Annotated in this window: 56 protein-coding genes (1 of these 56 running past the window's edge); 27 read left to right on the top strand and 29 right to left on the bottom strand. The window is 68.3% G+C overall.

What is annotated here, in order from left to right:
* Positions 1–167: 167 nt before the first annotated feature.
* Positions 168–1,031, bottom strand: a complete 864-nt coding sequence (locus tag AB4Z09_RS00005; protein WP_114719978.1) for a glycosyltransferase — start codon at positions 1,029–1,031, stop codon at positions 168–170.
* Positions 1,032–1,158: 127 nt separating this feature from the next.
* Between AB4Z09_RS00005 and AB4Z09_RS00010 the strand changes: the two genes are divergently transcribed.
* Together AB4Z09_RS00010 and AB4Z09_RS00015 are read left to right on the top strand one after the other, a co-directional pair.
* Positions 1,159–2,166 carry an ATP-binding cassette domain-containing protein gene (locus AB4Z09_RS00010; protein ID WP_174909809.1) on the top strand — a complete coding sequence of 336 codons (1,008 nt, stop codon included), beginning with the start codon at positions 1,159–1,161 and terminating at the stop codon, positions 2,164–2,166.
* The gene (locus tag AB4Z09_RS00015; protein WP_174909808.1) at positions 2,163–2,993 is read left to right on the top strand and encodes an ABC transporter permease; all 831 of its coding nucleotides are present in this window, start codon (positions 2,163–2,165) and stop codon (positions 2,991–2,993) included. The genes AB4Z09_RS00010 and AB4Z09_RS00015 overlap by 4 nt, the downstream gene beginning before the upstream one ends.
* A 71-nt stretch (positions 2,994–3,064) precedes the next feature.
* Here AB4Z09_RS00015 and AB4Z09_RS00020 read toward each other — a convergent pair whose 3' ends face one another.
* The 4 genes from AB4Z09_RS00020 to AB4Z09_RS00035 form a co-directional block, all read right to left on the bottom strand.
* Positions 3,065–4,654 (bottom strand): MDR family MFS transporter, encoded by a 1,590-nt coding sequence (locus AB4Z09_RS00020; protein ID WP_254622980.1) that lies wholly within the window; start codon positions 4,652–4,654, stop codon positions 3,065–3,067.
* 44 nt (positions 4,655–4,698) lie between these two features.
* A complete protein-coding gene (locus AB4Z09_RS00025; protein WP_114719970.1) occupies positions 4,699–5,181 on the bottom strand; it encodes a MarR family winged helix-turn-helix transcriptional regulator in 483 nt (160 codons plus the stop codon).
* A 166-nt stretch (positions 5,182–5,347) separates the two neighbouring features.
* The gene (locus tag AB4Z09_RS00030; RefSeq protein WP_174909804.1) at positions 5,348–6,613 is read right to left on the bottom strand and encodes a class I SAM-dependent RNA methyltransferase; all 1,266 of its coding nucleotides are present in this window, start codon (positions 6,611–6,613) and stop codon (positions 5,348–5,350) included.
* Positions 6,614–6,626: 13 nt separating this feature from the next.
* Positions 6,627–8,621, bottom strand: coding sequence for an APC family permease (locus tag AB4Z09_RS00035; protein WP_114719966.1), 1,995 nt, complete (start codon positions 8,619–8,621; stop codon positions 6,627–6,629).
* 159 nt (positions 8,622–8,780) lie between these two features.
* On the opposite strand from AB4Z09_RS00035, the gene AB4Z09_RS00040 reads away from it, so the two are divergent.
* Both AB4Z09_RS00040 and AB4Z09_RS00045 read left to right on the top strand, forming a co-directional pair.
* Positions 8,781–9,446 carry a potassium channel family protein gene (locus AB4Z09_RS00040; protein WP_114719964.1) on the top strand — a complete coding sequence of 222 codons (666 nt, stop codon included), beginning with the start codon at positions 8,781–8,783 and terminating at the stop codon, positions 9,444–9,446.
* A 58-nt stretch (positions 9,447–9,504) separates the two neighbouring features.
* A complete protein-coding gene (locus AB4Z09_RS00045; RefSeq protein WP_114719963.1) occupies positions 9,505–10,161 on the top strand; it encodes a potassium channel family protein in 657 nt (218 codons plus the stop codon).
* Here AB4Z09_RS00045 and AB4Z09_RS00050 read toward each other — a convergent pair.
* Positions 10,138–10,818, bottom strand: coding sequence for a DUF3159 domain-containing protein (locus AB4Z09_RS00050; RefSeq protein WP_114719961.1), 681 nt, complete (start codon positions 10,816–10,818; stop codon positions 10,138–10,140). The two genes, AB4Z09_RS00045 and AB4Z09_RS00050, sit on opposite strands and share 24 nt — an antisense overlap.
* A 105-nt stretch (positions 10,819–10,923) precedes the next feature.
* On the bottom strand, positions 10,924–11,301 hold the full coding sequence (locus AB4Z09_RS00055; protein ID WP_114719959.1) for an OB-fold nucleic acid binding domain-containing protein: 378 nt from the start codon (positions 11,299–11,301) through the stop codon (positions 10,924–10,926).
* A 136-nt stretch (positions 11,302–11,437) separates the two neighbouring features.
* On the opposite strand from AB4Z09_RS00055, the gene AB4Z09_RS00060 reads away from it, so the two are divergent.
* Positions 11,438–12,142: an alpha/beta fold hydrolase gene (locus tag AB4Z09_RS00060; protein WP_114719957.1), complete on the top strand. Its 705-nt coding sequence runs from the start codon at positions 11,438–11,440 to the stop codon at positions 12,140–12,142.
* A 10-nt stretch (positions 12,143–12,152) separates the two neighbouring features.
* Here the strand turns inward: AB4Z09_RS00060 and AB4Z09_RS00065 are convergent, their stop codons facing one another.
* Positions 12,153–12,992, bottom strand: coding sequence for a DUF3710 domain-containing protein (locus tag AB4Z09_RS00065; RefSeq protein WP_442238961.1), 840 nt, complete (start codon positions 12,990–12,992; stop codon positions 12,153–12,155).
* A 2-nt stretch (positions 12,993–12,994) separates the two neighbouring features.
* Entirely contained in the window at positions 12,995–13,537 is a 543-nt protein-coding gene (gene dut / locus AB4Z09_RS00070) for a dUTP diphosphatase (protein ID WP_442238962.1), read from the bottom strand.
* A 19-nt stretch (positions 13,538–13,556) separates the two neighbouring features.
* Between dut and AB4Z09_RS00075 the strand changes: the two genes are divergently transcribed.
* Complete coding sequence (locus tag AB4Z09_RS00075) at positions 13,557–14,069, top strand: DUF3093 domain-containing protein (RefSeq protein WP_114719951.1); 513 nt, start codon at positions 13,557–13,559, stop codon at positions 14,067–14,069.
* Positions 14,070–14,091: 22 nt separating this feature from the next.
* On the opposite strand, the gene AB4Z09_RS00080 is transcribed toward AB4Z09_RS00075, so the two are convergent.
* Positions 14,092–14,394, bottom strand: a complete 303-nt coding sequence (locus tag AB4Z09_RS00080) for a DUF4193 domain-containing protein (protein WP_031939713.1) — start codon at positions 14,392–14,394, stop codon at positions 14,092–14,094.
* A 490-nt stretch (positions 14,395–14,884) separates the two neighbouring features.
* Here AB4Z09_RS00080 and cei point away from each other — a divergent pair, with 490 nt between their 5' ends.
* Positions 14,885–15,568: an envelope integrity protein Cei gene (gene cei / locus AB4Z09_RS00085; protein ID WP_174909797.1), complete on the top strand. Its 684-nt coding sequence runs from the start codon at positions 14,885–14,887 to the stop codon at positions 15,566–15,568.
* A gap of 13 nt (positions 15,569–15,581) precedes the next feature.
* On the opposite strand, the gene AB4Z09_RS00090 is transcribed toward cei, so the two are convergent.
* Positions 15,582–16,478, bottom strand: coding sequence for an inositol monophosphatase family protein (locus tag AB4Z09_RS00090; protein ID WP_114719947.1), 897 nt, complete (start codon positions 16,476–16,478; stop codon positions 15,582–15,584).
* Between the two features lie 111 nt (positions 16,479–16,589).
* Here AB4Z09_RS00090 and ppgK point away from each other — a divergent pair, with 111 nt between their 5' ends.
* Both ppgK and AB4Z09_RS00100 read left to right on the top strand, forming a co-directional pair.
* Positions 16,590–17,357, top strand: coding sequence for a polyphosphate--glucose phosphotransferase (gene ppgK / locus AB4Z09_RS00095; protein WP_442239017.1), 768 nt, complete (start codon positions 16,590–16,592; stop codon positions 17,355–17,357).
* A 123-nt stretch (positions 17,358–17,480) separates the two neighbouring features.
* Positions 17,481–18,863, top strand: a complete 1,383-nt coding sequence (locus AB4Z09_RS00100) for an RNA polymerase sigma factor (RefSeq protein ID WP_114719945.1) — start codon at positions 17,481–17,483, stop codon at positions 18,861–18,863.
* Positions 18,864–18,890: 27 nt separating this feature from the next.
* Here AB4Z09_RS00100 and AB4Z09_RS00105 read toward each other — a convergent pair whose 3' ends face one another.
* The 3 genes from AB4Z09_RS00105 to AB4Z09_RS00115 are packed head-to-tail and all read right to left on the bottom strand — an operon-like array spanning position 18,891 to position 21,015.
* Positions 18,891–20,096, bottom strand: coding sequence for a cation:proton antiporter (locus AB4Z09_RS00105; protein ID WP_174909793.1), 1,206 nt, complete (start codon positions 20,094–20,096; stop codon positions 18,891–18,893).
* A gap of 24 nt (positions 20,097–20,120) precedes the next feature.
* On the bottom strand, positions 20,121–20,603 hold the full coding sequence (locus tag AB4Z09_RS00110; RefSeq protein WP_174909791.1) for a cation:proton antiporter regulatory subunit: 483 nt from the start codon (positions 20,601–20,603) through the stop codon (positions 20,121–20,123).
* A gap of 34 nt (positions 20,604–20,637) precedes the next feature.
* Positions 20,638–21,015, bottom strand: a complete 378-nt coding sequence (locus AB4Z09_RS00115; protein WP_174909789.1) for a DUF952 domain-containing protein — start codon at positions 21,013–21,015, stop codon at positions 20,638–20,640.
* Positions 21,016–21,263: 248 nt separating this feature from the next.
* Here AB4Z09_RS00115 and AB4Z09_RS00120 point away from each other — a divergent pair, with 248 nt between their 5' ends.
* Positions 21,264–21,467, top strand: a complete 204-nt coding sequence (locus AB4Z09_RS00120) for a DUF7455 domain-containing protein (protein ID WP_114719936.1) — start codon at positions 21,264–21,266, stop codon at positions 21,465–21,467.
* Here AB4Z09_RS00120 and AB4Z09_RS00125 read toward each other — a convergent pair.
* Positions 21,464–23,158 (bottom strand): DEAD/DEAH box helicase, encoded by a 1,695-nt coding sequence (locus AB4Z09_RS00125; RefSeq protein WP_442238963.1) that lies wholly within the window; start codon positions 23,156–23,158, stop codon positions 21,464–21,466. The two genes, AB4Z09_RS00120 and AB4Z09_RS00125, sit on opposite strands and share 4 nt — an antisense overlap.
* Positions 23,159–23,433: 275 nt before the next feature.
* Here AB4Z09_RS00125 and AB4Z09_RS00130 point away from each other — a divergent pair, with 275 nt between their 5' ends.
* Positions 23,434–24,573, top strand: coding sequence for a YihY/virulence factor BrkB family protein (locus tag AB4Z09_RS00130; protein ID WP_174909785.1), 1,140 nt, complete (start codon positions 23,434–23,436; stop codon positions 24,571–24,573).
* On the opposite strand, the gene AB4Z09_RS00135 is transcribed toward AB4Z09_RS00130, so the two are convergent.
* On the bottom strand, positions 24,546–24,782 hold the full coding sequence (locus tag AB4Z09_RS00135; protein ID WP_114719930.1) for a DUF3039 domain-containing protein: 237 nt from the start codon (positions 24,780–24,782) through the stop codon (positions 24,546–24,548). The two genes, AB4Z09_RS00130 and AB4Z09_RS00135, sit on opposite strands and share 28 nt — an antisense overlap.
* A 60-nt stretch (positions 24,783–24,842) precedes the next feature.
* Here AB4Z09_RS00135 and AB4Z09_RS00140 point away from each other — a divergent pair, with 60 nt between their 5' ends.
* The 3 genes from AB4Z09_RS00140 to AB4Z09_RS00150 all read left to right on the top strand — a co-directional run bounded on the left by AB4Z09_RS00140 (position 24,843) and on the right by AB4Z09_RS00150 (position 27,856).
* Positions 24,843–25,199, top strand: a complete 357-nt coding sequence (locus AB4Z09_RS00140) for a DUF3099 domain-containing protein (RefSeq protein ID WP_114719928.1) — start codon at positions 24,843–24,845, stop codon at positions 25,197–25,199.
* 56 nt (positions 25,200–25,255) lie between these two features.
* Positions 25,256–26,734 carry a DUF7782 domain-containing protein gene (locus tag AB4Z09_RS00145; RefSeq protein WP_174909784.1) on the top strand — a complete coding sequence of 493 codons (1,479 nt, stop codon included), beginning with the start codon at positions 25,256–25,258 and terminating at the stop codon, positions 26,732–26,734.
* 153 nt (positions 26,735–26,887) lie between these two features.
* Positions 26,888–27,856: a sigma-70 family RNA polymerase sigma factor gene (locus tag AB4Z09_RS00150; RefSeq protein WP_114719924.1), complete on the top strand. Its 969-nt coding sequence runs from the start codon at positions 26,888–26,890 to the stop codon at positions 27,854–27,856.
* Between the two features lie 112 nt (positions 27,857–27,968).
* On the opposite strand, the gene AB4Z09_RS00155 is transcribed toward AB4Z09_RS00150, so the two are convergent.
* The gene (locus tag AB4Z09_RS00155) at positions 27,969–30,665 is read right to left on the bottom strand and encodes a bifunctional acetate--CoA ligase family protein/GNAT family N-acetyltransferase (RefSeq protein ID WP_114719921.1); all 2,697 of its coding nucleotides are present in this window, start codon (positions 30,663–30,665) and stop codon (positions 27,969–27,971) included.
* Complete coding sequence (locus AB4Z09_RS00160; RefSeq protein WP_114719919.1) at positions 30,658–31,932, bottom strand: acetoin utilization protein AcuC; 1,275 nt, start codon at positions 31,930–31,932, stop codon at positions 30,658–30,660. Before AB4Z09_RS00160 ends, AB4Z09_RS00155 begins: the two co-directional genes overlap by 8 nt.
* Positions 31,933–32,086: 154 nt before the next feature.
* Between AB4Z09_RS00160 and AB4Z09_RS00165 the strand changes: the two genes are divergently transcribed.
* Positions 32,087–32,773, top strand: a complete 687-nt coding sequence (locus AB4Z09_RS00165) for a metal-dependent transcriptional regulator (protein ID WP_114719917.1) — start codon at positions 32,087–32,089, stop codon at positions 32,771–32,773.
* Positions 32,774–32,818: 45 nt separating this feature from the next.
* Positions 32,819–33,814 carry a UDP-glucose 4-epimerase GalE gene (gene galE / locus AB4Z09_RS00170; protein ID WP_174909782.1) on the top strand — a complete coding sequence of 332 codons (996 nt, stop codon included), beginning with the start codon at positions 32,819–32,821 and terminating at the stop codon, positions 33,812–33,814.
* On the opposite strand, the gene AB4Z09_RS00175 is transcribed toward galE, so the two are convergent.
* On the bottom strand, positions 33,794–34,960 hold the full coding sequence (locus AB4Z09_RS00175) for a DUF4192 domain-containing protein (protein ID WP_174909780.1): 1,167 nt from the start codon (positions 34,958–34,960) through the stop codon (positions 33,794–33,796). The genes galE and AB4Z09_RS00175 overlap by 21 nt on opposite strands.
* Before the next feature lie 153 nt (positions 34,961–35,113).
* A complete protein-coding gene (locus AB4Z09_RS00180) occupies positions 35,114–35,794 on the bottom strand; it encodes a sensor domain-containing protein (RefSeq protein ID WP_442238964.1) in 681 nt (226 codons plus the stop codon).
* 298 nt (positions 35,795–36,092) lie between these two features.
* Between AB4Z09_RS00180 and AB4Z09_RS00185 the strand changes: the two genes are divergently transcribed.
* From AB4Z09_RS00185 to AB4Z09_RS00200, 4 genes are all read left to right on the top strand, one after another.
* Positions 36,093–37,043, top strand: coding sequence for a proteasome assembly chaperone family protein (locus AB4Z09_RS00185; RefSeq protein ID WP_114719909.1), 951 nt, complete (start codon positions 36,093–36,095; stop codon positions 37,041–37,043).
* Between the two features lie 178 nt (positions 37,044–37,221).
* Complete coding sequence (locus tag AB4Z09_RS00190) at positions 37,222–38,259, top strand: alpha/beta fold hydrolase (RefSeq protein WP_174909777.1); 1,038 nt, start codon at positions 37,222–37,224, stop codon at positions 38,257–38,259.
* A 68-nt stretch (positions 38,260–38,327) separates the two neighbouring features.
* Positions 38,328–40,862 (top strand): DEAD/DEAH box helicase, encoded by a 2,535-nt coding sequence (locus AB4Z09_RS00195; protein WP_174909775.1) that lies wholly within the window; start codon positions 38,328–38,330, stop codon positions 40,860–40,862.
* A 93-nt stretch (positions 40,863–40,955) separates the two neighbouring features.
* On the top strand, positions 40,956–41,612 hold the full coding sequence (locus AB4Z09_RS00200) for a DUF4203 domain-containing protein (protein WP_114719903.1): 657 nt from the start codon (positions 40,956–40,958) through the stop codon (positions 41,610–41,612).
* Between the two features lie 77 nt (positions 41,613–41,689).
* Here the strand turns inward: AB4Z09_RS00200 and AB4Z09_RS00205 are convergent, their stop codons facing one another.
* Positions 41,690–42,121 (bottom strand): DUF5997 family protein, encoded by a 432-nt coding sequence (locus AB4Z09_RS00205; RefSeq protein ID WP_114719901.1) that lies wholly within the window; start codon positions 42,119–42,121, stop codon positions 41,690–41,692.
* Positions 42,122–42,183: 62 nt separating this feature from the next.
* Between AB4Z09_RS00205 and AB4Z09_RS00210 the strand changes: the two genes are divergently transcribed.
* The gene (locus AB4Z09_RS00210; protein ID WP_174909773.1) at positions 42,184–42,954 is read left to right on the top strand and encodes a LysR substrate-binding domain-containing protein; all 771 of its coding nucleotides are present in this window, start codon (positions 42,184–42,186) and stop codon (positions 42,952–42,954) included.
* 13 nt (positions 42,955–42,967) lie between these two features.
* Here the strand turns inward: AB4Z09_RS00210 and AB4Z09_RS00215 are convergent, their stop codons facing one another.
* Positions 42,968–43,900 carry a LysR substrate-binding domain-containing protein gene (locus AB4Z09_RS00215; protein ID WP_174909771.1) on the bottom strand — a complete coding sequence of 311 codons (933 nt, stop codon included), beginning with the start codon at positions 43,898–43,900 and terminating at the stop codon, positions 42,968–42,970.
* 195 nt (positions 43,901–44,095) lie between these two features.
* Between AB4Z09_RS00215 and AB4Z09_RS00220 the strand changes: the two genes are divergently transcribed.
* From AB4Z09_RS00220 to AB4Z09_RS00230, 3 genes are all read left to right on the top strand, one after another.
* A complete protein-coding gene (locus tag AB4Z09_RS00220; protein ID WP_114719895.1) occupies positions 44,096–44,683 on the top strand; it encodes a peroxiredoxin in 588 nt (195 codons plus the stop codon).
* A gap of 3 nt (positions 44,684–44,686) precedes the next feature.
* Complete coding sequence (locus tag AB4Z09_RS00225; RefSeq protein ID WP_174909769.1) at positions 44,687–45,214, top strand: carboxymuconolactone decarboxylase family protein; 528 nt, start codon at positions 44,687–44,689, stop codon at positions 45,212–45,214.
* Positions 45,215–45,299: 85 nt separating this feature from the next.
* Entirely contained in the window at positions 45,300–45,980 is a 681-nt protein-coding gene (locus tag AB4Z09_RS00230; RefSeq protein ID WP_442238965.1) for a PhzF family phenazine biosynthesis protein, read from the top strand.
* A 12-nt stretch (positions 45,981–45,992) separates the two neighbouring features.
* On the opposite strand, the gene AB4Z09_RS00235 is transcribed toward AB4Z09_RS00230, so the two are convergent.
* Positions 45,993–46,565 carry a TetR/AcrR family transcriptional regulator gene (locus tag AB4Z09_RS00235; protein WP_442238966.1) on the bottom strand — a complete coding sequence of 191 codons (573 nt, stop codon included), beginning with the start codon at positions 46,563–46,565 and terminating at the stop codon, positions 45,993–45,995.
* Between the two features lie 71 nt (positions 46,566–46,636).
* On the opposite strand from AB4Z09_RS00235, the gene AB4Z09_RS00240 reads away from it, so the two are divergent.
* Positions 46,637–47,224 (top strand): dihydrofolate reductase family protein, encoded by a 588-nt coding sequence (locus AB4Z09_RS00240; protein ID WP_442238967.1) that lies wholly within the window; start codon positions 46,637–46,639, stop codon positions 47,222–47,224.
* 8 nt (positions 47,225–47,232) lie between these two features.
* On the opposite strand, the gene AB4Z09_RS00245 is transcribed toward AB4Z09_RS00240, so the two are convergent.
* The 3 genes from AB4Z09_RS00245 to AB4Z09_RS00255 all read right to left on the bottom strand — a co-directional run bounded on the left by AB4Z09_RS00245 (position 47,233) and on the right by AB4Z09_RS00255 (position 49,193).
* Entirely contained in the window at positions 47,233–47,487 is a 255-nt protein-coding gene (locus AB4Z09_RS00245; RefSeq protein WP_442238968.1) for a hypothetical protein, read from the bottom strand.
* 70 nt (positions 47,488–47,557) lie between these two features.
* A complete protein-coding gene (locus AB4Z09_RS00250; protein ID WP_174909761.1) occupies positions 47,558–48,145 on the bottom strand; it encodes a LysM peptidoglycan-binding domain-containing protein in 588 nt (195 codons plus the stop codon).
* Between the two features lie 355 nt (positions 48,146–48,500).
* Positions 48,501–49,193 (bottom strand): hypothetical protein, encoded by a 693-nt coding sequence (locus tag AB4Z09_RS00255; RefSeq protein WP_442238969.1) that lies wholly within the window; start codon positions 49,191–49,193, stop codon positions 48,501–48,503.
* A gap of 17 nt (positions 49,194–49,210) precedes the next feature.
* On the opposite strand from AB4Z09_RS00255, the gene AB4Z09_RS00260 reads away from it, so the two are divergent.
* On the top strand, positions 49,211–49,459 hold the full coding sequence (locus AB4Z09_RS00260; RefSeq protein WP_114719879.1) for a hypothetical protein: 249 nt from the start codon (positions 49,211–49,213) through the stop codon (positions 49,457–49,459).
* Between the two features lie 6 nt (positions 49,460–49,465).
* On the opposite strand, the gene AB4Z09_RS00265 is transcribed toward AB4Z09_RS00260, so the two are convergent.
* The gene (locus AB4Z09_RS00265; RefSeq protein WP_442238970.1) at positions 49,466–50,692 is read right to left on the bottom strand and encodes an aminotransferase family protein; all 1,227 of its coding nucleotides are present in this window, start codon (positions 50,690–50,692) and stop codon (positions 49,466–49,468) included.
* Positions 50,693–50,744: 52 nt separating this feature from the next.
* Complete coding sequence (locus AB4Z09_RS00270; protein ID WP_442238971.1) at positions 50,745–51,419, bottom strand: Pr6Pr family membrane protein; 675 nt, start codon at positions 51,417–51,419, stop codon at positions 50,745–50,747.
* 73 nt (positions 51,420–51,492) lie between these two features.
* On the opposite strand from AB4Z09_RS00270, the gene hrpA reads away from it, so the two are divergent.
* Positions 51,493–55,470 carry an ATP-dependent RNA helicase HrpA gene (hrpA, locus tag AB4Z09_RS00275; RefSeq protein WP_442238972.1) on the top strand — a complete coding sequence of 1,326 codons (3,978 nt, stop codon included), beginning with the start codon at positions 51,493–51,495 and terminating at the stop codon, positions 55,468–55,470.
* 30 nt (positions 55,471–55,500) lie between these two features.
* On the opposite strand, the gene nrdR is transcribed toward hrpA, so the two are convergent.
* A protein-coding gene (gene nrdR / locus AB4Z09_RS00280; protein ID WP_114720036.1) for a transcriptional regulator NrdR crosses the window boundary here: on the bottom strand, positions 55,501–55,622 show its end. 370 nt of this gene lie beyond the right edge of the window; the window shows 122 of its 492 coding nt (coding positions 371–492); the start codon falls outside the window, past its right edge — the gene reads right to left on this strand; the stop codon is at positions 55,501–55,503.

The following is a 55,622-nucleotide window of genomic DNA, read 5'->3' on the forward strand; positions in this document are numbered from 1 at the left end:
GAGCAATCTGCCGAGATATGTGGTTCGGGCATTACGGTGGGACACGAGAACCTCCGAGCGGATGTGGGCCTTAGACAAGCCACACCCCACTCGGAGGTTCTCTTCACATCAAGCCGACACGCCCGCTACCAACGTCCTGACCGGGTACAACTAGGCGGTGGCGGCGGTCAGGCGACCGGCATGGTGCGAGCGCCACCACCGAACATCAACCGCCGCAACGTGAATCGTCCCCGATCCGGGTCGTAGGGGCGATAAGCGAGGTACGCCCCCGCATGGGCGATCCACTGGACCCCCAACAGAATCCGGATCCGCGCGCTCATCAGGTCGTGCCGGCTATAGGTGTTCGCACCCGCGGTCACGTATCGCACGAACTCGTGCGGCGGCGTCAGGGCCCGCCGCGGCGAGATCGCGACCCGCATGTCCGACAGCTGCGCGATCTCGACGCCCGCCTGCACGATGCACAGCGCCAGATCGACGTCCTCGTGCACGTCGAGTTCGGAACTCGAGGCGTCGCGGACCTTCTCCCACGTGGATTTCCGCAGCGCCATGTTGGCGCCGTACAGGTTTGCGATGCGCTGCTCACCGCCGAACCGACCGCGCCGTACCAGCCGATCGACATACCAGCGCTTCAGCGCCCGATAGGGCGAGTCGTAGGAGTCGTCGATTCCACTGACCGCTCCCACCGCGGCCGCGTCCTCTCGATCGAAGAATTCGAGAACCGTACGCGCCCAATGCGGTTCGACCCGGGTATCGGCGTCGATCCGCCCGACGACGTCCCCGGTCGCCGCCTCGAATCCGGCGTTGCGCGCGTACACCGTCCCCGGGGTCGCCTCCCGGATCACCCGAACGACAGGATGTTCCGCCGCGAAACTCTCGACGATCTCCACGGTGCGATCCGTCGAATTGTTGTCGACGACAACGATCTCGTGAAGATCGGCTTGCTGCACCAGCAGTGCCTCCAGACAGGCACCGATGTAGTTCTCTTCGTTGTAGGCGGGCACGACGACGGACAGGGTTGCTGCGGTAGTCATCTCTCCCGTATACCGCACCCGCGAAGGGTCTGCAGGGGACGAAAAACGATTGCATCGCGCCCCTGCATCCGACAGTCTGGGACAACGATCGAGTTGTGTCCACATCCACACCGACCACGGGGACCAGATGAAACCTGACACCGACCTGGCAATCGAAACGACCGGCTTGATCAAACGCTTCGGCTCCAATGTCGCCGTCGCCGGCGTCGATCTCGCGGTGCCGGCCGGCGGCGTGTACGGCGTACTCGGGCCGAACGGCGCCGGCAAGACCACCACGATCCGGATGCTGGCCACGCTCCTACCCCTCGACGGGGGCGCGGCGCGTGTCCTGGGGCACGACGTCGCCACGGAAGCGGAAACCGTCCGGAGCAAGGTGTCACTCACCGGTCAGTTCGCGTCGCTCGACGAGGACCTGACCGGCGTCGAGAATCTCATCCTGCTCGGCCGCCTGTACGGGTACTCGCGGGCCGCCGCACGGTCCCGGTGCGACCAGTTGCTCGACGCCTTCGGCCTCGAGGAGGCCGGAAACCGTCAGGTCAAGACCTATTCCGGCGGCATGCGTCGGCGCATCGACATCGCCGCCAGCATCATCGTGACACCCGAACTGATCTTCCTGGACGAACCGACCACCGGCCTCGATCCCCGCAGCCGGAACCAGGTGTGGGAGATCGTCCGCGCATTGGTCGCGGGTGGCACCACCGTCCTGCTCACCACGCAGTACCTCGACGAGGCCGACCAACTGGCCGACCGCATCGCCGTCATCGACCACGGCAGGGTGATCGCGGAGGGCACCACCGGCGAACTCAAGGCGTCGGTGGGATCCGGGGCCCTGCACGTACGGGTCGCGCAACCGGCCCGCCGGCCCGAGGCCGCCGCGATCCTCGAACCGGTCCTGGGGGTCCCGGTGAGCCTCGAATCGGATCCGGCGGCCCTGACCGCGCGGCTCGACGATCCGCAGCGGGTGGCCCGCGCCCTCGCGGCGCTCGACGACGCGAACCTCGCAGTCACCACCTTCGCCCTCGGCCAACCCAGCCTCGACGAGGTGTTCCTGGCCCTGACCGGCCACGGCGCCGAGGACGCCGCCGACACTGCCGACACTGCCGACACTGCCATCATCGAGGAGAGCGCGTCATGACCGACACCATCACCACCTCGGCGCAGGCGGTCGGCAACGTCCTGCAGATGCCGGGTCCCCGCCCGGCGCGGCCCAACGCACTGTCGACGTCGCTGTCCTTCGGGTGGCGGGCGCTGCTCAAGATCAAGCACGTCCCGGAGCAACTCTTCGATGTGACCATGTTCCCGGTCATGTTCACGCTGATGTTCACGTTCCTGTTCGGCGGCGCGCTCGCGGGCTCGACCGACGCCTACGTGCAGTTCCTGATCCCCGGCATCCTCGTGCAGACGGTCGTGATGATCACGATGTACACGGGGCTGACCCTGAACAAGGACATCGAGAAGGGCGTGTTCGACCGCTTCCGTTCGCTGCCGATCTGGCGTCCCTCGCCGCTCGTCGGCGCCCTGTTCGGCGACATCGTGCGCTACACGATCGCCTCGGTGATCGTGCTGATCCTGGGTCTGATCCTCGGCTTCCGCCCCGCCGGCGGGGTCGTGGGCGTCGTCGCGTCGGTGCTGCTGCTGTTGCTGTTCTCGTTCAGCCTGTCGTGGGTGTGGACGATGTTCGCGATGCTGATGCGGACCGAGCAGGCCGTCATGGGCGTATCGATGTTCATCCTGTTCCCGCTGACGTTCGCCAGCAACATCTTCGTCGACCCGTCGACGATGCCCGGCTGGCTGCAGGCGTTCGTCGACGTGAATCCGATCAGCCACCTCGTGACGACGCTGCGCGCGCTGTGCGAGGGCTCGTTCGAATTCGGTCAGCTCTCCGTCGTGCTGATCTGGTGTGCCGGCCTCATCGTCGTGTTCGGCCCGCTGACGATGCGTCTGTACAACCGCAAGACGTAGAGCAGCACCCCCGATACGCCGGAGGCCCGCAACCGTGTCGGTTGCGGGCCTCCGGCGTTGTGCTCGGGCAGTTACGCCTTGACGTTCTGAGCCGCGTCGCGAGCAACGTCCGCGGTATCCGAGACGCCCGACTCGTCCGACTTGTCGGCATCGGCCGGCTCCTGGATGTCGATGGTCTTGCGCAGCGGGGTGTTCGGGATCACGATGACGCAGGCCAGGGTGATGAGTGCGACCACGGCCGCCACCAGGAACAACCGTCCCGTCGCATCACCGTACGCGGCGCGGATGATGGCTGCGATCGGTGCGGGCAGGGCGTTGATGTCGAGGTTGCCGCCGCCGCCCGCCGAGCTGGTGTCGATACCCAGCTCCGCGAATCCCTCGGCGGACAGGGTCGAGACACGGGTCGCGAGGATCGAACCCAGCACCGACACGCCGATCGCGCCACCGAACGTCCGGAAGAACGCGACCGAGCTACTAGCTGCGCCGATGTTGTGGACACTGACGGTGTTCTGCACCGCGAGCACCAGGTTCTGCATCAGGCTGCCGACACCGACACCGACGATGGCGATGTAGACACCGATCAGCCACAGGCTCGTCGCGTGATCGATCGTCGAGAGCAGACCGAAGCCGACCACGAGCAACCCGGCACCACCGACGATGAACGGCTTCCACTTTCCGAACCGGGAGATGAGCTGACCCGAGACCACCGACGAGACGAGCATGCCCATCACCATCGGAATCGTCAGGACACCGGCGATCGTCGGGCTGTGGCCGCGAGCGGTCTGGAAGTACTGACCGAGGAAGGTGGTGGCACCGAACATGCCGACGCCGACTGCGATGGACGCGATGATCGCCAGACCCGTCGTCTTCTCGGTGATGATCTTCAGCGGGATGATCGGCGACTTCACCTTGGATTCGACGATCACGGTCGCGACGAGCAGCAGGATGCCCACGCCGACGTAGATCGCGGACTCCTTGGAGAACCAGTCGTAGTAGTCGGCCTTGCCGGCGAACGACACCCAGATCAGCAGAACGCTGACGCCCGCGGTGAGCAGCATCGCGCCCCACCAGTCGATGGAGACGTCTTCCTTGCGCTCGGTCTCGATGTGCAGTGTGCGCTGCAGCAGGAACAGTGCGATGACCGCGATCGGGACGCACACGAAGAAGCACCAGCGCCAGCCGAGCGGGCTGTCGACGATGACGCCACCGAGGATCGGACCGCCGGACATCGACACCGCCATCGCGGCACCCATGTAGCCCGAGTAACGCCCGCGGTCACGCGGCGGGATGATGCTGCCGATGATCGCGACCACCAGCGCCGTCAGGCCGCCCATACCGATGCCCTGCACGACGCGGGCCGCCAGCAGGACGGGCACGTTGTGCGCGAAGCCCGCGATGACCGAGCCGATCACGAAGATCACGATCGAGGACTGGACGAGGATCTTCTTGTTGAACAGGTCGGCGAGCTTGCCCCAGATCGGGGTCGACGCCGCGTTCGCGAGCAGCGCGGTCGTGATGACCCACGCAAACTGGGTCTGTGTGCCCTTGAGGTCACCGATGATCGTCGGCAGCGCGGTCGAGACGATCGTCGTGCTCAGCAGCGCGGTGAACAGCGCTGCGATGAGGCCCGCGAGGACCTCGAGAATCTGGCGGTGGGTCATCGCCTCGTTGCCGGAGCCTGCCCGACTCTCCCCCACTGGTGTCGTCATTGAAGTGCTCTCCCACTGTGATTTGCAGCTAGCGGTGCGGATTCGTTTCGGGCGGCGAGCGTGTCGGTGAGACGTTCGATGGTCGACAACGCCGCCACCGCTTCTTCCTGGCTCCACCCACCGAGCAGTCCGTGCAATCGCGCGGATCTGAGTTCCTTCGTGGTCCGCAGGACCTCGTCACCCTTTTCCGAGACTTGGACCAGGAATGCCCGTTTGTCGTCCGAGTCCGGTTGCCTGTCGACGAGGCCGGCGTCGACCAATTCCGTCATCTGTCGACTGAGGGCCGACTGGCTCACGCACAGCACCGACGCGAGTTCGTTCTGTCGGCACGGCCCCCGCGCCGACAGCACGAACAGCACCGCGGCGAGCGCGGGTGCGAGCGGATCGTCGACAGCGCTGGTGATGGCGGTCTTGAGCGATCGTCCGAAGAGGAAGATCGCGTCGACCAGGGCCTGCGCCGTATCAGCCTGAACGGCCATCGGATACCCCGAATCCCCTGAATGGATTGGTGAATTACTTGCAGAACGCAACTATAGGCATAGTTGCGTGCGTCAAGCAATTACTTCGCAAAAGCGACATACCGCATTTCGACCGCCCTGACCTGGGCGTTTCCGAAGCTTGAGCCGGAGGGGTGTGTTGAACGCCTCAGCGCGTGAGGAGCGCGAGGCTCTCCATGTGGTGCGTGAGGGGGAAGGCGTCGAACGCGCGGACCTGCGCCAGGGTGAAGCCGTGCTCGCGGTAGAGGGCGACATCACGCGCGAACGACGCCGGATCGCAGCCGACGTGGACGATCCGGTCCGGCCCCGCCGCCGCGAGGGCCGCGACGACGTCCCGCCCGGCGCCGGCGCGGGGCGGATCGAGCACCACGACCTCGGGCGCCGGGAGATCCTGCAGAGCGCGTTCGACGCGCGCCGCGTGCAGCTGCACCTGCGGCAGATCCGCCAGCGCCGCCGCTCCGTCGGCCACCGCGGTCCGGGAGAACTCGACCGACTCGACCCGGCCGGTCACACCGACCTGCTCGGCGAGTGTCGCGGCGAACACGCCCACACCGCCGTAGAGGTCCCACACGGCGGCGCCGGGCGACGCCTGCGCCCACTCCCCCACGACAGCCGAATAGGTCTGTGCCGCACCCCGATGCGCCTGCCAGAACCCGGTGGCGGACAGCGTCCACTCCCGGTCGCCGACCCGCTCGACCGGTCGACCGGACCCGATGACGACCCGCTCGGCGCGACTGCCCGCCGACGCCGCCCGGCGCGCCGTCGCGCCGCGCCGTCCGGGGCTGCGACGACCGGTCCGGGAGATCTTGGCCGGCGCGATCTCGACCACGTGGCGTTCACCGTCCGCGTCGAGCACCACCTGAACCTCCGCTCCGGGCTGCCACGACCGCTCGGACAGTCCGGAATACGCCGACGCATCGATCTGTGGACACGCCAGGAAGGTCTCGATGTCGTTGCTGCGGAACCGGTGGAAGCCCGGGCGCCCGACGGTGTCGACCGCGAGGCGCACGCGTGAGCGCCAGCCTGCGCCGTGCCCGGTGCCCGGCAGTTCCTCGACGACGACCTCCAGGTCGAGACCGGCGATCCGGCGCAACTGCTCGGCGACGACCGCCCCCTTCATCGCCCGCTGCGCATCGAGCGTGGCGTGCGAGAAGTCGCAGCACCCCGCTCCACCCGGACCCGAGATCGGGCACAGCGGCGCGACCCGGTCGGGTGAGGCCTCGATGATCTCGACGGCGTCGGCGCGGCAGAAAGAACCGCCACGATCCTCGGTGACGTGCGCGATGACCCGCTCACCGGGCAATCCGTGGCGCACGAACAGCACCCGCCCGTCGTGGCGGGCCACGCAGAAGCCACCGTGGCCGGGATTCCCCAACTCCACCTCGAGCCGAAGACCCGTCCAGTTCTCACTCACCACGTACCGCCCGTCACTTGCCTTCTGATTCGAACCCGCGGCGACTTGCACCAGGTGCGTTGTCGACGCGTTCGCGTTTGACCTTCTCCGACGAGCTCAACTGCCACGGCACGCTCGTGACCATCACACCCGGCTGGAACAGCAGTCGGCTCTTGAGCCGCAGGGCGCTCTGGTTGTGCAGGATCTGCTCCCACCAGTGCCCCACCACATACTCCGGGATGAACACCGTGACGACGTCGCGCGGCGAATCCCTGCGGACCCGGCGCACGTAATCGAGCACCGGTTTGGTGATCTCGCGATACGGCGACTCGATCACCTTGAGCGGCACCGTGATGTCGCTCTTCTCCCATTCACGGACGAGCGTTCGCGTGTCGGGCTCGTCGACGTTCACCGTGACGGCCTCGAGCGTGTCCGGCCGGGTCGCGCGGGCGTACGCGAGCGCGCGCATCGTCGGCATGTGCATCTTGGACACCAGCACGATCGAGTGGGTGCGGCTCGGCAGTACGCCGTCCCACTCCTGCTCCTCGAGTTCGGCCGCGACGCTGTCGTAGTGGCGCCTGATCGACTTCATCACCACGAAGATCACGATCATCGCGACGATCGCGATCCACGCACCGGCCGCGAACTTCGTGAGCAGCACGATCACCAGCACGGCACCCGTCATCGCGAGACCGATCGAGTTGACCACGCGGGAGCGCTTCATCCGCCGGCGCTGGGCCGGATCGTTCTCGGCCTTCAGATGCCTCGTCCAGTGCCGGATCATTCCGGTCTGGCTCAGCACGAACGAGACGAACACACCCACGATGTACAGCTGGATCAGCTTGGTGACCTCGGCGCCGAACACCACGACGAACGCGATCGCGGCGCCCGACAGGAACAGGATGCCGTTGCTGAACGCGAGCCGGTCGCCGCGCGTGTGCAGCTGGCGCGGCAGGTAGCGGTCCTGCGCCAGCACCGACCCCAGCACCGGGAAACCGTTGAACGCGGTGTTCGCGGCGAGCACGAGGATGAGCGCAGTGACGATCGCCATGAAGAAGAAGCCGGCCGGGAACCCGGAGAAGACCGCCTCCGCGAGCTGCGCGATGAGTGTCTTCTGGTGGTAGCCCTCCGGAGCGCCGATCAACTGGGTCTCCGGATTGTGCGCGTACACGATCCCGATCTTCTGGGCCAGGATGATGATGCCCATCAGCAGGACGATCGCGAAAGTACCGAGCAGCAGCAGCGTGGTGGCCGCGTTACGGGACTTCGGCTTCCGGAATGCCGGCACACCGTTGCTGATCGCCTCGACGCCGGTCAGGGCCGCACATCCGGACGAGAAGGCCCGGGCGATGAGGAACGCGAAGGCGATGCCGTACAGGTGCGAATCCTCGGCATCGAGAGTGAACCCGGAGGATTCCGCGTGCACGTCGTCGCCGAAGATGTAGACCCGGGCGAAACCCCACCCGAGCATGATCAGCATGCCGACGATGAACGCGTACGTCGGAATCGCGAACGCGGTGCCGGACTCCCGCAGACCCCGCAGGTTCATCGCCGTCAGCAGCACGATCGCGGCGATCGCGAACAGCACCTTGTGCTCCGCCACGAACGGCACCGCCGAACCGATGTTCGACGCCGCGGACGAGATCGACACCGCCACGGTGAGCACGTAGTCCACCATCAGCGCGCTGCCCACCGTCAGACCGGCATTGGGCCCCAGATTGGTGGTCGCGACCTCGTAGTCACCGCCACCGGACGGATAGGCGTGCACGTTCTGCCGGTAGCTGGCCACGACCACGGCCATGACGACGGCGACGGCCAGCCCGATCCACGGCGCATACGCGTAGGCGGAGATGCCCGCGACGGACAGCACCAGGAAGATCTCTTCCGGCGCATAGGCGACCGACGACATCGCGTCCGAGGCGAAAACAGGTAGCGCGATTCGCTTGGGCAGAAGCGTGTGCCCGAGCTTGTCGCTCCGGAACGGCCGGCCCAGAATCAGCCGCTTCGCAGCGGTGGAAACCTTCGACACTGCCAAAGCGTAAGCCGTCCGAGGGAATGCACAGCAGCCAGGAGCCCAAGTCGGCGTTTCCGGCAGTGGAAACTTGCTCTTCCCCCCGCGCGCTGTACGGTTCGATTCGACGCCGGCGGCACCCCGCACGGGCGCGAATCCGATGAACGGAGTGGACGGGTGTACGTAGTAGTCATGGGATGTGGCCGAGTCGGCTCCTCCCTCGCTACCGCACTGAGCCGGATCGGCCATGAGGTGGCTGTGATCGACCGCGACGCGAGTTCGTTCCTCCGACTCGGATCGGACTTCACCGGGCACACCGTCGTCGGGATGGGATTCGACCGCGACGTGCTGGTCCGTGCCGGCATCGAGCGTGCCGAGGCATTCGCGGCGGTGTCCTCCGGCGACAATTCGAACATCATCTCCGCGCGGGTGGCCCGCGAGACGTTCGGCGTCGAGCGGGTCGTCGCCCGGATCTACGACGCCAAGCGCGCCGCGGTGTACGAGCGTCTGGGCATCCCGACCATCGCAACCGTGCCGTGGACCACCGACCGCTTCATGCTCGCTCTCGCGCAGGACGATCAGATCTCGAAGTGGCGGGATCCGTCCGGCACGGTGGTCGTGACCGAACTGCCCTTCCACGAGGACTGGGTCGGCCGCAACATCTCCGAACTCGAAGCAGCGACCAGCTCCCGGGTCTCGTTCATCATCCGTTTCGGATCGGGCATCCTCCCCGACCGCAAGACCGTCATCCAGTCCCAGGACCAGGTGTACGTTGCCGCGGTGTCGGGCACCGTCGCCGAGGCCGTCGCTCTGGCCGGTAATCCCCCGCCGTCCGACGACTGACAGCCCGAGACCGGTCAATGACCCCCTTCTCGATCGACTACCCGATTGGAAACCTCCGATGAGAGTGGCCATCGCAGGAGCCGGCGCCGTAGGCCGCTCCATCGCCCGCGAACTCGTCCGCAGCAACCACCACGTCATGCTGCTCGAACGCAAGCTCGAGCACGTCGAGCCCGAGGTGATTCCGCAGGCCGAGTGGATCCACGCTGATGCGTGCGAACTGAGCCTGCTCGAAGCCGCGCAGCTCGAGACCTACGATGTCGTGATCGCCGCCACCGGCGACGACAAGGCCAACATCGTGCTGAGCCTGCTCGCGAAGACGGAGTTCGGGGTGGGGCGAGTCGTCGCCCGCGTCAACGATCCCCGCAACGAGTGGCTGTTCGACGAGTCGTGGGGTGTCGACGTCGCAGTCTCCACACCACGCATGCTGGCCTCGCTCGTCGAGGAGGCTGTCACGGTGGGTGACCTGGTTCGACTGATGACGTTCCGCCAGGGTCAGGCAAACCTCGTCGAGATCACCCTGCCCGACAACACCCCGCTCGCCGGCAAGCCGGTGCGCAAGATTCAGCTCCCGCGCGACGTCGCCCTGGTGACGATCCTGCGCGGCGGACGCGTGATCGTCCCCCAGCCCGACGACCCAGTCGAGGGCGGCGACGAGTTGCTGTTCGTCGCGGCGGTCGAGGTCGAGGACGAGCTACGCGCCGCGATCGATATCTGACGCGTCGGCGGCAGGGCCGTCGGCGGCGGCTTCGAGTTCGGCCGGATCGGGCGCGGGCTCTACGAGTCGGTCCGCGCGACGGACGGCCCAGATCGTCACGAGCAGCACCAGGCCGGTGAGGGGCCAGCCCATCCCGATCCGTGCGACCGCGAGCCACCCCGTCTGATCAGCGTCGTAGAGCTGGGACTGGACCAGATACCGGGCGCCGAAGACGGCCGCCCATGCGACGGTGGCGATGTCGTACGCACGCACCGCGCCCTTGTGGGCACGCCACGCGTTGCGGTGCCCGTTGAGGTAACCCCAGACCACACCGACCAGCGGCCACCGCACCAGGATCGACACGACGAACGCAGCGGCATACACGAGGCTGGTGTAGATCCCGAAGAGGAAGTACCCCTTCGCGTCACCGGTGCGGTAGGCGATGAACGCGCAGACACCGACGCCGAGGAAACCCGAGATCGCGGGCTGGACGGGACTGCGGCGGGCGATTCGCCACACCAGGATCGCCGCGGCCACGCCGAGCGCGGTCCACACGGCCGGGGCGAGGCCCCACAGACTGTTCGCCGGCACGAACACGACGACCGGCAGCGTCGAGTAGATCAGCCCGCTGAGTCCACCGAGCTGTTCGAGGATCGTCTGCTGCTTCGTTTCGGTCACGCGACGAGACTGCCATATCCCGACGGCGAGCCGTCGAAGCCCGTCCGGCACCGGACCGTCGACGGGTGCCGACGGCGAGCCGCGGTGCAGTGCAACGGCGGTGGATCAGGAATCGCCGCGGAGTTCGTAGTAGGGATTGAAAATCACCTTCTGACCGTCGCGGTCGCCGATACGGCCACGCACCATCAGCGTCTTGCCCGGCTCGATGCCGGGAATCCGTCGACGGCCGATCCAGACGAGCGTGACCGGGTCGGTGCCGTCGAAGAACTCGGCCTGGACGCTGGCGTTCGCGGACTTCGGACACGCTTCGACGCTGCGGAGGCGGCCGAAGATCGTGACCTCCTCGCCGCGCGCACAGTCACAGGCGCGCTTGGCGCCCGATGCCTGCGCGGTCTCCACCATCTCCTCGGCATCCAACTGCTCGAGGTCCTCGGTGAGTCTGCGGGTGAGCCGGCGAAAGTAACCTGCCGCGGCGGGGGCCATAGCGTGCTCCTGGACAAATGGCGGCGCATCTTCGCGCCGCGCGATAGGGCTGTACGAGGGCCACTGTAACCCCAAAGTGATCCGAAACCCACCGCCGTCCTGAACGCTCGCGAACCGGGCAGTGCAAGATCGATTCATGCAGCAACGAACATGGCCCGAAGTGGCCGTCGTACTCCCGGGGACCGGGTCGGATGCGGATTTCGCGGCCCGTGCCTTCCGGCCCGCATTGATGCAGGTCGGAGTCACGACGACGGCGGTCGAACCGGATCCACGGGCGGTTGTCGACAGCTACCGCGACGCGATGGACCGAGCCGCGCGAGAACACGGTCGGATCCTGGTCGGTGGTGTCTCGATCGGGGCCGCCGTGGCCCTGGCGTGGGCGTCGGAGAACCCCGAGAGCGTCGGCGGGGTGATGGCCGCGCTGCCGGCATGGACCGGATCACCCCACGACGCGCCGGCCGCCGCGAGTGCCACGTTCACCGCGTCTCAACTACGCGCGCATGGACTGGCGGCGGTGACCGCAGAAATGACGGCGTCGAGCCCGCCCTGGCTGGCCGACGAACTGGCCCGGTCCTGGCGCCGCCAGTGGCCCGATCTGCCGTCCGCGTTGGAGGAGGCCGCCGCGTATCACGCGCCGGACCCGGCGACGCTCGCCGGCATCAGGCTTCCTGTGGGCATCGCCGCAGCAGTCGATGACGCCGTCCACCCGTTGACGGTGGCGAAGGAGTGGGCGGCGACGCTCCCGAACGCCGACCTCACCGAGCTCGCGTTGCAGGACATCGGCGAGGATCCGGGGGTCCTCGGCCAGGCGTGCGTCGCCGCGCTCACCCGGATCGGCTGAGCGCGGAGCGCTAGAGACCGAGCTGCTGCATCGCCGAGCCGGACTCGCCACGACGTGGCGGCTCGGACCCGTTCGGGGACGGCGGCGCAGGCTGCTGCGCCGCCGGCTGGGGCTGCTGCGGGGACTGCTGGTGTGCCTGGTCCATGGCCGCGAGCTGCGCCTGCTGTTGGGCCGCCAGCTGCTGCTGGTGCGCCGCCATCAGCTGTTCGACGAGCACCTGCGGCAGAACCACCGGTAGCGGGGTCCGCACCGGGTGTGGCTCGTCGCCACGGTTGACGACCGTATCGAGCAGGACGGCGCGGGCGATCGCGACGAGCGGGCCGCCGGCTGCCACCGCACCGGTGGGACCGGCCACCACGCACCGCAGCATCCAGCGGTGCCCGTCGACACCGATGAAACGCAGGTCGGCATTCGGGGTGGTCGCGGCCACCTCGCGGCCCCACGGGCCGCTCTCGATGCTGACCTCCGCGTTGTCGGCACGCAGCGATTCGGCCAGCTCGGACGCGACCTCACGCCACTGTCCCGGCGACTTGGGTGCCGCGTACGCGGAGACGGTGATGCGACCGTGCTCGGTGACCAGGTGCACCGCCTGCGGCGCACCTTCGGGCGACATCTCGACCTGGAGCTGGGCTCCTTCGGGCATCGGCAGCAGGACCGAGCCGAGATCGAGCCGCGTCGCGGCCGGCTCCTCGTCTTCCGCGAAATCGGTCGCGTCGTAGGGGCCGCCGTCGAGCGTGCCGACGGGCGCGTCCAACTCGGCATCCTCGTCCTGAGCCTCGATGTCGACGAGATCCGCAGGCTCTGTGGCCTCCGACCGGTCGGCTTCGTTCTTCTTGCGACGTCCGAACATGATCAGGCCCCTTCCCTCGGCAGCCGCGTCAGCTCGTGCGGGCGGCCTTCCGTACCGTCGATATCCTGATCGGCATTGTGCTCGACGAGGCTCGCATGACCGCCACTGGACCCGTAACCGCCTGCGCCGCGGACAGTTTCGCCCAAGGAGTCGACCTCGACGAAGTCGACCAGTTCGACCCTCTGCACCACCAGCTGCGCGACACGGTCACCGCGGCGCAGTTCGATCGGCGTCTCGAGGTCGTGATTGATCAGGCAGACCTTGATCTCTCCGCGGTAGCCGGCATCGATCGTGCCCGGGGTGTTCACGACCGAGAGCCCGGCCTTCGCGGCCAGACCGGACCGCGGATGGATGAGACCGACCGTGCCGATCGGCAACGCGACCGCGATGCCGGTGCCGACCAGGACGCGGCGTCCGGGTTCGATCGTGACATCGGTGGTGGTGCACAGATCGACGCCGGCATCGCCGGCGTGCGCGCGCTGGGGAATGGGGATACCGGGGTCCAGTCGCTTCAGCGCAATGGCAGGAAGATCGCTCACGTGCACCGAGACTACTCTGGAATACGTGTCCGAATCGTCTCAGCCCGCAGCGACCACGCCCGACAATGCCCGAGCACCGATCTATTCGGAGCGTCTGTGGGTGCCGTTGTGGTGGTGGCCCGCTGGATTGTTCATCGCAGGCCTGCTCGCCGCGGAGATCCATATGGGTTCGCCGGGCGTCCGCGCCTGGCTGCCCTACGTCCTGCTGTTCCCGTTCCCGGTATGGGCCCTGCTGTGGGTGTCGCGGCTCCGGATCGAGGTGTTCGACGGCCCCGACGGTGAAGTGCGGGTGGGTCGGGCGCATCTACCGCTCTCCGCCATCTCCCGCACCGCGACCATTCCGCCGTCGGCGAAGAGCGCGGCCATGGGGCGCCAGCTCGATCCGGCCGCCTACGTCCAGAATCGTTCCTGGATCAAGCAGACTGCGCTGATCGTCCTCGACGATCCCGAGGACCCCACGCCCTACTGGTTGGTGAGCACGAGGCGGCCAGCCGAACTGCTGGCCGCCATCGGCCGCGGGACAGCCCCGAAGGACTAGTCCGTCTGCTTCAGGACTCGCGTCAGGCGGCGCAGTCCATGCAGATCATGACGCCGTTCTCCTCGCTTGCGAGACGGCTGCGGTGGTGAACCAGGAAGCAGCTCGAGCAGGTGAACTCGTCCGCCTGCTTGGGCACCACCCGCACGGACAGTTCTTCGCCGGACAGGTCGGCGCCGGGGAGTTCGAACGACTCCGCGGTGTCGGACTCGTCCACGTCGACGACTGCCGACTGCGCCTCGTTGCGTCGTGCCTTCAGTTCTTCGAGCGAATCCTCCGAAACCTCGTCGGTTTCCGATCGCCTGGGTGCGTCGTAGTCGGTTGCCATTTCCTCTTCCCCTCGTCCTCTTGCGTGTATCCCCGGTGCCCGGGCCGCCGTCCCCTGGCAGGGGGTGGGGCGATCCTGGAGAACCGTCAGAGATGCAGATCCATTCCTGTGGCACTAACAACGCCGCAGGATGCCCGGAAGTGCCCGAAAAGCCCTCCGGAAAACATGACCTACACCTCACCTTCCGTTCTCGCCGGACCCTCTCGAAATCGTGTGTTCTCACGACTGGGGCCGCCAGACAATAGCCGACGCATCAGGAAAAGTGGCAACCGAACCGGACACTGCCGGAAACTGTCCGTCAATCGTCACCAACCACTGCTCGAGCTGAGACATTCCTGCACGGGGCATGTGCCGGACGGTGATCGGCCGGGGATCTACAGTGGGCAGCGGGACGGCGGCGGCACCCGAGAAGGTGGCCGGAACCACACCAACTCTTTTCCTTTCGCGGGATCACTGCCCGCGCTCGCCTACGGAGAGGCCGACATACACCGTGGTTTCACTGATCACCGATGGCAGTTCGACCGACGGTCAGGGCCGTCCGTTCCGTCGCCGGCGCGCGGTCCCCGTGATCGCGTTGATCTCGGTGCTGGCGCTGCTCGGAGTCGTCGTCTGGGTCCAGATCTTCACCAAGCCCGAGGTGTACGCCACCACGGTGGACTGCAATCCGCCGGTCAAACCGAAGGCCGCCGACGCCCCCCCGCCGCAACCACTCGGCGAGAAGGTGGGGCGCAGCACCCTCCTCGATGTCGAACCCGCGGCGCTGTCCGCGACCAAGGTCCGCGTGTTCAACGCCAACGGCGAACGCGGCCAGGCGTCGGACGTCGCGACCCAGCTGCGTGACTACGGTTTCGCGGGCGCACCCGACGTCCAGGTCGGGAACGACCCGGTATACGTCGACCAGAACCTGCAGTGCCACGGGCAGATTCGGTTCGGACCGAACGGACTGTCCGCCGCGAGTGCGCTGTGGCTCGTCGCGCCGTGCGCCGAGTTGATCCAGGACGCGCGCACCGACGACACCGTCGATCTCGCGCTGGGAACCTACTTCGCGAAGCAGATCGATCCCAATGCTGACGCGGCGGAGGTCCTCAACGCACTGAAGGATCCGCCGGCGGGCACCGAGCCGGCTCCGCTCGACCCGGATCTGCTCGCAGCGGCCCGCACCGCGCGCTGCTGACCCGTCCGACCGATCACGGGATCGGGTCGAACAACCCCACGGACCGGAAGACCGCCTCCAGATCGTCGGCCACGCCGGGCGCCATCGCGATCACGACTTCGCCCGCCGCACTGCGCGTGTCGGGCGCCGGGACGTGCACCCGGGCTCCGGCCTCGCTGGCGATGAGTGCGCCCGCGGCCCAGTCCCACGGATTGAGCCCGTGCTCGAAATGGGCATCCACCCGACCCGACGCGACCATGCACAGGTCGAGGGCGGCCGATCCGATCCGTCGGATGTCGCGGACCCGGGGAAGCAGTTCGCCGATCAGCCTGCCCTGCACCGCGCGCCGCTGCGCGCCGTAGCCGAACCCGGTCGCCAACAGCGCCAAGGACGCCTCGGTCACCGGGTTGCACGCGAGCGTTCCGGTGTTGCCGTCCGCGTCGGTGAACGAGGCGCCCCCGCCGAGCGCGGCCGAGTAGGTCACGCGCCCGGCGACGTCGACGACGGCACCAGCGACGGACACCCCGTCGACCTGCGCGGCGACCGACACCGAGTACGCCGGGATGCCGTAGAGGAAGTTCACGGTGCCGTCGATCGGATCGAGGACCCAGCGGGTGCCGGCCACGCCGTGTTCCTCGCCACCGCCCTCCTCGCCCAGGATGGCATCGTGCGGGCGCAGGTCCGCCAGGCGCGCCCGGATGAGTTGCTCGGTCTCCGTGTCGACGATCGTCACCGGGTCCGTCGGCGTGCTCTTGGACTGCACCGAGTCGCCGTCGCCCGCATGCACCACAGCGCCCATGACGCCGAACACCTCCGGCCGGCGGGATCGCACGTGCGCTGCCGCGGCCTCGGCGACCGCGATCGCCGTGCGGCGGAGGACGCCCGGATCGATGGAGTTGGATTCAGCCGTGGGACTGTCGGTGGCGCGCATGGATGTATAGCATCACAGACCACAGACACCCACCACCCGTATCCCCGGGACCGAGCGCGGCGGAACCAACTAGTGTTTCGACGCAGGCTGTCATCTCGGCGGAAGGGGACCATTGTGGGAATTCGCGGCTTCGGTGTGGACGTCGGCGGCAGTGGCATCAAGGGCGCACTCGTCGATCTCGAGACCGGTGAACTCGTCGAGGAACGGATCAAGATCGCCACCCCATACCCGTCGACTCCGGATGCCGTCGCGGCCACCGTCGCCGAGATCGCCGCACGGGCAGGCTGGGACGGTCCGGTCGGTGTCACGTTGCCCAGCGTCGTCACGAACGGCATCGCCCGGACCGCCGCGAACATCGACGAGTCGTGGATCGGGACGGACGCGCGGACGCTGTTCTCGACCGCGCTGCGCGGCCGCGCTGTCACGGTGCTCAACGACGCCGATGCGGCCGGACTGGCCGAGGACCGGTACGGGGCCGGCAAGGACGTCGACGGCGTCGTCGTCCTGCTGACCTTCGGCACCGGCATCGGTTCGGCAGTCCTGCACAACGGCGTCCTGCTCCCGAATACGGAGTTCGGCCACATGGAGGTCGACGGCATGGAGGCCGAGCATCGTGCCGCGTCGTCGGTCAAGGACACCAAGTCCCTGTCGTACAAGGAGTGGGCCGCCGAGGTGACCCGCGTGCTGTGCCGATTCGAGGACCTGTTGTGGCCCGACCTGTTCATCGCGGGCGGCGGGATCAGCCGCAAACACGAGAAGTGGATCCCCCGTCTGGAGAACCGCACGCCCGTCGTTCCCGCCACACTCCTCAACACCGCGGGGATCGTCGGCGCGGCCATGGCCACGCAGAACAGCCTGGAAAAGGGCATCGCTCCGTAACAATTTCAAAGCTGTCGTTACAATGGATGGCGGCCGACTGTGAGTCGGCGAAACCCGACAGACCTCTCCGCCGGAATTCCACTCTGGCGTGACGCCGCACGACACCGTCACGAAAGGGCGTACGTGGCAGCCACCGATACGCGTCAGACCGCCGATTCCACACCCGAATCAGCGACCCCTGCATCCACTGCCGAGGCCACTACCGGTAGCGCGCCCGCCGCCAAGAAGGCTCCCGCGAAGAAGGCCGCCGCCAAGAAGGCGCCTGCCAAGAAGGCCGCCGCCAAGAAGGCGCCCGCGAAGAAGGCCGCCGCCAAGAAGACGGCTGCGAAGAAGACCACCAAGAAGGCGACCACCAAGGCCGCCAAGGGCGGCGACGACATCGGCGAGGACGAGGACGTCGACATCGCCGATCTCGACGTCGCCGACGGCGAACTCGTCGAGGAAGAGGTCGAGGACGTCGTCGTCGAGGAAGACGACGAGGAGACCGCCGAGCCCACCGAGAAGGACAAGGCGTCCGGCGACTTCGTGTGGGACGAGGAGGAGTCCGAGGCACTCCGCCAGGCCCGCAAGGACGCCGAGCTCACCGCGTCTGCCGACTCGGTGCGCGCGTACCTCAAGCAGATCGGCAAGGTCGCGCTCCTCAACGCGGAGGAGGAGGTCGAGCTCGCCAAGCGCATCGAGGCCGGCCTGTTCGCGACCTTCAAGATGGCCGAGATGGCAGAGAAGGGCGAGAAGCCCTCCCCCGCCGATCGCCGCAACATGAACTGGATCACCCGCGACGGCAACCGCGCCAAGAACCACCTGCTCGAGGCCAACCTGCGCCTCGTGGTGTCGCTGGCCAAGCGGTACACGGGCCGCGGCATGGCGTTCCTGGACCTCATCCAGGAAGGCAACCTGGGCCTGATCCGCGCGGTCGAGAAGTTCGACTACACCAAGGGTTACAAGTTCTCGACGTACGCGACGTGGTGGATCCGTCAGGCCATCACCCGTGCGATGGCCGACCAGGCCCGCACCATCCGTATCCCGGTGCACATGGTCGAGGTCATCAACAAGCTCGGCCGCATCCAGCGTGAGCTGCTCCAGGACCTGGGCCGCGAGCCCACCCCGGAGGAGCTCGCGAAGGAAATGGACATCACGCCGGAGAAGGTGCTGGAGATCCAGCAGTACGCGCGTGAGCCCATCTCCCTCGATCAGACGATCGGCGACGAGGGCGACAGCCAGCTCGGCGACTTCATCGAGGACTCCGAGGCCGTCGTGGCCGTCGACGCGGTCAGCTTCACGCTGCTGCAGGATCAGCTGCAGTCGGTGCTCGAGACGCTGTCCGAGCGCGAGGCCGGCGTGGTGCGTCTGCGCTTCGGTCTCACCGACGGCCAGCCGCGGACTTTAGACGAAATCGGCCAGGTCTACGGCGTGACCCGGGAGCGGATCCGCCAGATCGAATCGAAGACGATGTCCAAGCTGCGCCACCCGTCGCGTTCCCAGGTGCTGCGCGACTACCTGGACTAGCACTGCCTAGCACCGGCCTAGCACTGGTCAGTTCGTGAGGAAGGGGTCCTTCGGGGCCCCTTCTTCGTTCGGTCGAGGTCGCTGCCACAGCCGGACCAACGGTTCCGCGACCCGCGCGCCGACCGGACCGAGCACGGCCATCAGCAGCACGTAGGCGGTTGCCAGTGCCGCGAGTTCGCCCTCCACCGCACCGGCGGACACGGCCAGACCCGCGATGACGATCGAGAACTCTCCGCGCGCGATCAGCGCCGCTCCGGCGCGGGCCCGGCCCATCACGCCGATTCCCTGCCGCCCGGCGGCCCACCATCCGGTGAGGACCTTCGTCGCGGTCGTCACGACGGCGAGAGCGATGGCGGGCAGCAGCACGGGCGGGATCGTCGTCGGATCCGTGTTGAGGCCGAACACGACGAAGAACATCGCGGCGAACAGGTCCCGCAACGGTTCGAGCAGGCGGGTCGCGTTGCGCGCCGTGGAGCCGGAGATCGCGATACCGAGCAGGAAAGCGCCCACCGCCGCGGAGACCTGCAGCGACGACGCGAACCCCGCGACGAGCAGTGCCGCACCCAGCAGCTTGAGCAGGAACACCTCGCGGTCCGGGCTGTCGACGACGGCCGAGACGACGTTCCCGTACCGCAGCGCGATCAGCAGCACGGCGGTGATGACCGCGAACGAGACGCCGACCGCCTGCAGCCCGCCGAGGAAGCTGACGCCGGCCAGGACCGCCGTCAGGATCGGCAGGTAGACGGCCATCGCGAGGTCCTCGAACACCAGGATCGACAGCACGATCGGCGTCTCGCGGTTGCCGAGACGACCCAGGTCCCCGAGCACCTTGGCAATGATGCCGGACGACGAGATGTAGGTCACACCGCCGAGCACGAGCGCCCCGACCAGCCCCCAGCCCAGCATCAGTGCCATCACCGCGCCGGGAACCGCGTTGAGGACCAGGTCGACGACGCCGGCCATCCAGGACCGGCGCAGCCCGGTCACCAACTCGGCTGCGGTGTACTCGAGGCCGAGCAGCAACAGCAGCAGCACGACGCCGATCTCGCTCGCGAGGTGGCTGAACTCGCCGATGTCGCCGAGCTGGATGAATCCGCCCTGGCCGAAACACAGGCCGCCGATCAGATAGAGCGGGATGGGTGACAGGCCGATGCGGCCGGCGAGTCGACCGAGGACACCGAGCGCGAAGAACACAGCGCCGAGTTCGACGAGTGCCAGGGAGGTTCCGGTCATCGTGCGCGCGTAGCCGAGCCGGGATCAGCCGTGCGCGAGGATCTTGGCCGCGTGATCGAGGCCCTCCTGCGTTCCGACCGCGACCAGCAGGTCGCCCTCCGTGAAGGTGAAGTCGGGATTGGGCGACGGCGCGACCTGACCGGCGCGCATCACGGCGACGACGGACACCCCGGTGCGGGTCCGCATCGCGGTCTCGCCGAGCGTGCGGCCATCCCACGGCGAGTTCTCGGTGATCGGCATCTGGCGGGTGCTGATTCCGGGCAGATCCCGGTGCTCCTCCCGCAGCTGTGCGACGAGCTGCGGCGCCCCGAGCAGATTGGCCAGCACCGACGCTTCATCGGATTCGAGCGGAATCGAAGCCATGCACGCATCCGGGTCGTCGAGTTTGGAGACGATCAGCTCGGTACGACCGTCGCGGTGGGTGACCACACCGATGCGTCGGCCCATCGCGAGCGCGAAATCCTTACGAACTCCGATACCGGGCAGCGGGGTCACTTCCACGTTCATGGCTCAACGGTAGCGCCAACACACCTACCGACGGCTAACCGATCGGCGGAAACACTCCGGCGTCGTCCGGGAGGTAGTCGGTCACCTCGACGACCGCGGCGACCGGCAGCGGCCCGTACAGGTGCGGGAAGCGCATCGAGGCGGGGTCGGACGGCACGCCGGGCTCCCAACGCACCTGCGCCCCGAGCCGGTCGGGATCGAGGCTCAGCAGCACCAGATCCCGGCGGCCCGCGAAGAGCCGGTTCGCGGGGAGGTGCACCTGCGCGGGCGTCGACAGGTGCACGAAGCCGTCCGCGTCGAAGCCGGGCGGTACGCGCTCGCCGAGGCGCTGCGCTGTCGCCCATTCGTCCCTGCTGCACATGTGGAGCAGGGACCCGCCCGCGAACTGCTCCGACTGATCCGGTGTCGACATGTGTCGTCCTTTCCGCCGCCGAGGCCCCGAACGATAGAGCAGCGCTCAGCTGTCAGCGAACACCCGAATCGTCCCGAAACGCATAGTGCGAGTTCAGGACGGTGGGTGTTAGTGAGGACACACCGAGGAAGTATCGGGAACAACCCGATCAAGTCGAACGTCTGACAGAGTGGACCTACCGCGTCACCCCCGACGCGGCGGAAGACCCCAGGCAGTGGGTACCACCCCACAGCCAGTTCGGAGGAGTCATGCCCGGAACACTGACCAGCCCCCCGTTGACCGCTGCTGACCGGTGCGACCGGTGCAGCGCAGGAGCCCGCGTGCGCGCTGTGCTCGCGAGTGGAGGAGAGCTTCTCTTCTGCCAGCACCACGCCAACGAGCATGCAGATCGTCTTCGTGAGATGAACGCCACCATCGTGAGCGACTCGGAATCATCCGCGGCGACCGTCTAGCGCGTCAGCCCTCCGGGCGGACGCTCGTCCGTCCCCAGTTCCCGAAGCGGGTGACCACCATCGGTGGTCACCCGGTGGTGGTGCATCGCCACCAGGGAATTGAGTTCGCGGCGCAGGTTCGCCAACTGGCCCGCGGACGCCACCCGCTCGGCCACCTGGGGCGCGGGGATCGGCGGTGCAGCCGCCGCAGCAGCGGCGGCCGGCTTGTCCAGCTGGTTCTGCTGGCGCTGCCGCAGCAGCGCCCGCATCTGCTCGGCGTCGAGCAGTCCGGGCAGCCCGAGGTAGTCGGCCTCCTCGTCGGACCCGGAGAACGTCGCGGTCCCGAAGGAGGAGCCGTCGTAGATCACCTGGTCCAGCTCGGCGTCGGCGCCCAGCGAGACGAACGCCTTCTCCTCCTCGCCCGGCTCGTCCTTCTGCTTGTTCGCGTCGGCGAGCAGGTCGTCGTCGAGACCGTCCTTCTCACGGTGCGGCTTGCCGAGGATGTGGTCCCGCTGCGCCTCGAGCTGACTCGCAAGGTCCAGTAGCACCGGCACGGACGGCAGGAACACGCTCGCCGTCTCGCCCTTGGTCCGCGATCGCACGAACCGACCGATGGCCTGCGCGAAGAACAGCGGCGTGGACGCGCTCGTGGCGTAGACGCCGACCGCCAACCGCGGCACGTCGACGCCCTCGGACACCATGCGTACCGCAACCATCCACGCCTGCGTGCTCTTGCCGAACTCCGCGATCCGGTTCGACGCCGTCGGGTCGTCCGACAGCACCAGCGCCGGCGCCTCACCCGTGATCGCCTCGAGGGTCTTCGCGTACGCGCGGGCCACCGTCTGGTCCGTCGCGATGATCAGGCCACCCGCGTCGGGCATGCCGCCGGCGCGCAACTGCCCGAGACGGGTGTTGGCGGCCGCCAGGACCGCCGGGATCCAGTCTCCGGCGGGGTCGAGCGCCGTGCGCCACGCGCGGGCCGTCTGCTCGGCGCTGAGCGGCTCACCGAGCCGGGCCGCGAATTCCTCGCCGGCGCTGTTGCGCCAGCGAGCCTCCCCCGAGTAGGCGAGGAACACCACCGGACGGACGACGCCGTCGGCCAGGGCGTCGGAGTAGCCGTACGAGTGATCCGCCTTCGAGCGCATCAGGCCCTCGTTGTCGGGCTCGTAGTTCACGAACGGGATCGCGCTGTCGTCGCTGCGGAACGGGGTACCGGTGAGTGCCAGGCGGCGTGTCGCGTCGCCGTACGCCTCCCGGATGGCGTCACCCCAGCTCTTCGCGTCACCGCCGTGGTGGATCTCGTCCAGGATCACCAGTGTCCGACGCGCCTCGGTCCGGACGCGGTGCTTGAACGGGTGCGACGCGACCTGCGCGTACGTTACGACCACACCGTGGTAATCCGACGACGTCTGCCCCGTCGAGTTCGAGAAGTGCGAGTCCAGAGCGATGCCGTTGCGGGCCGCGGACTCCGCCCACTGGTGCTTGAGGTGCTCGGTGGGCGCGACGACAGTGATCTGGTCGACGGTGCGGTCACGCAGCAACTCCGAGGCCACGCGCAGCGCGAACGTCGTCTTGCCGGCGCCCGGCGTCGCGACGGCCAGGAAGTCGCGGGGTTTGGTAGCCAGGTATTTGGTCAGGGCACGCCGCTGCCACGCTCGGAGGGAGCCGGTGGGAGCTGGTGCAGTTTCGACACTTCCGGGTTCAGCGCTCACATCGCACCTCGCCGCTGGCTTCGCACAGTTGTTCCCACTCCTTGCTTCGCTGACGGGGTTCTCGGCCGCTGCCCGACCACAGTCTCGGGGCCACGCCCTCGGGCGACGACCCCCGAGGAGCCTAGCGGTCGGGACCGACCGATTCAGCATCAGCCGCGCGGCCGGGGACGTGATCCTGCACAGACCTCGCCCGGCGGCGGGGTGGCAGAATCGACGGCGACACGGCGGCGCCCCACCGGGCATCCCGGCGCATTGTCAGGAATCCTGGAAGCATCATGAGTGAGACGCCGCCCGCCACGAAACGCCGACCACTCCGTCGGTGTGCCCAGGTGGTCGGGCGAACGGCGTCCAAGGCCTGGCACGATTCGATCTTCGGCAAGTCGGCCACCGCGGCGTTCTGGCAGACCCTGTCGCTACCCCCGCTGCTGCTGGGACTGCTGGGCAGTCTCGGCTATGTCGGCGGGTGGTTCGGCCCGAACACGGTGGAGATCATCCAGTCGAAGATCATCACGTTCAGCCACACCGTGTTCAGCGAGAACGTCGTCGACCAGATCATCCAGCCAACCGTCGGAGATGTCCTCGGGCGAGGCCGCCCGGAGATCATCTCGGTGGGCTTCCTGCTGTCGCTGTGGGCGGGTTCGTCGGCAATCTCGACGTTCGTCGACTCGATCGTCGAGGCACACGGCCAACAGGACGCCCGGCACCCGGTGTGGCAGCGGGTGTTCGCGTTGCTGCTCTACGTCGGCTTCCTCGTCCTCGCCGTCTTCACGCTGCCACTGGTCGCACTGGGGCCGACGATGATCGGCCGCGCGCTCCCCGAGTCCTGGCACACGGTCGGGACGGAGATGGTGGACGCGTTCTACTACCCCGCGGTCGGTCTGCTCCTGATCGTCGGCCTGACCACCCTCTACAAGGTGGCACTGCCGAGATCGCTTCCGTGGCATCGACTGCTCGGCGGTGCACTACTCGCCGGCGTGTTCTTCATGGCCGCCAGCACGATTCTGCGCTGGTATCTGAGCGCGGTGGCCGGCACCGGATACACCTACGGCGCGCTCGCGACGCCCATCGCCTTCCTGCTCTTCACGTTCTTCCTCGGCTTCGCCGTCGTGCTCGGTGCCGAGTTCAACGCCACGATCCAGGAGTTCTGGCCGGCGCGGGCCACCCGCATGGAGCAGGTGCGTGACTGGATCGCCGCGCAGGCCGCGATCGATGCGTCGGAGGACGCCGGCCCTGTGACGAATCTGACGCGACGGCTCGCGACCGGACCGATCCGGTTCACGTCGGATCGATCACAGTCCGGATCCGAATGCGAGTCCGAGCCCCAGTCCCAGGGCTGCGGATCGGTGGACGCACCGGAGTCCGACGCGCCCACCGACGACACGGACGCTCAGTCGCCCTTGCGCAATCCCTCGTAGATCTTCTTGCACTCGGGGCACACCGGCGAACCCGGCTTCGCGGACTTGGTGACCGGAAACACCTCGCCACACAACGCGACGACGTGGGTTCCCATCACCGCGCTTTCGGCGATCTTGTTCTTCTTCACGTAATGGAAGAATTTCGGGGTGTCGTCGTCGGTCGTCTCGTCGGTGGTGGTGTCGGGACGTTCCTTCGTCAAAGTGCTCACATCCCAATAATGCCGCAACCGCATGTGCAATTGCTTCGCGAGAGTGGAACAGTGGAACCCATGGCAAGAACATCGGGGTTCGACGAGTCGGCCGAGAGCGGCACACCCCGCAACCCGGCTCTGATCACCGAGGCTGCGCAGTCCATCGAAGATCAGCACCGGGCGCGTGTCCGGAAGTACCTGACGATCATGTCGTTCCGGTTCCCGGCGCTGATACTCGCGGCGATCGCGTACGGAATGTTCGGGAACGCCTGGATCTCGGTGGGCATCATCGCCCTCTCCATCCCGCTGCCCTGGATCGCGGTCCTGATCGCGAACGACAGGCCGCCGCGGTCGAAGGACGAGCCGAGCAGGTACGACCACCGCGACGCAGCGCATGCGCTCGAGTCCAGGCAACACCGCACGATCGAGGGTTGAGCGGCCGCGCTCGTCCGGTCCGGTAAGCGTGCGATGACGGCTGCAACAATGCTCGCGTGACCCGTGACCTCCTGCTCTCCATCTGCGGCCCGCTCCGAGAAGCGCTGACGCGCTGCGCGTACGACACCGACTCGATTCTCGATCTTCTCGGTGCCGACGCCCACGCCGCGCTCGACCGGCACGAACCGGTGCCGGTCCGCCGCGCCACCGCGAACGGCGGCGACCTGGGACAGCTCGTTCGACTGTTCCTCCTGTGCGACGACTGCGATGCGGCCGACGTCGCGTCCGCGCTCGCACCACTCGCGCTGGACGACGCGGTCGCGGCCGGCCTGCTCTCGCGCACCGGCGAGACGGTGCGCGCCGAACTCGACCTCCGCCCCCTCGACCTCGGCACGGGGAACCGGTGGGTGCTGTCGGATCTCGACGGCTCGATGCGCGCCCGACCGACCGCCGACGACCACGTCATCGGTGTCGGTCACGCGTCGCTGTCTCTGCTGCAGGGGACCCCCACCCGTCCGGTGGGCACCGTGCTCGACGTGGGCACCGGCTGCGGCATCCAGGCCCTGCGCGCCGCGGACTATTCGGGCACGGTCACCGCCACCGACATCAACCCGCGGGCACTGGATCTGACCGCGGCGACCGCCGCGCTCAACGGCCTCGACTTCGAGCTCCTCGAGGGCTCGTGGTTCGAGCCGGTCGAGGGCCGGACGTTCGACCAGGTGGTCGCGAATCCGCCGTTCGTCGTGAGCGAGGCCCGCGTCGTCAACAGCTACCGCGACTCGGGCCTGGACCTGGACGAGGCGAGCGAGCTGATGATCTCCCGGTCGGCGGAGTACCTGAACACCGGTGGGACGGCGGCGCTGCTGGCGTCGTGGCTGCACGTGGATGGCGAGGACTGGCGACACCGGATCGCCTCGTGGCTGCCGGCACACGGGATCGATGCCTGGATCGTCCAGCGCGACGTCGCCGATCCCGCGCTCTACGTCGGCACGTGGCTGCGCGACGGCGGCGGTGACCCTCGTGACCCGGCCGTGCAGGCCCGTGCCCAGAGATGGCTCGACCACCTGGAGCAGGCCGACGTCGAGGGCGTGGGGTTCGGCTTCGTCTATCTCCGGCGCACGGACGAGCCGTCGGACATCCTGTGCGAGGACCTGCGCCACGGCTTCACCGACCCACTCGGCGACGAGGCAATCGCCTACTTCGAGCGTCTCGCGTGGCTGCGGGAGCACGATGTCCTGTCGGCGCGGTTCGCGGTCCGGCCCGACACCGCCCTCGAGCGGGTGTACCTACCGGGCGAGGACGGCTGGGATCAGGTGGTGGCGCGCGTGCATCGCGGCAACGGACCGCAGTGGCAGCACGAGGTGGACGATCTCACAGCGGCACTGCTCGCGGGAATGCGTGACGACGGACTGGCGTTGGAAGAGCTCATCACGCTGCTCGCCTTCGCGCACGGTGAGGACGAGGAGTCGCTGACGGCCACGGCAGTACCGCTGGTCCATTCGCTTGTGCGTCACGGGCTGATCGAGCCCGCCTGACGCGCGTTCCCGGGCGGGTACCTTCTCAGGAACTTCTCAGGGGAGGCACCCGGAACGCGCAGGTCACGGGCCGCAGAGGTGAATCCGTTCGGGAACTTTCCCAGGCCGTCGGAGCGTTGAGGCATATGAGACACCCCGACGAGGAGGCACGTCATGACAAGCCCCAGCACCACTCGACCCCGCACCGCCGATTCCGATCTGGACAGCCAGAGCCCGGCCGCGGATCTCGTTCGCGTCTACCTGAACGGGATCGGCCGGACAGCACTGCTGACCGCTGCAGACGAAGTCGACCTGGCGCGGCGGATCGAAGCTGGGCTCTATGCCAAGCACGTGCTGGAGACCAAGAAGCGCCTCACGGCCGTCAAGAAGCGGGACCTCGCCACGATCGTCCGTGACGGCGAGGCCGCCCGGCGCCACCTGCTCGAGGCGAACCTGCGTCTCGTGGTGTCGCTGGCGAAGCGGTACACCGGACGCGGCATGCCGTTACTGGACCTCATCCAGGAGGGCAACCTCGGTCTGATCCGTGCGATGGAGAAGTTCGACTACGCGAAGGGCTTCAAGTTCTCGACGTACGCGACGTGGTGGATCCGTCAGGCCATCACTCGCGGCATGGCAGATCAGAGCCGCACCATCCGCCTGCCCGTCCACCTCGTCGAGCAGGTCAACAAGCTCGCCCGCATCAAGCGCGAACTGCACCAGCAGCTGGGCCGCGAGGCCACCGACGAGGAGCTGTCGCAGGAGTCGGGCATCCCCGAGCACAAGATCGCGGACCTGCTCGATCACAGCCGCGACCCGGTGAGCCTGGACATGCCGGTCGGCAACGACGAGGAAGCGCCGCTGGGCGACTTCATCGAGGACTCCGAGGCGACGTCCGCGGAGAACGCCGTCATCGCCGGGCTGCTGCACAGCGACGTCCGCAGCGTCCTCGCGACGCTCGACGAACGCGAGCAGCAGGTGATCCGGCTGCGTTACGGCCTCGACGACGGCCAGCCCCGCACGCTCGACCAGATCGGCAAACTGTTCGGCCTCTCGCGCGAGCGGGTGCGCCAGATCGAGCGCGAGGTGATGGGCAAGCTCCGCCAGGGTGAGCGTGCCGATCGACTGCGCTCGTACGCCAGCTGACCCGAACGCTCTCCCGCGCCTCCCGGCCGGTCGTGCCCCCTCCCCCCTCGGGGGCCACGACCGGCCGGGTTTTCGCATTTCCCGGCCGGGTTCCTGCGGTTCCCGGTCCGGTTCACCACTCCCGCAGTCGCCGCGGACCCAGATCCGCCATGCTCGGCTCCGGTCCGATCCGCACCCGGGCATCGGTCACCTCGGCACCCTGCGCCGACGCGAGCACCGGTTCGCACGCGAGCGAACGAACCTCCGGCAGGTCGTCGGCGAGGGCGGACACCCGCTGCACGAGATCGACGAGGGCCTTCTTGTTGACCGGGACCGCGCTGCGGTAGCCCGACAGCAGGGGTGCGGCCTTGGGCGCGTCGATCAGCTCGGTGGCCTCGTCCTCGGTCAGTGGCAGTACTCGGTAGGCGCGGTCCCCCAGTAGATCGGAGATCACGCCGGCCAGCCCGAACGAGATGAGCGAGCCGAACGACGGGTCGTCCTGGACCCCGACGACACAGCCGATGCCCTTGGTCGCCATCTTCTGCACGTGCAACAGGGGCTCACCGGACGCGGCCGCAAGATCGCGGTACGCCAACCGCACGGAGTCCGGTCCCACCAGGTCCAGCCGCACGCCTCCGAGGTCGGGGCGGTGCCGCCACTGTTCACCGGTCGCCTTTACCGCGACCGGGTAGCCGAGTTCGTCCGCCGCCTCGACCGCCTCGTCCTCGGTGGTCGCCGCGCGGAACTCCACCACGTGCACCCCGTAGCACTCGAGCAGTTGCGCCGCCTCGAAGTCCGACAGCCACCGCCCGTTCGACTCCCCCAGCCAACCGTCGATCAGCCGCTTCGCGCGGTCCGGGTCGATCCCGTTGGGGCGCACCACCTTCGACACCGGACGTCCACGCCACGCGGAGTACCGCCAGGCCCGCGCCAATGCCAACGCGGCACGTTCCGGGCCGGGGAACGACGGCACCGAGCCGCGCGTCGGATGCCCGTCCGGACCGCGCACCGCCAGGACGTCGGGGATGCCCTCGGTCGCCAGGAACGTGGTGAGAATCGGCTTGTCGGCGCCGATCACGGCCTCACGCAGGGCCTGCGCGTACGGCTCGACGGGCACCGCGACCGGCGGCGCGAACACCGCGATCACGGCGTCGACGTCGAACGATGCGAGTGCTCGCGACACGGCCCCGGCGAACATCTCGGGAGTCGCCTGCGCGCCGAGATCGACCGGCTCCCCCACCTGCAGCCCCTCGCGGCGCGCGGCATCGGAGGCGAGCACCCCGAGGGCGGTCGAGTTGCCGACCACCGCGACCCGCGGCCCGGCCGGCAGCGGCTGGTATCCGAAGAGCATCGCGCAGTCGAACAGCTGGGAGATCGACCCGACCTGCACGACACCGGCCTGTTCGAAGAGCGACCGCACGATGGAATCGTCCATCTCGACACCGGTCGCCGCCAGCGCCGGGGGCACCGCGTGGCGTCCGCTCTTGACCGCGACGATCGGCTTGTTCCGTGCCACCCGCCGGGCGATCCGGGAGAACTTGCGGGGATTGCCGAAGCTCTCCAGGTACAGCAGGACCACTTCGGTGTCGGGATCGGTGTCCCAGTACTGGAGCAGGTCGTTGCCGGACACGTCGGCGCGATTGCCGGCGGAGACGAAAGTCGACAGTCCCAGTTGACGTTTGGCGGCCTGGTCGAGGATCGCGATGCCCAGGGCGCCGGACTGGCAGAAGAAACCGACCTTGCCCGGATTGGGCAGCACCGGGGCCAGCGTCGCGTTGAGCGAGACGGCGACGTCGTTGTTGGCGACGCCGAGCGCGTTGGGGCCGATGAGCCGCATACCGTGCGCCCGCGCGGCGTGCACGAGCCGGCGTTCGGAGTGCCGTCCGTCCGGACCGGTCTCGCTGAATCCCGCCGACACCACCACCAGCGCCTTGACGCCCTTCGCGAGGCAGTCGTCGAGCACCGCGTCGATGGACTCCGCCGGCACGGCGACCACTGCCAGGTCGACGTCGTCGGGGATGTCGCGCACCGTCGGGTACGCCCGGACGCCACGGACCGACCGGTGCTCGGCGTTGACCGGATACACCGGACCGGAGAAGTTGCCACGCAACAGGTTCACCAGCACCGCGTTGCCCACCTTGGAGCTGTCGGTGGACGCCCCGATGACGGCGACGGACCGCGGGCTGAGGACGTTGCGGACGCTGCGCGCCTCGGCAGCGCGCTCGCGGGAGTTCCGCACCGACAGCAGCGCTTCGGTTGGGTCGATCGCGAACTCGAGGCGTAACACTCCGCCGTCGAAGCTGCGGCTCACCTGGTATCCGGCCTCACGGAACACCGAGACCATGTTCCGGTTCTCCGCGAGCACCTCCGCGACGAACATGTTCAGACCGTTCTCCGCCGCCGCACCGGCGAGGTGTTCGAGCAGGATCGGCCCGAGCCCGCGGCCCTGGTGGGCGTCCGCGACGACGAACGCGACTTCGGCGGACCGGCCGTCGCCCACGTCGAGCAACCGCTCGTAGCGGCCCACCGCGATGATCTCGTCACCCAGGATCGCGACGAAGGCGACGCGGTTGCGGTGGTCGACGGTGGTGAAGTTGACGATGTCGCGCTTGGACATCGTGGGGTACGGACCGAAGTAACGCAGATACCGGGTGCGCTCGGAGAGCTTGCTGTGGAACTCGACGAGCTTGTCGGCGTCGTCGGGGACGATCGGCCGCAGGTGGACGACGCCGCCGTCGGAGGCCAGCACGTCCGCCAGCCAGTGGCGCGGGAAGTTCCGTGCCCGTTCCACATCGACTTCCTTGGCGTCTTTGGCGGTGCCGTCAGTCACGGGGATCCTCCGGATCGAGTCCGAGCAGTGGGAACGTGGCGCGGCGGGTCGCGATGATTGCCGCGTCGATTCGGGTCAGGGCCCGGTCCATCGAGGCGACACCCGTTTCCGGCGTACCTCCGGGTCCGTCCCACGGCATGTACGCGGTGTCGCCGGACTCCCCCATCGTCGTCGGGAGATCGACGCTCGGTGCAAGGGAGTGTGCCTTCTCACGCCACGAGTCGGGAATCGTGGTGGCGGGATCGATCTCGCGATCCAGCGCCGCGGCGATGAGATGCGTCCACGACCTCGGCACGACACGGATCAGGCCGTAGCCGCCACCGCCGACCGCGAGCCACCGCCCTTCCGCGTATCTGTCCGCGAGGTCGCGCATCGCCAGGTACGCCGCCCGCTGCCCGTCGACGGTCAGCGCGAGATCGGCCAGCGGGTCCTCCCGATGGTTGTCTGCGCCACACTGACTGATCACGATCTGCGGGCGGAAGGCTGCGATCGCGGCGGGAACCACCGCGTGGAATCCCCTCAGCCACAGCGCATCGCCGGTACCGGGCAGCACCGGGAGGTTGATGGCGGTGCCCTCGGCCGCGCCCGCCCCCACCTCGCTGGACCAGCCGGTGTTCGGCCACAGGGTCGCCGGGTGCTGGTGGATCGAGACCGTCAGCACCCGTGGGTCACCGAGGAACGCATGCTGCACGCCGTCGCCGTGGTGCGCGTCGATGTCGACGTACGCGATGCGGTCGAATCCGTTGTCGAGCAACCACGAGATCGCGATCGCGGCGTCGTTGTAGACGCAGAAGCCCGACGCCCAGTCGGCCATCGCGTGGTGCATTCCGCCGCCGATGCTGACCGCGCGCCGGGCGCGGCCGGATGCGATCGCCTCGGCCGCCGCCAGGGTTCCGCCCGCCAGGATCGCGCTGGCCTCGTGCATCCGGGGGAAGACCGGGTTGTCCTCGGTGCCCAGCCCGTGCCGGGTCTCGACCTCCGCGGGCAGCGGGCCGTCCTGAACCGATCCGGCAAGCTTCACCGCGTCGATGTACGCGGGGGTGTGGATGCGGAGCAGGTCGGTGTCCGTGGCGGCGTCGGGCCGCACCACCTCGGCGCCCTCGACGAGCCCGAGTCCGTGCGCCAGATCCATCGTCAGCTCGAGACGGGTCGGGTTCATCGGATGCTGGGGACTCCAGCGATAGCTGAGATAGTCCGGGCTCCACACCACGACGCGGTCGCTTGCGGAAGCTGAGATGCCCTCGACGGGACCTGTCGACGCGGTCATGGACCCAAGTTACTTGCCGCGGCACGGCAGGCGCGAGGCGCCATGTCCGGGACCGGTTCGGAGCCCCGACGGCGGACCGGACGCGCCTGGCGCCCGAGCGGAACCCGGAACGTGATTTGCCCGGTAGAATCACTCCGGACGAAGGGGTGTAAGAGTGAAGGATCTGGTCGACACCACGGAGATGTATCTCCGGACGATCTACGACTTGGAAGAAGAGGGCGTCGTCCCGCTCCGCGCGCGGATCGCCGAACGGCTCGAGCAGAGCGGACCGACCGTGAGCCAGACGGTTGCCCGCATGGAGCGTGACGGATTGCTCCAGGTGGCAGGCGACCGTCATCTGGAGTTGACCGAGAAGGGCCGCAACCTCGCGGTCTCGGTCATGCGCAAGCACCGTCTCGCCGAGCGGTTGCTCGTCGACATCATCGGACTCGACTGGGACCAGGTGCATGCCGAGGCCTGCCGGTGGGAGCACGTGATGAGCGAGGACGTCGAGCGGCGCCTCGTCGAGGTGCTGAACAACCCGACGACGTCGCCGTACGGTAACCCGATTCCCGGGCTTGCCGAACTGGGACTGGACCGCCCGGCAGGCAACGCGGAGACGCTGATCCGGCTCACCGACGTGCCCCCGGGCAAGCCGACCGCAGTCGTGGTTCGGCGACTCGCCGAGCACGTGCAGTCCGATCCCGAACTGATCGGCCAACTCCGTGAGGCGGGCGTGGTTCCCGATGCCCGGGTTACAGTCGAGACCCGACCCGGCTCGGTGACGATCACCGTGTCCGGTCACGACGAATTCGACCTTCCCGAGGAAATGGCCCACGCCGTCCAGGTGAAGCAGGTCTGACAGACCGCTTCGCCGGTTCGACGCCGGTGCCAGAGGAGATGAACGGTGAGACTTCTGGTTACCGGCGGTGCCGGCTATGTCGGCAGCGTGTGCGCCACGGTACTGCTCGAGCGCGGCCACGAGGTGGTCGTCGTCGACGATCTGTCGACGGGTAATGCCGACGCGGTTCCCGTCGGCGCCGATTTCATCGAAGGCGACGTGGCTGCTGTCGCCGGATCCGTTCTCGGATCCGGCGACAGCGCACCTCGATTCGACGGTGTGCTGCATTTCGCGGCGCAGTCGCTCGTCGGCGAGTCGGTCGAGCGCCCCGAGCAGTACTGGCAGGGCAATGTCGTCACGACGCTCGCACTGCTCGAAGCGATGCGGGTCTCCGGTACGCCACGTCTGGTGTTCTCGTCCACGGCCGCCACCTACGGCGAGCCCGAGCGGACACCGATCACGGAGGACGATCCGACTCGTCCGACCAACCCGTACGGCGCCACGAAACTCGCGATCGACCATGCGATCACGTCGTATGCGAACGCGCATTCCCTCGCGGCGACGAGCCTGCGCTACTTCAACGTCGCGGGCGCCTACAAGGGCGCGGGCGAGAACCGTGTCGTGGAAACGCATCTCATCCCCCTCGTGCTCCAGGTCGCGCTCGGTCAACGCGAGAAGATCGCGGTGTTCGGAACCGACTGGCCGACCAAGGACGGCACCGCGGTGCGGGACTACATCCACGTACTGGATCTCGCGGAGGCCCACCTGCTGGCGCTCGAGTCGTCCGAGCCGGGACGGCACCGGATCTACAACCTCGGCAGCGGCGCAGGATTCACTGTCCGCGAGGTCATTTCGGCCTGCGAACGAGTGACGGGACTCCCCATCACCGCCGAGGACGCGCCGCGCCGCGCCGGTGATCCGGCGGTCCTCATCGCATCGAGCGACCGCGCGATCGACGAGCTGGGCTGGAAGCCCGAGCACACCGATCTCGACGAGATCGTCGCCGACGCATGGACGTACCTGCAGGCGCTCGGAGACCGGTCACACGCCGCGCGGCGATAACCCGCCCCGCGGCGGCAGCTGCACGCCGAGGTCCTGCGCCACCTCGTATCCGAGATCAGCGAGGTCGCGCAGGGCATCCGGCCGGATCCCGGCCTGCAGGGCGTCGTCGAGCAGGTTCGCGAGCCGATGACACGGATCGGCCGCGAGCGCGGCACACAGCGCGACACCCGCCATCGGACCGTCGCCGCGCACGTACGAGCTGTAGCCGAGCAACGCGAGCGGTTCGGCGCGCTCGGGATCGGGCAACGACCTGCCCAGATGAATCCACATCTGTTCGGCCGCGTCGGCGTGCTCCCCGATCGTCAGCGCGAGCAGCGCGTCCCGGATGTGCGGATTCTCCAGTGCGAGCGCCATATCCGCGCACTCGTGCGCCGTGATCTCGTCACCCGAGTCGAGTGCTGCGATGCGCGCGAGGACGCGTTCGAGGTGGGCACGTTCGACGCCGGCGGGATCGGACGCCGTGTGCGCCAGAGCGAACCCCCGCACACTCGCCTCCCGCGCCGCGTCGATGATCTCCGCGATGCACGCCTGCTCGCCAGCCGGAACCGGATCGAGCACTGCTTCCAGCTCCTCACGGGACCCCCGGATCGCACGACCCCCGAACACCTGGGCCGCGGCCACCTCGGATGCGGCGGGATCCGGCAGCACGCCGCGGCTGTGCCCCACGAGGTCCCGCCACTGCACGCCGGCTTCGATTCGCGGGACGAGATGCGCGGCCGCCAACTCGATTCCTCCGGCGCACAACAGTTCCCGGAAACGATCGACGATCGCAGAGTGCCGCCACAGGTCGCCCGAACGCTCGCGGGGTGGGATCCGATCGTCCACCACGACCACGAGGACCCGATCGGCACCCTCCCGGATACTCACCGCCGCGAACTGGTCGAGGACCAGTTCCATCACGCCGTGCACCCCAGCGGGATCGTGGAGCACGAGGTCGTGGCGCATCACCGCGCCGACGCTGGTTCCGGTGAGACAGATCGCGACCAGTGAGCGGCGGGGGTGAAACCCCAGCAGGGCCGGTACGGCGCTGATGAGGTCGCCGGGGTCGGATATCCGGACCGCGTTCGGGGTCCCGAGATCACTGTGTCCGGACAGAGCCGGGTTGTGTGGGCGGGGCGAGTCGTGTGAGAAGGCCGGTGTCGTCATGCCCCGACCCTGCCGCTCGGGGCGCCCCCCGGCCCGGGGCACGACCTGGGGATTCGGTGGACCTGTGGATGTCGCCGCCGCCTGTGCAGAACCCCGAGCTCACGGCTCCGGGCACAGACAGGACTGTCGGTTTGCCGTGTTAGCGTCGGCGGCTCAGTCCGCGTGGACCTTCAGTACCGCCGCGGTGAACAGCTCGTCGAGAGCGGCGGTGTCGGCATCTGCCCCGAACGACATGAACGTCGCCTGCACCCGCACGTCGTCGACCTGCGCGATCAAGGTGAGCATCGACTGTGTCACCGCCTGGTCGCCCTGGCCCGAGCTCACCGAACGACGCAGCGCGAGGGTGTCGTCGGCATCGATCGGCGGGGGCGGAGTGAGGGTGGTCCGGACGACCGAATCCACCCCGTTGCGGGTGGCGGTCACCTCCGGGCACTCGGACAGCTGCGCTCCGAGCTCCACGAGCGGCGTGGCGACCCGGATCAATTCGATCGTGATCGTCGAGCGGTTGGCGTTGTCGGTGCCCACGACCATTGCGGTGCCGTCGGGGCCGTAGTCCTGGACGGGAGGCTTGCAGCCGGCCGGTTCCACCTTGGCGCCCGGTGCGATGCCAGTCAGGTCGGGCGCAGCCTGCGAAACTGCCTGCGGGGGAAGCACGACCGCCGGGTACTGCGGCGGGAAGGCAGCCGGGTCGAGAAGGAGGTCTCCCAACGGCCGCGCATCGGCGGCGACGGACTCGTCCGACAGCGGAGTTCCCGTCACCGCCTCCGAACAGCCCGTGAGCAGGACAGCCGACCCCAGCAGCACCGCCGCGGCGATCCGCTTCCATTGCGACATGCTCGAGCCTCCATCGTCCCAGCGCCGGGGTGTCCGCCTCGTTCTCGTTCCGCGCGGACAGCCTGTCACACGCGAACGGCGATCGAGGTGAACATCGATCGCGACGGGTACAGGCGTCGCCGCGCCGGGGCCGGGAATCAATGCGGCCGACCCGGTGTTGGCCCTCGAGGGACGAGATTCGATGATCTTGTTCGACAGTGGCACCGCAGCGCCCCGCCGCTGGTCCCCCGCTCCGGTTTCGGCACGCGGGAGCCGGTGAGGGACACTGGAAGCAGAAGTTCGAAGGAAGGGAGCCGTCATGGACGAGCAGTCGAAGATGTACGAGCTGGAGTTCCCGGCACCGCATCTGTCGTCGGCCGACGGCCTGGGACCGGTCCTGGTTCACGGTCTCGAGGGATTCTCCGATGCCGGGCACGCGGTGAAGCTGGCGACCAAGCACCTGCGCGAGAGCCTCGAAACCGAACTCGTCGCGTCGTTCGCGGTGGACGAGCTCATCGACTATCGATCGCGGCGTCCGACCATGACGTTCAAGGCAGACCATTTCTCGGACTTCGAGACTCCTCAACTCAACCTGTACGCCCTGCGCGACACCGCGGGCACGCCGTTCCTGCTGTTGGCCGGCATGGAGCCGGATCTGCGCTGGGAACGGTTCACCACGGCGGTCCGCCTGCTCGCAGAGCAATTGGGCGTGCGCCGGACCGTCGGGATCAATGCCATTCCGATGGCCATCCCGCACACGCGGCCGCTCAGCGTGACCGCGCACTCGACCAACAAGGACTTGATCAAGGATCATCACCGCTGGTCCGGCGAACTCCAGGTCCCCGGCAGCGCATCGTCGCTGCTGGAACTGCGGATGAGCCAGCACGGCCACGAGTCCGTGGGCTTCTCGGTGCACGTTCCGCACTACCTCGCGCAAACCGACTATCCGGCCGCCGCGGAGACGCTACTCGAGAACGTCATGGAGATCGCCGACCTCGAACTGCCACTCGTCGCGCTCGGCGAGGCGTCGGCTCGGGTCCGCGAGCAGATCGACGAGCACATCGCGTCGAACGAGGAGGTCCAGTCGGTGGTCCGGGCGCTCGAGAACCAGTACGACTCGTACGTCGCTGCCCAGGAACAGCAGTCGACGCTCCTCGCGAGCGACGACGACCTGCCGAGCGGTGATGAACTGGGCGCGGAGTTCGAACGCTTCCTCGCCGAGCAGGCCCGCCTCGACGACGACGCACCCGGGGACGACGATCAGAACTGAGGTTTGATCGACCCAACATTTGGTCGTTCGTCCAGGTATCGTGGACGACGAAACCCTTCCGTTATCCGAAGTCACACTGACGACTCATATGGCGCATAGCGTCTCGGTGCACGGATATACTCGGACGATCGATATCTGAGCGGTGCCCGCGTGCCGGGCAGCAGCTTCAGGAGGCGATATGAGCGACTCCCGCACGCGAATGCTCCGCCCGGTGCCGGACACCGAGCCGCGGCTCGTGTTCCGCACCATCCACGGGTACAGGCGCGCGTTCCGCATGGCCGGCGCGGGTCCGGCCGTCCTCCTGTTGCACGGCATCGGCGACAACTCGTCGACGTGGAGCGAGATCATCCCGCACCTGGCTCAGAACTACACGGTGATCGCACCGGACCTCCTCGGCCACGGGCGCTCCGACAAGCCCCGCGCCGACTATTCGGTGGCCGCCTACGCGAACGGCATGCGCGATCTGCTCTCGGTGCTGGATATCGACAAGGTCACCGTCGTCGGTCATTCGCTCGGCGGCGGCGTCGCGATGCAGTTCTCCTACCAGTTCCCACACATGGTCGACCGTCTGGTGCTGGTGTCGGCCGGCGGTGTCACCAAGGACGTGCATCCGCTGCTGCGCCTGATCTCGATGCCGGTGGTCAACGAGGCCCTCAAGCTGCTGCGCATTCCGGGTGCGATGACGTCGGTCCGCGCGATCGGCGAGGTCGTCTCCCGCCTCCACGGGTCGCCGCTGCGTCCCGGCACGATGCTGCACGACACCCCCGACCTGGTCCGGGTGCTCGGCGCCCTGCCAGATCCGACGGCGTACGAGGCGTACCTGCGGACGTTGCGCTCGGTGGTCGACTGGCGCGGTCAGGTGGTCACGATGCTCGACCGGTGCTATCTGACCGAGAACCTCCCGGTGCAACTGATCTGGGGCGCGCGCGACTCGGTGATCCCCGTCAGCCACGCACATCTGGCGCATTCCGCGATGCCCGGCTCACACCTCGAGATCTTCGAGGACGCCGGTCACTTCCCGTTCCGCGACGACCCGCTCCGCTTCCTCGGTGTGGTCGAGAACTTCCTCGAGTCGACCGCACCGCTGGAGTTCGACGAGACCCGCTGGCGGAACCTGCTGACCGACGGCGTCGGTGAGGGCACCATCACCGGCGCTCCCGCGACCCGCATGGCGGTGCTCGACGCGATGGGCTCCGACGAACGCAGCGCCACCTGAAACTCGATCGCGGCGGCGTCCCGGGTCCGGAAGCCCGGTACTGCTCGGCAAGGCTCTAGCCTGTAACGGTGCTGCTTCCCGATCTTCTCCCCGAAACCGTCGACCCCCACGGCGTAGATGCCGACGCACTGTTCGACGCGTTCACGTCGTGGACGAGCGATCGCGGCCTGCAGCTGTACCCCGCGCAGGAAGAGGCGCTCATGGAGTTGGTCTCCGGGGCCAACGTCATCCTCGCCACGCCCACGGGTTCCGGAAAGTCGATGGTGGCGCTCGGTGCCCACTTCTTCGCGCTCGCTGCATGGCGGAACGGCGGGGGCCGGCGAACGTTCTACACCGCGCCGATCAAGGCGCTGGTCAGCGAGAAGTTCTTCGCGTTGTGCGACGTGTTCGGGGCCGACAACGTCGGCATGATGACCGGCGACGCGTCGGTGAACTCGTCGGCGCCGATCATCTGCGCGACCGCCGAGATCGTCGCGAACCTCGCGTTGCGTGAGGGACCGGGCTCGGACATCGGCCAGGTCGTGATGGACGAGTTCCACTTCTACTCCGAGCCGGACCGCGGCTGGGCGTGGCAGGTGCCGCTGATCGAGCTCCCGCAGGCGCAGTTCCTGCTTATGTCGGCGACGCTCGGCGACGTGAGCCACCTGTGTGCGGACCTCACCCGCCGCACCGGCCGGCCCACCACGGAGGTGTCGGGCTCGGAGCGCCCGGTGCCGCTGCACTTCTCGTACTCGCAGACGCCGATCGGCGAGGAGATCGAGGAGCTCGTCACGACCCATCAGGCGCCGGTGTACGTCGTGCACTTCACGCAGGCCGCCGCGCTCGAGCGGGCGCAGGCCCTCACCAGCGTGAACCTCTGCACGCGCGCCGAGAAGGACGCGATCGCCGAGGCCATCGGGGCTTTCCGCTTCACCACCGGCTTCGGCAAGACGCTGTCGCGGCTGGTCCGTCACGGCATCGGCGTGCACCACGCCGGCATGCTGCCGAAGTACCGCCGGCTCATCGAACGGCTCGCGCAGGACGGCCTGCTCAAGGTCATCTGCGGCACCGACACACTCGGCGTGGGCATCAACGTGCCCATCCGCACGGTGCTGCTGACCGGCCTCACCAAGTACGACGGCACCCGCACCCGCCAGCTGCGGGCCCGCGAGTTCCACCAGATCGCCGGTCGCGCCGGTCGCGCCGGCTACGACACGATGGGCACCGTCGTCGTGCAGGCGCCCGAGCACGAGATCGAGAACGTGCGTGCCCTCGCAAAGGCCGGCGACGACCCGAAGAAGCGTCGGAAGGTACAGCGCAAGAAGGCACCCGAGGGTTTCGTGTCGTGGGGCGAGGGCACCTTCGACAAGTTGATCGTCGCCTCACCGGAGCCGCTGAGTTCTCGCTTCTCGGTGAGCAATTCGATGCTCCTGAACGTGATCGCGCGCCCCGGCAACTGTTTCCAGGCGATGCGGCATCTTCTCGAGGACAACCACGAGTCGCGGCCGGCGCAGCGCAAACACATCCTCAAGACGATCTCGCTGTACCGCGGCCTGCTGCAGGCCGGGATCGTCCAGCAACTCGACGAGCCCGACGAGTACGGCCGGATGGCGCGGCTGACGGTGGATCTGCAGCGCGACTTCGCCCTCAATCAACCACTGTCGCCGTTCGCGCTCGCATCGCTCGAACTGCTCGACGTCGAATCGCACACCTATGCACTCGATGTCGTATCGATCATCGAGTCGACGCTCGACGACCCGCGACAGATCCTGATGGCACAGCAGCACGCGGCACGCGGCGAGGCCGTCGCGGAGATGAAGGCCGACGGGATCGAGTACGAGGAGCGCATGGAGCTGCTCGAGGAGATCACCTGGCCGAAGCCGTTGGCGGATCTGCTGTTCCCGGCCTTCGAGATCTACCGCGCCGGTCATCCGTGGATGAGCGAATTCGCCCTCTCCCCCAAGTCCGTCGTCCGCGACATGGTGGAACGGTCGATGACGTTCGCCGAACTGGTGAGCCACTACGGCCTCGCCCGTTCCGAGGGCCTGGTCCTGCGGTACCTCGCCGACGCGTATCGCGCGCTGCGGCAGACGGTTCCGGCGGAGGCCCGCACCGAGGAACTCGAGGACCTCACCGAGTGGCTGGGTGAGCTGATCCGCCAGGTCGATTCGAGCCTCCTCGACGAGTGGGAGCAGCTCACCAATCCGGGCGCCGAGTCCGACGACCAGCAGGTCGCGTTCGGCGCCGACATCCCGCGCCCCATCACCGCGAACACCCGCGCGTTCAAGGTCATGGTGCGCAACGCGATGTTCCGTCGCGTCGAACTGGCGTCACGCCGGCGCTGGGACCAGCTCGCCGAACTCGGCGACGGTCTGGACGCCGACGACTGGGCCGACCTGCTCGAGCTGTACTTCGACGAGTACGAGGAGATCGGGACCGGACCGTCGGCACGCGGCCCCCAGCTGTTCCAGGTGACCGTCGAACCGACACTGTGGCGGGTCCGGCAGGTCCTCGAAGACCCGCAGGGCGACCATGGTTGGGCGCTGCTCGCCGAGGTCAACCTCGCCGAATCCGACGCGGCCGGTGAGGTGGTCTTCGACGAGTTCGAGGTCGCGGAGGGCTGATCCGGGCGAACTCCGGGCGGTTACTGCGTCATCGACCGAGTGTCGCGCGCAGTAACAGCCCGACGAAGCAGACTGCAGCGGTACGGTTTCGGCATGTCTGACATCGTGATCGGGATCCTGGCCATCGCCGTCGGTGCGGTGTTCTGTTTCAGCGGTACGGCCGCCATGCGGTTCGTGATCGCGCTCTGGGGTGCGTTCGCGGGTTTGAACCTGGGCGCCGGCCTGGTCTCCGCGATCACCGGTGACGGCTACTTCGCCACCGCACTGGGTTGGATCGTCGGCATCCTGGTGGCGCTGCTCTTCGCCGTGCTGGCCTACCTGTACTACGCGGTGGCGGTGACGTTGGCGATGGCGTCCGTCGGATTCGCTCTCGGCACGGCCGCGATGGTGGCGGTCGGCGTGACCTGGAACTGGGTTGTCGTCCTGGTGGGCGTGATCCTCGGTGTGGCGCTGGCAGTCCTCACGCTCGCCGTCGATCTGCCCGCGGTGTTGCTCGTGGTCGTCAGCGTCCTCGGCGGTGCGGTCGCAATGGTGGGCGGCGTGATGCTGCTCGCCGGGGCCGTCGACACGGCCGACTTCGACCACGCGTCACTCACGACGACCATCTCCGACGACTGGTGGTGGTACGCGATGTACGTCGCGCTCGTCGTCGCCGGCGTCGTCGCGCAGTCCCGGATGCTCGGACGGGAGCGGTCGCTTCGCGACCAGTGGCGCCACACCTCCGCACCGTCCGTCCCCTCGAACACCTGACCGGTCCGAAGACGACGTCGGGCTGTTACTGCGACATCCGCCGAGAGGCGAGCGCAGCAACAGCCCGACGAGACGCCCTACGCGTTCGGCTTGAACGGACCGGCGCTGCGCGGCTTGCGGTTGGACTCCTCGCGCCGCACGGCCTGCAGTTCCTTGACCCGCTTCTCTTCCTTGCGGACCTCGACGAGGTTGGCGCGCTCGGCGACGAGCCAGTCGGGCTGATCGGCCAGGAGCGCCTCGATCTGCTCGGTGGTGAGGGCGTCCTCGATGCCACCGCGGGTGAGGCCGGAGATCGACACACCCAGCTTGGCGGCGACGACGGGACGCGGGTGCGGACCGTTGGCGCGCAGTTCGGTCAGCCATGCCGGCGGGTTGGTCTGCCACTCGCTGAGCTCGTCGCGGGTCACCACGCCGTCCTGGAACTCGGCGGGGGTGGCCTGGAGGTACACACCCAGCTTCTTCGCCGCGGTTGCGGGCTTCATCGTCTGGGGGGTCTTCTGCGACGTCATACGTCAAGGGTAACGAGCACGCGCTGCGCGGCTGCACCCACCGCTGCAGGTAGCCTTGCCGAGTGACAGAGGCGACTGATCCCCGACCGTTCCGGCTCGCGTACGTCCCCGGCGTCACCCCCGCCAAGTGGGTCCGCATCTGGAACGAACGCATCACCGACACCCCGCTCGAGCTGGTGGCGTCGACCGCCGCCGAGTCGACCGCGGCCCTGCGGGAGGATCGCGCGGATGCGGCGCTCGTGCGGCTGCCGATCGACCGCGACGGCCTGAGCGCCATCACGCTGTACGCCGAGACGCCCGTCGTGGTGGTGCCGAAGGACCACGTGTTCACCGCCGCGGACGAGATCGCGCTGTCCGACCTCGCCGAGGAACTGGTGCTGGATCCGCTGGACACCCCGATCACCTGGGATCAGCTGCCCGGTCGGCCCGCCCTGGACCGTCCCGCCTCGACCGGCGACGCGATCGAGTTGGTCGCCGCGGGCGTCGGCGTCCTGGTCGTGCCCCAGTCCCTCGCCCGGCTGCACCACCGCAAGGATCTGACGTACCGGCCGGTGGCAGGCGCGCCCGAGTCGGAGGTTGCACTGTCTTGGGTCACCGACCGCACGACCGAACTGGTCGAGGAGTTCATCGGCATCGTCCGCGGACGCACCGCCAACAGCTCGCGCGGACCCAACCCGCACGAGACGCCGCGGACCAAGGACAAGGCGCCCCGGGCGGCTGCGCCGCGCACCGCGAAGCAGTCCGCGCCCACGTCCGGCAAGGCACGCGCCAAGGATTCGCGGCGCGGCAAGCCCGGCAGCAAGGCGAAGCCGGGCGGGCGCAAGCGCCGCTGAGGGCCCGCCCGCGTCACGACGCCGCCGTCACCGCTCCCGCCGGAGCGGCGTCCCGAAGCAACTCGGCGAGCTGCCGGTAGCCGTCCGCGCGCCCGCTCGAGACGCGGAACACCAGTCCGATGGTCCGGCCGGGGGTCGGTGCCGCGAACCGCGCCGTGGCGAGGTCGCCGCGCCGGGTCTCGACGGGTACCGCCGAGTCCGGGACCAGGGTGACCCCCAATCCGCCTGCGACGCACTGCACGACGGTCGCGAGCGAGGTGGCCCGGGTGTCGCCGGACAGCGGGTGTGCGTCGACGGACCGGCACAGATCCAACGTTTGATCGCGCAGGCAGTGCCCCTCGTCGAGGAGTAGCAGCGGTAGTTCGTCGAGGACGTCGAGTGGCAGGTCGTCGCGGCCGGCGAACGGGTGTTCCCTCGGCAACACGACGACGAAATCCTCTCGATACAACGGAATCTCGATCAGCCCCGGAGCCTCCGACGGCAGCGCCAGCACCGCGACGTCGATGGCGCCGGTGCGGAGCGCGTCGAGCAGTCGCGCCGTCTGGTCCTCGATCACCTGCGGCACCAGGGCCGGGAACTTCGCGCGGAGCGCCGGCAGCAACGCCGGCAGCACGTAGGGCGCGACGGTGGGGATCAGTCCGAGGCGCAGCGGCCCGACCAACTTGTCGCCGACCCCGGCGGCCGCGGCGACGAATCCGTCGGCGGCGTCGAGGATCAGTTTGGCCTGGGTCAGCAACTGCTCCCCCGCCGCCGTCACCAGGACACGCCGGGTGCTGCGTTCGATCAGCTGAACTCCGAGACCGTTCTCGAGGGACGCCAGCGCCTGCGACAGTGTGGGTTGGCTCACACTCAAACGCGCTGCGGCCGTGCCGAAGTGGCGATACTCCGCCACCGCGACAAAGGCACGCAGCTGTGACAGTGTCGGTTGATAAGTCCCATCAGCCATACCTATCAGTGTAGTGCCACCTATCACCTTTACCTTTTGAAAGGTTTCGGGCACTATGGAGTCATACCGAAGAGCGCAGGACACGGAGCCTCGAACGAGAGCCACCGCGGACCCGCTCGAGGTAGCGCCCACCACCGATCCACGGTGCGTGGCCTGCGCATACAGATGTTCACAAATCAAGTAGGAGGACGACACATGGCTCTGCTGACCATCGGCGACCAGTTCCCGGCATACAACCTGACCGCCGTGATCGGTGGCGATCTGTCCAAGGTCGACGCCAAGCAGCCCGACGACTACTTCACCACCGTCACCAGCGACGACTACGCCGGCAAGTGGCGCGTCGTCTTCTTCTGGCCCAAGGACTTCACGTTCGTGTGCCCCACCGAGATCGCCGCGTTCGGCAAGCTGAACGACGAGTTCGCGGACCGCGACGCCCAGGTCCTCGGCGCCTCGGTCGACAACGAGTTCGTCCACTTCCAGTGGCGTGCACAGCACGAAGACCTCAAGACCCTCCCCTTCCCGATGCTCTCGGACCTCAAGCGTGAGCTGGCCGAGGCCACCGGCGTCCTGAACGCCGACGGCGTCGCGGACCGCGCCACCTTCATCATCGACCCGAACAACGAGATCCAGTTCGTGTCCGTCACGGCCGGTTCCGTGGGCCGCAACGTCGACGAGGTCCTGCGCGTCCTCGACGCCCTGCAGTCCGACGAGCTGTGCGCCTGCAACTGGAAGAAGGGTGACCCGACCATCGACGCGGGCGCTCTCATGACCGAGGGTGTCTGACCCATGTCGGTCGAGAACCTCAAGAACTCGCTTCCCGAGTACGCCAAGGATCTCAAGCTCAACCTGAGCTCCCTCGCTCGCTCGACGGAGCTCAACGAGCAGCAGCTGTGGGGCACCTTCCTCGCCTGCGCGGCCGCCACCAAGTCGGCGACCGTGCTGAAGGAGATCGCGGACGAGGCCGCCGACGTGCTGTCGGCGGAGGCGTACAACGCCGCCCTCGGTGCCGCATCGATCATGGGTATGAACAACGTCGCCTACCGCGCCAAGAGCTTCCTCGGTGACGAGTTCGCCCAGGTGCGCATGGGTCTTCGCATGAACATCATCGGCAACCCCGGTGTCGAGAAGGCCGACTTCGAGCTGTGGTCGCTGGCCGTGTCGACGATCAACGGCTGCCATGACTGCACCGCCGCCCACGACGCCGTCGTGCGCAAGGAAGGCCTCACCAAGGAGCAGGTCTGGGAGGCCGTCAAGGTCGCCGCGACTCTCCAGGGTGTCGCCCAGGCCGTCGTCGCGAGCGAGACGCTCGCCTGATCGGTCCCCGTTCGACGGAAGGCCCGGTACACGACTCACGTCGCGTACCGGGCCTTCCGTCGTCTCCGGAGTTAATCTGGGCCCCATGGCAATCGAGGTCCACGTCGTCCGCGTCTTCACCGACCCCGACGGTAAGCACGGGAACCCGTTGGGCATCGTCGACGCCGCTTCCGTGGATCTCTCCGAACGGCAGGCACTCGCGAAACACCTCGGGTTCAGCGAGACCATCTTCGTCGACCTCCCCGCCCCGGGGGCGGACGCCGCCCGGGCGCAGATCTTCACTCCGGCCGCCGAACTCCCCTTCGCCGGACATCCCACCGTCGGCCTGTCGTGGTGGCTCGACGAGCAGGGCCGGGGCGTCGACGCTCTCGACGTGCCCGCCGGCCGGGTCGCCACGTGCGAGCGACACGGCGCGACCTGGGTACGCGCGCAGGCCGATTGGGCACCCGATTTCGCGTTGTACCCGATGCCGGACGTCGCGGACGTCCTCGCGGCCCACGCCCACGACTTCACCGCCGGCCACCACTACGTCTGGGCGTGGGAGGACGAATTCGAGGGCCGGATCCGATCCCGGATGTTCGCCCCCGGGCTCGGCGTGCCCGAGGACGAGGCCACCGGCTCGGCCGCAGTCCACATCACGGCCCACCTGCGTCGCTCACTTCTCATCAAGCAGGGACGGGGCTCCCAGATCCGAACCACGTTCGGCGACGACGGCTGGGTCGAGGTCGGCGGCCGGGTACGACCCGAACGCACGATCACGGCCTGAGCCGCGCACCGGTCACCGTGGCAGCACCCGATCGACGGCGGCATCGACGAGGTCGTCGATCTCCTTGTCCGAGAACAACTCCGGCAACGTGAGTCGATCGACGATCAGCCAGTTCAACGCCATGTAGAGCATCGTCACGGTCGTCGGGTCCCCCGGCATGTCCGACTCGACGTGGTTGGCGATGTTGAAGTCGAGATCCTGACGGACGCGTTCGGTGAGGACTGCGCGCAGATCGGGCCGTCGGGTCGCCTCCAACCGGAGTTCGAGCAGCGCGAGAAACCCGGTGCGGAAAGCCGCCACCCGTCCCACCGTCTCCTTCATCAACGCCGTGAGGTGCTCGCGGTCGTGCGCCCCACGCAGACTCAGGTCCATCGTCGCGTCGTCGGGCTTGAGCCGCTCGTAGATCCGCGCCCCCGCCTGGGTCAGCAGGTCGTCCCGGTTGGCGAAGTAGTTCGACGCGGTACCCGCCGGCACCTGCGCCTCCGCGTCGACCGCACGGAAGGTGAGTCCGCGGGCACCCTCCCGCGCCAGGACCTCGATCGCGCCGTCGACCAACGCCGCTCGCCGCTCCGGATTTCGCCGCACCTTGACACCACTCCATCTGTAGTACTAACTTTTACACCACTTCACTCAGAGTACTACGGACGGAGTTGTATATGCGTAAGCTCGTGTACTACGTCGCGGTCTCCCTGGACGGATACATCGCCGGGCCCGGCGGCGAGGTCGACTTCTACCCGCTCTCCGATTCGATGGCCGCGTGGATCAACGAGCGCTACCCCGAGACAGTGCCGACACACATCCGCCCCCAGGCGGGACTCCAGGACGCACCCAATCGCGCGTTCGACACGATCATCATGGGGCGCGGCACCTACGAGCCCGCGCTCGCCGTCGGCATCACCAGTCCGTACGCCCACCTGCGCCAACTCGTGGTCTCGACGACGCTCGGGACGATCCCCGACCCGGCGGTTGAGCTCGTGTCGAACGATCCGGTCGAGGCAGTCCGCAAACTCAAGGCCGAGGACGGGCTCGACATCTGGCTCGCCGGCGGCGGTCAACTCGCCGGCGCGCTACTACCCGAGATCGACGAACTGATCGTGAAGAGCTACCCGGTGGTGGGCGGCGCCGGACTACCGGCCTTCGCGGGCCCGTTCCGTCCGACGGCCTTCACGCGCACGGACCTCACGTCGTTCGACAACGGCGCGAGCGTGTCGTGGTTCAGCCGAACACCGAACACGAACGCCTGACCGAGCGATCAGCTGCTGCTACCGAAGCCGGCTGTCTCGGGGGCGAACACCACGCGGTACCACACGCCCTCGGCCGGATCGTATGTACAGGGCTCGATGACGACCGCCCGGTAGGCCTTCTCGAGCAGCAGCGCCTTGCTGCGCAGGTACTCGGCCCCCTCCCCCGAGAACTCGCCTCGATAGATGGGACCGAACTTCCACGGTGTCGCGTCGGCAGCACCGGCGCCGAGCGAGGTGGCGAGCACCAGCAAGTCCCGCAACATGACACAGCCCCGCCGGGAGGGGGACACCGGCGGGGCTGCGAGCTCTGTGAGCAGTTCGGTACGAGACCGATCAGAGGGAGAGCGTCTGCCCCGGGAAGATCAGATCGGGGTTGGCGACCTGGCCGGCAAGGTTCGCCAGCGAGACACCGTGGTTCGCGGCGATCTGCGACAGCGTGTCACCGAGCTGGACGACGTAGGAGCCGACACCGGCGGGCAGGGTTTGCGCCCAGTCGTTCACCTGCTGCTGGACGGGGGCCTGCGACACGACCGGAGCCGGGGCGGGCTGAGCGATGGACTCGACCGAGCCACCCGGGGTGCTGCCGCCGGTGAGGTACTGGCCGCACACGGGCCATGCGCCGACGCCCTGGCCGTCGAGAACGTTCTCGGCGACGCGGATCTGCTCGGCCTGGCTAGCGTTGCTGGCGCTACCGGTGCCGCCGTACGCCTCCCAGGTGCTCTGGGAGAACTGCAGGCCGCCGTAGTAGCCGTTGCCGGTGTTGGCCGCCCAGTTGCCGGACGACTCGCACTCGGCGACACCGGACCAGTCGTGGCTGCCGGCAGCCGATGCGGTACCGGTGCCGATCGCCAGCGGGATGGCGACGACGGCGCCGGTGGCAACGACTGCGCCCAGGGCGCGCTTGATCGTGAAGCTGGTCATACGGGTGAATCCTCTCCGCTCCTGCGGGTGAGACGGCGCTCTCGCGCCGACCGTGTCGGGCGGAGTTCCATCCGCCTCACCCCTGCCCCCTCGAAGGTTTCGGGTGTCCGGACCGCGGGGCAGGATCGTGCAGCGGCGGACCGGCGTGGCTCGTTTGTTTCGAGCCGGACACGACGCTAGGGGACGGTCACGAAAAGGTCACGGTCCGCGATTTCGGTACGAACGTCCAGGTAACGAAGGCCGTCGGCGACGTTTCCGCAGAACCCCTCGGCGTGTCCGCAACTCGGCAGACCGGTCGTTATCCACTCGTTATGTGATTACCGTCATAGTCAATTCGTGCCGTGGGTCACACGGATCAGCCGTGGCTGAGGTCCCCCGCCGCGAGATCGGCGGCACTGAGTAGCACCTCGATCTCGTCCCCCAGTTCGACACCGTGCGCGAGGGGCAGTCGGTCGCCGCTCCAGAATCGGCCCGGGTCGTACCAATTGGTCCTGCGATCGCCGGTCAGCAGGCCCATCGCCTCGAACGTCGACGCCACCACCTCCGCGCAGTAGGCGCTCTCCAGACCCGCACCCGATTCGCGGTCGCCGCCGCGCGACCGCAACGACGGCAGCCGGCCGCCGAACCAACGCGACGCCAGCTTCGCCGTCGACGGGAACGGGGTGCCGTCCAGGCGGGCGATCGTCCGCAGCAGGGCGTCCTCCTGCTCACGGGTCACGGGGCCGGCGAGCTGACGCAGCCAGCCGCGCTGCCCGTAGCGCGCACCCCACACCTGAACGGCGGCACGCAGGTCGTGCAATTGGACACCGCGCTGGAACTTCCCGGTCCACATGTCCTGCAGCGAGTGCCCGAGCTCCGCGTGCCACATCAGCGGCGGGAGGTCGTCGAGCACGACGGACATGCCGACGTGGTTGACGGGACTGTTCGTCAGGGTCTGGATCGCGCGGTCGGCGCCGGTGTGACCGCGGAAGATCCAGATGTCGCCCGTGCGGGTCGCTTCCACCGCGTCGTCGAGGCTGACCTGTGATGGATGCATCCGCCGAGTCATCCACCTAGCCTAGAGCGATGCGCATCGACAGCAGACATCTGTGGAAGGCCCTCGGACTGGCCGGCGCCCTCGGGGTCGCGGCCACGGGCGCACTGGCGGTACGAGCCGAACGACAGCGCCGCGCATACACACCCGACGAGGTCCGCGACCGCCTGCACACCCGTTTCGCACAGGCGTCGGCGGCCGCGGACCGGACCGTGGTGGAACTCGTCGATACGAAACCGACACTGCGGCAACGGCTGTCGCGGGTGCTGCGCCGCCGCTGAGCCGGATCAGCCGAGCGCTTTGGCGACCCCGGCCGCCATCTCGGCGACCTGCTCGTCGGTCATGACGAACGACGGCGAGAACTGCATCGCACCCTGACCGGCCGCGCGGCCGGAGATCCCGAACTCGCGCAACGTCTTCACGAACGGCAACGCCTCCGCGGGATCGACCAGCTGGACCGCAGCGACGGCACCGATGCCGCTGCGCACCTCCGCCACCCGGGGATGTTCCGCGAGCGGGGCGAGATGCTCGTGCAGCGACGCCTCGAGCCGCTTCGACTCCCCGAGAAGGTCCTCGCGCTCGACGATGTCGAGATTGGCCATGGCCGCGGCCGCGGCCCCGGCGTGGCCGCCGTAGGTGTACCCGTGCCGCCACCACACTCCCCCACCGAAGAATGGTTCCGCGACGGTCGGCGCGACGAACACCGCACCCATCGGCACGTACCCCGACGTGAGTCCCTTGGCGGTGGTGATCATGTCCGGCTGCAGGTCGAAACGCGTCGAGGCGAACCACGACCCGCCGATCCGGCCGAAGCCGGTGACGACCTCGTCCACGACGAACAGGATGTCGTGTTCGCGGCAGATCTCGCGGACCTCGCTCAGGTACCCCTCGGGCGGCAGGTAAATGCCGCCGGCACCGATGATCGGCTCACAGAAGAACGCCGCGATCTTGTCGGCGCCCTCCCGCTCGATCAGCCCGAGCAGTCCCTTCGCGTCGTCCCACTCCACGGTGCGGGCGTCGGCCATGAGGTCGCCGTAGCCTTCCCGGTTGACCGGGATCCCGGCCAGTGCGGTGCCCGCGACGTGCATGCCGTGGTACGCCTTCTGCCGGCCCACGATCAGCGTCTTGGACGGCCGGCCGACCTCGGTCCAGTACCGGCGGGCGAGTTTCGCGGCGGAGTCGACCGAGTCGGAGCCACCCGAGGTGAAGAACACCTTGGAACCGGGAACCGGTGCGATCGCGGCCAGACGCTCCGCGAGGGCCACCGTGGTGTCGGAGGTGAAGTCGCCGAAGTTGGAGAAGTGCGCGATCTTCGACAGCTGCGCGGCGACGGCGTCGGCGATCTCGGTGCGGCCGTGCCCGACGTTGGTGAACCACAGTCCCGCGGTGGCGTCGAGGTAGCGGGTCCCCGCGTCGTCCCAGATGTACGCGCCCTCACCGCGGGTGACGACGAACGCGCCGTCGCGCTGCACCGCCCCCATGTCGGCGAACCCGTGCCACAGTGCTCCACCCATCCGCGCTCTACCCCTTCGATCGTGCTTGCCGGTCGTGTGCCGCTTTCCGCGACTATGCCACGGAAACCGGATCGGGCTCGTCGCCGCCGAGACCGCGCCACCGCCGGCCCAATCGTCCGGAGGCGTTGACCGCGAGCGCCATCAAGGTCATCGCCACGAGCAGCACGACCAGGCCGACGGCGAGCTGGAGATATCCCTGCTCGCGCGGATCGAGGAACGGGTACGGATACCAGTCCACGATCGGTCCCCGGATCAGTGTGTACACCCCGTAGACGACGGGGAACGCGAGCCAGCTCAGCGACTGCAGATCGGTGATCCGGACCCGCGGCGGGTTGACGATCCAGTCGAGGAGCAGCACCAGCGGCAGGATGCGGTGGAGGGTGTCGTTGATCCACCGGTCCTGCAGCATGACGTCGACGTTCGCGAGCAGGACCGCATAGATGATGCCGGTGATCACCATGTAGACCGTCGCCGCGCCGCGAACCAGCTGCCATCGGGTGTCCTGCGGGTCACGGACCGCACCCACCAGCAGCACGATCGCCGCGAGGACATTGCTCAGGATCGTGAAGTAGCTGAAGTAGTTCGCGACGGAGAAGGCCGGTTCGTCGATGTTGCGGAGCGGAATCCACGCGAGCGCGACGATGCCGAGGGCGGCGAACACGATCCGCAGCACGCGAAAGATCGGGTGGGTCCGCCGGATCGCGGGACCCGGTGTGACGGCGGTCATGCGCGGATGTTCGCACGCCCCGGGCGGTTCCAGCCGGAATTGCCGTTGCACGCTTCGATAGGCTGTGCGGAGCATGTCGACAACACCATCAGCAGCCGAGACCGGGTTCGATCGCCGCGAGGCGAGGAAGCGGCTCGGTGCCCTCAACCTCCGCGACGAGCACCGGCTTCGCCGACGCCTCGACCGCGCCAAGTCCCCGTCCGCGCTCGCCGCACTCGCCGACGAGATCTCCGCCGCCGAGCTGCGCGTCGAGGGCCGCCGGGCGCAGGTCCCGCCGATCACGTACCCGGAAGCGCTGCCGGTCACGCAGCGCCGCGAGGACATCGCCGCCGCGATCGCATCGCACCAGGTGGTGATCGTCGCCGGCGAGACGGGTTCCGGCAAGACCACCCAGATCCCGAAGATCTGCATGGAACTGGGCCGCGGCATCCGCGGCATGATCGGGCACACCCAGCCTCGCCGCCTGGCCGCCCGCACGGTCGCCGAGCGGATCGCCGAGGAGGTGGGACGCGAACTGGGCGACACCGTGGGCTACACCGTCCGCTTCACCGACCAGGTGTCCGACTCGACGCTGGTCAAACTGATGACCGACGGCATCCTGCTCGCCGAGATCCAGCGCGACCGGATGCTGCGCCGCTACGACACGCTGATCATCGACGAGGCCCACGAGCGCAGCCTCAACATCGACTTCATCCTGGGCTACCTCAAGCAGCTGCTCCCCCGACGCCCCGACCTCAAGGTGATCATCACCTCGGCCACCATCGACCCGGAGCGGTTCGCCGAACACTTCGCGGTGGACGGCGTGCCGGCACCCATCGTCGAGGTGTCAGGCCGGACGTTCCCGGTGGAGATGCGCTACCGCCCGCTCACCGTCGAGGTGGGCGAGCAGACCTTCGACCGCGACCCCGTCGACGCGGTGTGCGAGGCCGTCGAGGAACTCGCCGCCGAGGGTGACGGCGACATCCTGGTCTTCCTGTCCGGCGAGCGCGAGATCCGCGACACCGCCGACGCCCTGCGGGACCGCAAGTACCGCAACACCGAGATCCTGCCGCTGTACGCCCGGCTGTCGGCCGCGGAACAGCACCGGGTGTTCTCCCCCCACACCGGGCGGCGCGTGGTCCTGTCCACCAACGTCGCCGAGACGTCGCTGACGGTGCCCGGCATCCGTTATGTCATCGACCCGGGCACGGCCCGCATCTCGCGCTATTCGGTCCGCACCAAGGTGCAGCGCCTGCCGATCGAACCGATCTCGCAGGCGTCGGCCCGCCAGCGCGCCGGACGATGCGGTCGAGTCGCGGACGGAATCTGCATCCGCCTCTACGCGGAGGACGACTTCGAGTCGCGGCCCGCGTTCACCGAGCCGGAGATCCTGCGCACCAACCTGGCGTCGGTGGTCCTGCAGATGACCGCCCTCGGGCTCGGCGAGATCGAGGCGTTCCCGTTCGTCGAGGCACCGGATCCGCGGGCGATCCGTGACGGCGTCGCGCTGCTCGAGGAACTCGGCGCCATCGCCGGACCCGGTCAGCGCCGCGTCGACGCCGACACCGAGACCGACACCGAGACAGCCCGGGACAAGCCCGTCGGCCCGCAGCTCACCGCGACCGGCCGCGAACTGGCCCAGTTGCCGGTCGATCCGCGGATGGCGCGCATGCTGGTCGAGGCGCACCGCAACGGCTGCCTCCGCGAGATGCTGGTGATCGTGTCCGCGCTGTCCATCCAGGACGTCCGCGAGCGCCCCGCCGAGTTCCAGCAGGCCGCCGACGAGAAGCACGCCCGCTTCGCCGTCGAGAACTCCGACTTCCTCGCCTACCTCAAGCTGTGGGAGTACCTGCGCGAACAGCGGAAAGAGCTCAGCTCCAACCAGTTCCGGAAGATGTGCCGCAACGAGTTCCTCCACTGGCTGCGGATCCGCGAGTGGCAGGACCTGCACGGCCAGCTCCGTCAGATCACCCGCGGACTCGGCTGGGAGCCGGGCGATTCCGGCGGCCCGGACGCCGCGACGGCGTCCGAGACGTCGATCCACCAGTCGCTGCTCGCGGGCCTGCTCTCGCACATCGGGCTGCGCGAGGGCGACAAGCGCGACTTCCTCGGCGCCCGCGGCAGCCGGTTCGCGATCTTCCCCGGCTCCGGCCTGTTCAAGAAGCCGCCGCGCTGGGTGATGGCGTCCGAACTGGTCGAGACGTCGCGACTGTGGGCGCGGATGGCCGCCCGCATCGAACCCGAGTGGGCCGAGAAGCTGGCCCCACACCTCGTCAAGCGCACGTACTCGGAGCCGCACTGGTCCACCAAACGGGCGTGTGCGATGGCGTACGAGCGGGTCACCCTCTACGGCGTCCCGCTCGTCACCGGACGACCCGTCACCTACAGCACGATCGACCCCGAGGCATCGCGGGAGTTGTTCATCCGGCACGCACTGGTGCAGGGCGAGTGGCAGACACAGAACAAGTTCTTCCACGCCAACCGCGCGCTGCTCGACGACGTCGAGGAACTCGAACACCGGGCCCGACGACGCGACATCCTCGTCGACGACGAGACGCTGTTCGAGTTCTACGACCAGCGGGTCGGTCCGGAGGCGGTGTCCGCCAAGCACTTCGACACGTGGTGGAAGCAGGCGCGACGCTCGGATCCGAATCTGCTGAACTTCACCACCGCCACGGTGGTCAACGCCGACTCCGCCGCAGTACTCGAGGGCGACTACCCCGACGCGTGGCGTCAGGGCGACATCCAGTTCCCCTTGACGTACCAGTTCGAGCCCGGCACCGAGGACGACGGCGTCACCGCGCGGATACCGGTGGCGCTGCTCGCGGGCCTGCGCCCGGTGGGATTCGACTGGCTGGTGCCCGGCATGCGCACCGAGCTGGTCACCGCACTGATCAAGACGCTGCCGAAACAACTCCGCCGCCAGGTGGTGCCGGCCCCGGACTTCGCCGCGGCCGCGCTCGCCGCCGTCAAACCGCGATCCGAGTCCCTGATCCACGCGATGGCGCGCGAGCTGTCGCGGCTCGGTTCGTGCCGGATCGACCCGACGGACTTCGACGTAGCGTCGCTGCCGCCGCACCTGCGGATGACGTTCGCGGCGGTGGACGAGAAGGGCAAGGTCCTCGGCAAGGACAAGAGCCTGGCCGCGCTGCGCCGGTCCCTGGCACCGCGGGTCGAGGTGGAGGTCGCCAAGGCCGCCTCGACCACAGAACGGGCCCCGGCACCGGTCTGGACCGCGCAGACCCTGGGCACGCTGCCGTCGTCGGTGACCCGGACCCTGGGCGGCCAGAAGGTGACCGGCTACCCGGCGCTGGTGCCGGAGGACTCCGGCGTCGCGGTGCGGGTGCTCACCACGCCGGCCGCGCAGCGCGCCGCCATGCGGGCCGGCACCCGCCGGCTGCTGTTGAACGCTGTTCCGACGCAGGCCAAGTCGGTGACCAACGGGATGAGCAACGCCGACCGTCTCGCGCTCGGCCAGAACCCGGACGGCAGCTTCGACGCGCTCCTCGAGGACTGTCGCGCGTGCGCGGTCGACGAGCTGATCGCCGAGAACGGCGGCCCCGTGCTCGATCCCGCCGCGTTCGAGACGTTGACCGGGAAGGTCCGCGCGCAGCTCGCCACCCGTGTCGCGCGGCTGCTTCACCTGCTGCTTCCTGCGCTCGCAGAGGCACATCGTCTGTCGGTGATCCTCGAACGATCCGTCGGCGAGGCCGCGGACGACGTGCGCGAGCAGCGAGAGTCGTTGCTGTTCCCCGGGTTCGTGACCGAACTCGGCTCCCGGCGACTCAAGGACCTGCCGCGGTACCTGGCGGCGGCGTCGCTGCGGCTCGAGTCGCTGCCCGGCAGCGCGCAACGCGACCAGGCGGGGATGGATGTCCTCGATCGCGTGTACTCCGCCTACGACCGGATGCTCTCGGCCCTGCCGGAGGAGCGCCGAGGAGACGACGACGTCAACGAGGTCCTGTGGAAGATCGAGGAGTTGCGGGTGAGCCTGTTCGCACAGTCACTGGGCACCGCGATTCCCGTGTCGGAGAAGCGGGTACTCAAGTCGATCGACGGGATCCGGCGGTAGCGCGCTCACCCGGCGGCCTGCCGGCCGGAGTCACTCGGTGACGGACTCCGCGTCGGCGAGCTCGGCGGTGCGGCTTTCGCGGTGGGCGCGCAGGTCCTTGATCTCGCGCTCGAAGTCCTCCGCGGAACTGAAGGAGCGGTACACAGACGCGA

This window comes from Rhodococcus sp. TAF43, assembly GCF_052113525.1.
In the GTDB taxonomy this organism is placed as follows: Bacteria; Actinomycetota; Actinomycetes; order Mycobacteriales; family Mycobacteriaceae; genus Prescottella.

Excerpts from the sequence above, each read along its gene's own strand:
- AB4Z09_RS00005 (WP_114719978.1), bottom strand. The coding sequence starts at position 1,031 with ATGACTACCGCAGCAACCCTGTCCGTCGTCGTGCCCGCCTACAACGAA.
- AB4Z09_RS00010 (WP_174909809.1), top strand. The coding sequence starts at position 1,159 with ATGAAACCTGACACCGACCTGGCAATCGAAACGACCGGCTTGATCAAA.
- AB4Z09_RS00015 (WP_174909808.1), top strand. The coding sequence starts at position 2,163 with ATGACCGACACCATCACCACCTCGGCGCAGGCGGTCGGCAACGTCCTG.
- AB4Z09_RS00020 (WP_254622980.1), bottom strand. The coding sequence starts at position 4,654 with ATGACCCACCGCCAGATTCTCGAGGTCCTCGCGGGCCTCATCGCAGCG.
- AB4Z09_RS00025 (WP_114719970.1), bottom strand. The coding sequence starts at position 5,181 with ATGGCCGTTCAGGCTGATACGGCGCAGGCCCTGGTCGACGCGATCTTC.
- AB4Z09_RS00045 (WP_114719963.1), top strand. The coding sequence starts at position 9,505 with ATGAGAGTGGCCATCGCAGGAGCCGGCGCCGTAGGCCGCTCCATCGCC.
- AB4Z09_RS00055 (WP_114719959.1), bottom strand. The coding sequence starts at position 11,301 with ATGGCCCCCGCCGCGGCAGGTTACTTTCGCCGGCTCACCCGCAGACTC.
- AB4Z09_RS00060 (WP_114719957.1), top strand. The coding sequence starts at position 11,438 with ATGCAGCAACGAACATGGCCCGAAGTGGCCGTCGTACTCCCGGGGACC.
- AB4Z09_RS00065 (WP_442238961.1), bottom strand. The coding sequence starts at position 12,992 with ATGTTCGGACGTCGCAAGAAGAACGAAGCCGACCGGTCGGAGGCCACA.
- AB4Z09_RS00080 (WP_031939713.1), bottom strand. The coding sequence starts at position 14,394 with ATGGCAACCGACTACGACGCACCCAGGCGATCGGAAACCGACGAGGTT.
- AB4Z09_RS00090 (WP_114719947.1), bottom strand. The coding sequence starts at position 16,478 with ATGCGCGCCACCGACAGTCCCACGGCTGAATCCAACTCCATCGATCCG.
- AB4Z09_RS00105 (WP_174909793.1), bottom strand. The coding sequence starts at position 20,096 with ATGACCGGAACCTCCCTGGCACTCGTCGAACTCGGCGCTGTGTTCTTC.
- AB4Z09_RS00110 (WP_174909791.1), bottom strand. The coding sequence starts at position 20,603 with ATGAACGTGGAAGTGACCCCGCTGCCCGGTATCGGAGTTCGTAAGGAT.
- AB4Z09_RS00115 (WP_174909789.1), bottom strand. The coding sequence starts at position 21,015 with ATGTCGACACCGGATCAGTCGGAGCAGTTCGCGGGCGGGTCCCTGCTC.
- AB4Z09_RS00120 (WP_114719936.1), top strand. The coding sequence starts at position 21,264 with ATGCCCGGAACACTGACCAGCCCCCCGTTGACCGCTGCTGACCGGTGC.
- AB4Z09_RS00130 (WP_174909785.1), top strand. The coding sequence starts at position 23,434 with ATGAGTGAGACGCCGCCCGCCACGAAACGCCGACCACTCCGTCGGTGT.
- AB4Z09_RS00140 (WP_114719928.1), top strand. The coding sequence starts at position 24,843 with ATGGCAAGAACATCGGGGTTCGACGAGTCGGCCGAGAGCGGCACACCC.
- AB4Z09_RS00150 (WP_114719924.1), top strand. The coding sequence starts at position 26,888 with ATGACAAGCCCCAGCACCACTCGACCCCGCACCGCCGATTCCGATCTG.
- AB4Z09_RS00160 (WP_114719919.1), bottom strand. The coding sequence starts at position 31,932 with ATGACCGCGTCGACAGGTCCCGTCGAGGGCATCTCAGCTTCCGCAAGC.
- AB4Z09_RS00175 (WP_174909780.1), bottom strand. The coding sequence starts at position 34,960 with ATGACGACACCGGCCTTCTCACACGACTCGCCCCGCCCACACAACCCG.
- AB4Z09_RS00180 (WP_442238964.1), bottom strand. The coding sequence starts at position 35,794 with ATGTCGCAATGGAAGCGGATCGCCGCGGCGGTGCTGCTGGGGTCGGCT.
- AB4Z09_RS00185 (WP_114719909.1), top strand. The coding sequence starts at position 36,093 with ATGGACGAGCAGTCGAAGATGTACGAGCTGGAGTTCCCGGCACCGCAT.
- AB4Z09_RS00190 (WP_174909777.1), top strand. The coding sequence starts at position 37,222 with ATGAGCGACTCCCGCACGCGAATGCTCCGCCCGGTGCCGGACACCGAG.
- AB4Z09_RS00200 (WP_114719903.1), top strand. The coding sequence starts at position 40,956 with ATGTCTGACATCGTGATCGGGATCCTGGCCATCGCCGTCGGTGCGGTG.
- AB4Z09_RS00205 (WP_114719901.1), bottom strand. The coding sequence starts at position 42,121 with ATGACGTCGCAGAAGACCCCCCAGACGATGAAGCCCGCAACCGCGGCG.
- AB4Z09_RS00215 (WP_174909771.1), bottom strand. The coding sequence starts at position 43,900 with ATGGCTGATGGGACTTATCAACCGACACTGTCACAGCTGCGTGCCTTT.
- AB4Z09_RS00220 (WP_114719895.1), top strand. The coding sequence starts at position 44,096 with ATGGCTCTGCTGACCATCGGCGACCAGTTCCCGGCATACAACCTGACC.
- AB4Z09_RS00225 (WP_174909769.1), top strand. The coding sequence starts at position 44,687 with ATGTCGGTCGAGAACCTCAAGAACTCGCTTCCCGAGTACGCCAAGGAT.
- AB4Z09_RS00230 (WP_442238965.1), top strand. The coding sequence starts at position 45,300 with ATGGCAATCGAGGTCCACGTCGTCCGCGTCTTCACCGACCCCGACGGT.
- AB4Z09_RS00240 (WP_442238967.1), top strand. The coding sequence starts at position 46,637 with ATGCGTAAGCTCGTGTACTACGTCGCGGTCTCCCTGGACGGATACATC.
- AB4Z09_RS00245 (WP_442238968.1), bottom strand. The coding sequence starts at position 47,487 with ATGTTGCGGGACTTGCTGGTGCTCGCCACCTCGCTCGGCGCCGGTGCT.
- AB4Z09_RS00250 (WP_174909761.1), bottom strand. The coding sequence starts at position 48,145 with ATGACCAGCTTCACGATCAAGCGCGCCCTGGGCGCAGTCGTTGCCACC.
- AB4Z09_RS00255 (WP_442238969.1), bottom strand. The coding sequence starts at position 49,193 with ATGACTCGGCGGATGCATCCATCACAGGTCAGCCTCGACGACGCGGTG.
- AB4Z09_RS00260 (WP_114719879.1), top strand. The coding sequence starts at position 49,211 with ATGCGCATCGACAGCAGACATCTGTGGAAGGCCCTCGGACTGGCCGGC.
- AB4Z09_RS00265 (WP_442238970.1), bottom strand. The coding sequence starts at position 50,692 with ATGGGTGGAGCACTGTGGCACGGGTTCGCCGACATGGGGGCGGTGCAG.
- AB4Z09_RS00270 (WP_442238971.1), bottom strand. The coding sequence starts at position 51,419 with ATGACCGCCGTCACACCGGGTCCCGCGATCCGGCGGACCCACCCGATC.
- hrpA (WP_442238972.1), top strand. The coding sequence starts at position 51,493 with ATGTCGACAACACCATCAGCAGCCGAGACCGGGTTCGATCGCCGCGAG.